The organism is Pseudomonas sp. R3-52-08 (genome assembly GCF_003851745.1).
Classification (GTDB): domain Bacteria; phylum Pseudomonadota; class Gammaproteobacteria; order Pseudomonadales; family Pseudomonadaceae; genus Aquipseudomonas.
The window spans coordinates 5588020-5645690 of the sequence record NZ_CP027730.1; the positions used below are offsets into that span (position 1 = coordinate 5588020).

At 61.7% G+C, this 57671-nt stretch carries 52 protein-coding genes (1 of these 52 running past the window's edge); 16 read left to right on the plus strand and 36 right to left on the minus strand.

From position 1 onward, the window contains the following. Window positions 1-52 precede the first annotated feature (52 nt). Complete coding sequence (locus C4J91_RS25870; protein WP_124364834.1) at window positions 53-1444, plus strand: L-cystine transporter; 1392 nt, start codon at window positions 53-55, stop codon at window positions 1442-1444. A gap of 84 nt (window positions 1445-1528) precedes the next feature. On the opposite strand, the gene C4J91_RS25875 is transcribed toward C4J91_RS25870, so the two are convergent. Continuing rightward, on the minus strand, window positions 1529-2041 hold the full coding sequence (locus C4J91_RS25875) for a dihydrofolate reductase (RefSeq protein WP_124364835.1): 513 nt from the start codon (window positions 2039-2041) through the stop codon (window positions 1529-1531). A gap of 69 nt (window positions 2042-2110) precedes the next feature. Between C4J91_RS25875 and C4J91_RS25880 the strand changes: the two genes are divergently transcribed. Continuing rightward, window positions 2111-3490 carry a DUF2868 domain-containing protein gene (locus C4J91_RS25880; RefSeq protein WP_124364836.1) on the plus strand — a complete coding sequence of 460 codons (1380 nt, stop codon included), beginning with the start codon at window positions 2111-2113 and terminating at the stop codon, window positions 3488-3490. Beyond that, entirely contained in the window at window positions 3483-4850 is a 1368-nt protein-coding gene (locus tag C4J91_RS25885; RefSeq protein ID WP_124364837.1) for a DUF3482 domain-containing protein, read from the plus strand. The genes C4J91_RS25880 and C4J91_RS25885 overlap by 8 nt, the downstream gene beginning before the upstream one ends. A gap of 7 nt (window positions 4851-4857) precedes the next feature. Here C4J91_RS25885 and C4J91_RS25890 read toward each other — a convergent pair whose 3' ends face one another. The 6 genes from C4J91_RS25890 to C4J91_RS25920 form a co-directional block, all read right to left on the minus strand. Further along, window positions 4858-5988, minus strand: coding sequence for a TIGR03364 family FAD-dependent oxidoreductase (locus tag C4J91_RS25890; protein ID WP_124364838.1), 1131 nt, complete (start codon window positions 5986-5988; stop codon window positions 4858-4860). Window positions 5989-6116: 128 nt separating this feature from the next. Next, on the minus strand, window positions 6117-7139 hold the full coding sequence (locus C4J91_RS25895) for a putative 2-aminoethylphosphonate ABC transporter substrate-binding protein (protein ID WP_124364839.1): 1023 nt from the start codon (window positions 7137-7139) through the stop codon (window positions 6117-6119). A gap of 20 nt (window positions 7140-7159) precedes the next feature. Continuing rightward, window positions 7160-8866, minus strand: a complete 1707-nt coding sequence (locus C4J91_RS25900) for a putative 2-aminoethylphosphonate ABC transporter permease subunit (protein ID WP_177412838.1) — start codon at window positions 8864-8866, stop codon at window positions 7160-7162. Between the two features lie 7 nt (window positions 8867-8873). Beyond that, window positions 8874-9938, minus strand: a complete 1065-nt coding sequence (locus tag C4J91_RS25905) for a putative 2-aminoethylphosphonate ABC transporter ATP-binding protein (protein ID WP_124364841.1) — start codon at window positions 9936-9938, stop codon at window positions 8874-8876. Window positions 9939-10201: 263 nt separating this feature from the next. Next, entirely contained in the window at window positions 10202-11065 is an 864-nt protein-coding gene (locus C4J91_RS25915) for a LysR family transcriptional regulator (protein ID WP_124364842.1), read from the minus strand. A 16-nt stretch (window positions 11066-11081) separates the two neighbouring features. Beyond that, window positions 11082-13328: a heavy metal translocating P-type ATPase gene (locus tag C4J91_RS25920; RefSeq protein WP_124364843.1), complete on the minus strand. Its 2247-nt coding sequence runs from the start codon at window positions 13326-13328 to the stop codon at window positions 11082-11084. An 85-nt stretch (window positions 13329-13413) separates the two neighbouring features. Here C4J91_RS25920 and cadR point away from each other — a divergent pair, with 85 nt between their 5' ends. Then, the gene (cadR, locus tag C4J91_RS25925) at window positions 13414-13854 is read left to right on the plus strand and encodes a Cd(II)/Pb(II)-responsive transcriptional regulator (protein WP_124364844.1); all 441 of its coding nucleotides are present in this window, start codon (window positions 13414-13416) and stop codon (window positions 13852-13854) included. Between the two features lie 129 nt (window positions 13855-13983). On the opposite strand, the gene C4J91_RS25930 is transcribed toward cadR, so the two are convergent. Then, entirely contained in the window at window positions 13984-14817 is an 834-nt protein-coding gene (locus C4J91_RS25930; RefSeq protein WP_124364845.1) for a thymidylate synthase, read from the minus strand. A 51-nt stretch (window positions 14818-14868) separates the two neighbouring features. Further along, window positions 14869-15681, minus strand: a complete 813-nt coding sequence (gene lgt, locus C4J91_RS25935; protein ID WP_122542012.1) for a prolipoprotein diacylglyceryl transferase — start codon at window positions 15679-15681, stop codon at window positions 14869-14871. A gap of 218 nt (window positions 15682-15899) precedes the next feature. Here lgt and C4J91_RS25940 point away from each other — a divergent pair, with 218 nt between their 5' ends. Continuing rightward, on the plus strand, window positions 15900-16646 hold the full coding sequence (locus C4J91_RS25940) for an NRDE family protein (RefSeq protein ID WP_124364846.1): 747 nt from the start codon (window positions 15900-15902) through the stop codon (window positions 16644-16646). 111 nt (window positions 16647-16757) lie between these two features. Here C4J91_RS25940 and ptsP read toward each other — a convergent pair whose 3' ends face one another. Both ptsP and C4J91_RS25950 read right to left on the minus strand, forming a co-directional pair. After that, window positions 16758-19037 (minus strand): phosphoenolpyruvate--protein phosphotransferase, encoded by a 2280-nt coding sequence (ptsP, locus tag C4J91_RS25945; protein WP_124364847.1) that lies wholly within the window; start codon window positions 19035-19037, stop codon window positions 16758-16760. 22 nt (window positions 19038-19059) lie between these two features. Continuing rightward, the gene (locus tag C4J91_RS25950) at window positions 19060-19539 is read right to left on the minus strand and encodes an RNA pyrophosphohydrolase (RefSeq protein WP_003176750.1); all 480 of its coding nucleotides are present in this window, start codon (window positions 19537-19539) and stop codon (window positions 19060-19062) included. A 143-nt stretch (window positions 19540-19682) separates the two neighbouring features. On the opposite strand from C4J91_RS25950, the gene C4J91_RS25955 reads away from it, so the two are divergent. Next, entirely contained in the window at window positions 19683-20339 is a 657-nt protein-coding gene (locus C4J91_RS25955) for an HAD family phosphatase (protein WP_124364848.1), read from the plus strand. Between the two features lie 93 nt (window positions 20340-20432). Here C4J91_RS25955 and C4J91_RS25960 read toward each other — a convergent pair whose 3' ends face one another. The 4 genes from C4J91_RS25960 to ilvA are packed head-to-tail and all read right to left on the minus strand — an operon-like array spanning window position 20433 to window position 24141. After that, entirely contained in the window at window positions 20433-20900 is a 468-nt protein-coding gene (locus tag C4J91_RS25960) for a DUF2269 domain-containing protein (protein WP_124364849.1), read from the minus strand. After that, a complete protein-coding gene (locus C4J91_RS25965) occupies window positions 20897-22162 on the minus strand; it encodes an SDR family oxidoreductase (RefSeq protein ID WP_124364850.1) in 1266 nt (421 codons plus the stop codon). The genes C4J91_RS25960 and C4J91_RS25965 overlap by 4 nt, the downstream gene beginning before the upstream one ends. Before the next feature lie 10 nt (window positions 22163-22172). Beyond that, the gene (locus C4J91_RS25970) at window positions 22173-22586 is read right to left on the minus strand and encodes a DUF2269 family protein (protein ID WP_124364851.1); all 414 of its coding nucleotides are present in this window, start codon (window positions 22584-22586) and stop codon (window positions 22173-22175) included. A 40-nt stretch (window positions 22587-22626) separates the two neighbouring features. Continuing rightward, window positions 22627-24141, minus strand: a complete 1515-nt coding sequence (gene ilvA, locus C4J91_RS25975) for a threonine ammonia-lyase, biosynthetic (protein WP_124364852.1) — start codon at window positions 24139-24141, stop codon at window positions 22627-22629. A gap of 138 nt (window positions 24142-24279) precedes the next feature. Between ilvA and rpiA the strand changes: the two genes are divergently transcribed. Further along, window positions 24280-24951: a ribose-5-phosphate isomerase RpiA gene (gene rpiA / locus C4J91_RS25980; RefSeq protein WP_124364853.1), complete on the plus strand. Its 672-nt coding sequence runs from the start codon at window positions 24280-24282 to the stop codon at window positions 24949-24951. Between the two features lie 335 nt (window positions 24952-25286). Continuing rightward, the gene (locus C4J91_RS25985; RefSeq protein WP_124364854.1) at window positions 25287-27233 is read left to right on the plus strand and encodes an autotransporter domain-containing protein; all 1947 of its coding nucleotides are present in this window, start codon (window positions 25287-25289) and stop codon (window positions 27231-27233) included. On the opposite strand, the gene C4J91_RS25990 is transcribed toward C4J91_RS25985, so the two are convergent. The 4 genes from C4J91_RS25990 to C4J91_RS26005 form a co-directional block, all read right to left on the minus strand. Next, window positions 27234-28142 carry an SdiA-regulated domain-containing protein gene (locus C4J91_RS25990; protein ID WP_124364855.1) on the minus strand — a complete coding sequence of 303 codons (909 nt, stop codon included), beginning with the start codon at window positions 28140-28142 and terminating at the stop codon, window positions 27234-27236. Window positions 28143-28262: 120 nt separating this feature from the next. Further along, a complete protein-coding gene (locus C4J91_RS25995; protein WP_124364856.1) occupies window positions 28263-29189 on the minus strand; it encodes an SdiA-regulated domain-containing protein in 927 nt (308 codons plus the stop codon). 178 nt (window positions 29190-29367) lie between these two features. Next, window positions 29368-30033 carry a fumarylacetoacetate hydrolase family protein gene (locus C4J91_RS26000; RefSeq protein WP_124364857.1) on the minus strand — a complete coding sequence of 222 codons (666 nt, stop codon included), beginning with the start codon at window positions 30031-30033 and terminating at the stop codon, window positions 29368-29370. A gap of 24 nt (window positions 30034-30057) precedes the next feature. After that, a complete protein-coding gene (locus C4J91_RS26005) occupies window positions 30058-31452 on the minus strand; it encodes an FAD-binding oxidoreductase (RefSeq protein WP_124364858.1) in 1395 nt (464 codons plus the stop codon). A 205-nt stretch (window positions 31453-31657) separates the two neighbouring features. Between C4J91_RS26005 and serA the strand changes: the two genes are divergently transcribed. Then, the gene (serA, locus tag C4J91_RS26015; protein WP_034116292.1) at window positions 31658-32887 is read left to right on the plus strand and encodes a phosphoglycerate dehydrogenase; all 1230 of its coding nucleotides are present in this window, start codon (window positions 31658-31660) and stop codon (window positions 32885-32887) included. 129 nt (window positions 32888-33016) lie between these two features. On the opposite strand, the gene C4J91_RS26020 is transcribed toward serA, so the two are convergent. Continuing rightward, entirely contained in the window at window positions 33017-33457 is a 441-nt protein-coding gene (locus tag C4J91_RS26020) for a DUF4399 domain-containing protein (protein ID WP_124364859.1), read from the minus strand. 134 nt (window positions 33458-33591) lie between these two features. Between C4J91_RS26020 and C4J91_RS26025 the strand changes: the two genes are divergently transcribed. Further along, a complete protein-coding gene (locus C4J91_RS26025) occupies window positions 33592-34074 on the plus strand; it encodes a transporter substrate-binding domain-containing protein (RefSeq protein WP_124364860.1) in 483 nt (160 codons plus the stop codon). A gap of 122 nt (window positions 34075-34196) precedes the next feature. Here the strand turns inward: C4J91_RS26025 and C4J91_RS26030 are convergent, their stop codons facing one another. Continuing rightward, window positions 34197-34829, minus strand: coding sequence for a 2OG-Fe(II) oxygenase (locus C4J91_RS26030; RefSeq protein ID WP_124365216.1), 633 nt, complete (start codon window positions 34827-34829; stop codon window positions 34197-34199). Between the two features lie 131 nt (window positions 34830-34960). On the opposite strand from C4J91_RS26030, the gene C4J91_RS26035 reads away from it, so the two are divergent. Then, a complete protein-coding gene (locus tag C4J91_RS26035) occupies window positions 34961-35713 on the plus strand; it encodes a DUF2059 domain-containing protein (protein WP_124364861.1) in 753 nt (250 codons plus the stop codon). Between the two features lie 107 nt (window positions 35714-35820). Here the strand turns inward: C4J91_RS26035 and C4J91_RS26040 are convergent, their stop codons facing one another. Then, a complete protein-coding gene (locus C4J91_RS26040; protein ID WP_124364862.1) occupies window positions 35821-36762 on the minus strand; it encodes an alpha/beta hydrolase in 942 nt (313 codons plus the stop codon). Window positions 36763-36861: 99 nt separating this feature from the next. Between C4J91_RS26040 and C4J91_RS26045 the strand changes: the two genes are divergently transcribed. Both C4J91_RS26045 and C4J91_RS26050 read left to right on the plus strand, forming a co-directional pair. Further along, a complete protein-coding gene (locus C4J91_RS26045; RefSeq protein WP_124364863.1) occupies window positions 36862-37437 on the plus strand; it encodes a DUF6436 domain-containing protein in 576 nt (191 codons plus the stop codon). A 28-nt stretch (window positions 37438-37465) separates the two neighbouring features. Beyond that, window positions 37466-39820 (plus strand): penicillin acylase family protein, encoded by a 2355-nt coding sequence (locus C4J91_RS26050; protein ID WP_124364864.1) that lies wholly within the window; start codon window positions 37466-37468, stop codon window positions 39818-39820. Window position 39821: 1 nt separating this feature from the next. On the opposite strand, the gene C4J91_RS26055 is transcribed toward C4J91_RS26050, so the two are convergent. Then, window positions 39822-40787, minus strand: a complete 966-nt coding sequence (locus tag C4J91_RS26055; RefSeq protein WP_124364865.1) for a GlxA family transcriptional regulator — start codon at window positions 40785-40787, stop codon at window positions 39822-39824. A 271-nt stretch (window positions 40788-41058) separates the two neighbouring features. On the opposite strand from C4J91_RS26055, the gene C4J91_RS26060 reads away from it, so the two are divergent. Further along, window positions 41059-41697 (plus strand): HD domain-containing protein, encoded by a 639-nt coding sequence (locus C4J91_RS26060; RefSeq protein ID WP_124364866.1) that lies wholly within the window; start codon window positions 41059-41061, stop codon window positions 41695-41697. Window positions 41698-41895: 198 nt separating this feature from the next. On the opposite strand, the gene C4J91_RS26065 is transcribed toward C4J91_RS26060, so the two are convergent. The 7 genes from C4J91_RS26065 to C4J91_RS26095 all read right to left on the minus strand — a co-directional run bounded on the left by C4J91_RS26065 (window position 41896) and on the right by C4J91_RS26095 (window position 50273). Further along, window positions 41896-42780, minus strand: a complete 885-nt coding sequence (locus C4J91_RS26065) for an ABC transporter permease subunit (RefSeq protein WP_124364867.1) — start codon at window positions 42778-42780, stop codon at window positions 41896-41898. After that, window positions 42777-43697, minus strand: coding sequence for an ABC transporter permease subunit (locus C4J91_RS26070; RefSeq protein WP_057014223.1), 921 nt, complete (start codon window positions 43695-43697; stop codon window positions 42777-42779). Before C4J91_RS26070 ends, C4J91_RS26065 begins: the two co-directional genes overlap by 4 nt. Then, window positions 43694-44836: an ABC transporter ATP-binding protein gene (locus tag C4J91_RS26075; protein WP_065893882.1), complete on the minus strand. Its 1143-nt coding sequence runs from the start codon at window positions 44834-44836 to the stop codon at window positions 43694-43696. The genes C4J91_RS26070 and C4J91_RS26075 overlap by 4 nt, the downstream gene beginning before the upstream one ends. 65 nt (window positions 44837-44901) lie before the next feature. Further along, a complete protein-coding gene (locus C4J91_RS26080; protein ID WP_124364868.1) occupies window positions 44902-45996 on the minus strand; it encodes a polyamine ABC transporter substrate-binding protein in 1095 nt (364 codons plus the stop codon). 208 nt (window positions 45997-46204) lie between these two features. Next, window positions 46205-47299 carry a polyamine ABC transporter substrate-binding protein gene (locus tag C4J91_RS26085; RefSeq protein ID WP_124365217.1) on the minus strand — a complete coding sequence of 365 codons (1095 nt, stop codon included), beginning with the start codon at window positions 47297-47299 and terminating at the stop codon, window positions 46205-46207. A 192-nt stretch (window positions 47300-47491) separates the two neighbouring features. Beyond that, window positions 47492-48856 carry an aspartate aminotransferase family protein gene (locus C4J91_RS26090; RefSeq protein ID WP_124364869.1) on the minus strand — a complete coding sequence of 455 codons (1365 nt, stop codon included), beginning with the start codon at window positions 48854-48856 and terminating at the stop codon, window positions 47492-47494. Between the two features lie 58 nt (window positions 48857-48914). Beyond that, complete coding sequence (locus tag C4J91_RS26095) at window positions 48915-50273, minus strand: glutamine synthetase family protein (RefSeq protein ID WP_124364870.1); 1359 nt, start codon at window positions 50271-50273, stop codon at window positions 48915-48917. 610 nt (window positions 50274-50883) lie between these two features. On the opposite strand from C4J91_RS26095, the gene C4J91_RS26100 reads away from it, so the two are divergent. Together C4J91_RS26100 and C4J91_RS26105 are read left to right on the plus strand one after the other, a co-directional pair. Beyond that, the gene (locus C4J91_RS26100; RefSeq protein ID WP_124364871.1) at window positions 50884-52260 is read left to right on the plus strand and encodes a glutamine synthetase family protein; all 1377 of its coding nucleotides are present in this window, start codon (window positions 50884-50886) and stop codon (window positions 52258-52260) included. A gap of 231 nt (window positions 52261-52491) precedes the next feature. Further along, window positions 52492-53121, plus strand: coding sequence for a TetR/AcrR family transcriptional regulator (locus C4J91_RS26105; protein WP_124364872.1), 630 nt, complete (start codon window positions 52492-52494; stop codon window positions 53119-53121). Between the two features lie 140 nt (window positions 53122-53261). Here C4J91_RS26105 and C4J91_RS26110 read toward each other — a convergent pair whose 3' ends face one another. The 6 genes from C4J91_RS26110 to ssuE all read right to left on the minus strand — a co-directional run. Further along, on the minus strand, window positions 53262-53477 hold the full coding sequence (locus C4J91_RS26110) for a molybdopterin-binding protein (protein WP_003176783.1): 216 nt from the start codon (window positions 53475-53477) through the stop codon (window positions 53262-53264). Window positions 53478-53583: 106 nt separating this feature from the next. Then, window positions 53584-54390, minus strand: a complete 807-nt coding sequence (ssuB, locus tag C4J91_RS26115; RefSeq protein WP_124364873.1) for an aliphatic sulfonates ABC transporter ATP-binding protein — start codon at window positions 54388-54390, stop codon at window positions 53584-53586. Continuing rightward, window positions 54387-55175 carry an aliphatic sulfonate ABC transporter permease SsuC gene (gene ssuC, locus C4J91_RS26120; protein WP_124364874.1) on the minus strand — a complete coding sequence of 263 codons (789 nt, stop codon included), beginning with the start codon at window positions 55173-55175 and terminating at the stop codon, window positions 54387-54389. The genes ssuB and ssuC overlap by 4 nt, the downstream gene beginning before the upstream one ends. Before the next feature lie 9 nt (window positions 55176-55184). Then, complete coding sequence (gene ssuD, locus C4J91_RS26125) at window positions 55185-56333, minus strand: FMNH2-dependent alkanesulfonate monooxygenase (RefSeq protein WP_124364875.1); 1149 nt, start codon at window positions 56331-56333, stop codon at window positions 55185-55187. Window positions 56334-56358: 25 nt separating this feature from the next. Further along, complete coding sequence (locus C4J91_RS26130; protein WP_124364876.1) at window positions 56359-57327, minus strand: sulfonate ABC transporter substrate-binding protein; 969 nt, start codon at window positions 57325-57327, stop codon at window positions 56359-56361. Window positions 57328-57420: 93 nt separating this feature from the next. Continuing rightward, window positions 57421-57671 carry the 3' end of an NADPH-dependent FMN reductase gene (ssuE, locus tag C4J91_RS26135; RefSeq protein WP_124364877.1) on the minus strand. It continues 343 nt past the right edge of the window, so only the last 251 of its 594 coding nucleotides appear in the window; its start codon lies beyond the right edge, outside the window; it ends in the stop codon at window positions 57421-57423.

Sequence of the window (57671 nt, forward strand, 5' to 3'; positions counted from 1 at the left end):
CGGTTCGCAATCGCAGGCTCACGCGATTGGCTGCCTTCTCAACGGAGCTTCAATGAATCTTCCCCTGATTCTCAACTTACTGGTGTTCGTGGCCCTGTTGCTGGGCCTGGCACAAACCGGCCGTACCCACTGGAGCCTCGCCAAGAAGGTGCTGTTCGCCCTGGTGCTTGGCGTGGTATTCGGTGTGGTGTTGCACGCCATCTATGGCGCCGGCCACCCGGTGCTCAAGGCTTCCATCGGCTGGTTCGACCTGGTCGGCAACGGCTATGTGCAACTGCTGCAAATGATCGTGATTCCGCTGGTGTTCGCCTCGATCCTCAGTGCCGTGGCGCGTCTGCACAATGCTTCGTCCCTGGGCAAGATCAGCTTCCTGACCATCGGCACCCTGCTGTTCACCACCGCGATTGCCGCGCTGATCGGTATCGGCCTGACCAACCTGTTCGGCCTGACTGCCGAAGGCCTGGTCGCCGGCACCCAGGAAATGGCGCGCCTGCAAGTGATCCAGAACGATTACGCGGGCAAGGTCGCCGACCTGAATATCCCGCAATTGCTGCTGTCGTTCGTGCCGGCCAACCCGTTCGCCGACCTGGCCCGGGCCAAGCCGACGTCGATCATCAGCGTGGTGATTTTCGCCGCATTCCTGGGGGTTGCTGCGCTGCAACTGCTCAAGGATGACGTGGAAAAAGGCCAGAAAGTGCTCAACGTCATCGACACCCTGCAAGCCTGGGTGATGCGCCTGGTGCGCCTGGTCATGAAGCTGACCCCATACGGCGTACTGGCGCTGATGACCAAGGTGGTCGCCAGCTCCAACCTGCAGGACATCATCAAGCTCGGCAGTTTCGTCGTGGTGTCGTACCTGGCCCTGGGCCTGATGTTCGTGGTGCATGGCCTATTGCTGTCGCTGGCCGGGGTCAATCCGCTGCGCTTCTTCCGCAAGGTCTGGCCGGTACTGACCTTTGCCTTCACCAGCCGCTCCAGCGCGGCCTCGATCCCCTTGAGCATCGAAGCGCAGACCCGTCGCCTTGGCATCCCGCAGTCAATCGCCGGTTTCGCCGCTTCGTTTGGCGCGACCATCGGCCAGAACGGCTGTGCAGGGCTTTATCCTGCGATGCTGGCGGTGATGGTTGCGCCGACCGTCGGCATCAACCCGCTGGATCCACTGTGGATCGCGACCTTGGTAGCCATCGTCACCCTGAGTTCGGCCGGTGTGGCGGGCGTGGGCGGCGGTGCGACCTTCGCGGCACTGATCGTGCTGCCGGCCATGGGCTTGCCGGTATCACTGGTGGCGCTGCTGATTTCCGTGGAGCCGCTGATTGATATGGGCCGCACGGCGTTGAACGTGAATGGCTCGATGACGGCGGGGGCGATTACCAGCCAGCTTATGGGGCAGACGGATAAAGCGTTGCTCGATGCCGATGAGCATACTGAGTTGGCGCAGGCCTGATAGGACGCTATCGGGGGCAAGCCCCTCCCACACTTTGATTTGTGAATACATTCAAATGTGGGAGGGGGCTTGCCCCCGATGCTTTTAGGCCTTTTCCCACACTTCGAAGTTGTAAGCCGGTTTATCACCCTCTGCCGGGTTCTCCAGATTCGACACCAACTTCCACTGGCTCTGATCAAACTCCGGAAACCACGCATCCCCTTCCGGGCTCAACGCCACCCGCGTCAAGTACAGGCGATCGGCATATTCCAGCCCCTGCGCATACAGCTGCGCACCGCCGATCAGCATCAGCTCATCCACGCCCTGCTCCAGTGCCCACGCCTCGGCGCGTTCAACCGCAGCTTCCAGTGACGCAAACACTTGCGCACCTTCAAGCACCAGATCGGTCTGACGGCTGACCACAATGTTCAGCCGCCCCGGCAACGGTCGGCCCAGGGAATCCCAGGTCTTGCGCCCCATGATGATCGGCTTGCCCAGGGTGGTGGCCTTGAAATATTTGAAATCCCCCGGCAAATGCCAGGGCATGCTGTTGTCGACGCCGATCACGCGGTTTTCACCGAGGGCTGCGATCAGGCTTAAAGGGAGAGTTTTTTTCATGGCGACGAGAATACCAGAGCTGCGAGTCAGCGGTTATGCTCCAACCTCACGAACACAACAGGATGGCGCGTGACTGCACTGAACCCGCTGCACACACTCTGGCTGACCGAAACCGTGCGCCTGCGCGAAGAACACGCCGGCCCCCTGGAAGACCTCGAAGCCAACCGCCTGGCCCGCTCGGCCGATGGCGACCTGCCAACGCGTATCGCGCAACGTGCGCTGCACCTGGCAGAACGCGACGGCCTGACCGGCGCGCTCAGTCGCTGGCTGCAAGGCGCGCGCCTGGCCGTGATACTGCTGGCGATAGTCGCGGTTATCAGCGGCGCCGGCCTGGCGTTTGCCGCGCTGGGCAACGGCGTTACCCCGGTGAATGTGTTCTGGGCCCTGGGCAGCCTGCTCGGCCTGAACCTGATCCTGCTGCTCAGTTGGGCCCTGGGCCTGGTATTTGCCGGCGAACACAGCGCCAGCCTCGGTCGCCTGTGGCTGTGGCTCAGCGAAAAACTTGCGCGCGACGCCAAGGCCGCGCAGCTGGCACCGGCACTGCTGCTGTTGTTGCAGCGCCAGAAACTCAACCGCTGGGCAGTCGGTATGCTGGTCAACAGCCTGTGGTTGCTGGCGTTGCTCAGCGCCCTGCTGGTTTTGCTGATGCTGCTCGCCACCCGGCGTTACGGCTTCGTGTGGGAAACCACCATCCTGGGAGCGGATACCTTCATCGCCGTCACCCAGGCCCTCGGCACCCTGCCCGCCCTGCTCGGCTTCAACGTACCGACGGTCGAGATGATCCGCGCCAGCGGCGACTCCGCACTGAATATCGAAAGCGCCCGCCAGGCCTGGGCCGCCTGGTTGGTGGGGGTGTTGCTGGTCTACGGGGTGCTGCCCCGGCTGGTACTGGCGCTGCTGTGCCTGTGGCGCTGGAAACGTGGGCGCGCGGCCTTGGGCCTGGACCTCACCCAGCCCGGCTATGCCCAACTGCGCGAGCGCCTGATGCCGAGCAGCGAGCGGCTGGGGGTCAACGATGCGGCGCCGGAACACCTGCACCAGGTGGCGGGCGGCGTCAGTGAGCTGCACAGCGACGGCGCGCTGCTGGTTGCCATCGAACTGGACGAGCAGCGCCCCTGGCCGCCCAAACTGCCCGGCACGGTCAAGAACGCCGGCATTCTCGACAGCCGTGAATCGCGCAACAGACTGCTGGAGCAGCTCACACGCTTCCCGCCCGCGCGCCTGGCCATCGCCTGCGATCCGCGTCGCTCGCCCGACCGTGGCAGCCTGGCGCTGATCGCCGAACTGGCGCGCAGTGCCGCGGCCACACGGGTGTGGCTGCTGCAAGCGCCGCCCGGCCAGGCGCTGGATGCCGAGCGCCTGGGCGACTGGCACAGCGCGCTGCAACAGCTTGAGCTGCCCTTCGCCGACTGCGCACCGTTGAACTGGCTGGAGAGCGGTCATGACTAAACCCCTGAAGCTCGCCGTAGTCGGCCATACCAACGTGGGCAAGACCTCACTGCTGCGCACCCTGACCCGCGATGTCGGCTTTGGCGAAGTCTCCCATCGCCCCAGCACCACGCGGCATGTCGAAGGTGCGCGCTTGTCGGTGGATGGCGAAGCCTTGCTGGAGCTGTACGACACACCCGGCCTGGAAGACGCCATCGCCCTGCTCGACTACCTGGAACGCCTCGACCGCCCCGGTGAACGCCTGGATGGCCCGGCCCGCCTGACGCGGTTCCTGGAAGGCAGCGAAGCGCGCCAACGCTTCGAACAGGAAGCCAAGGTGCTGCGCCAACTGCTGGCCTCGGATGGCGGCCTGTACGTGATCGACGCCCGCGAACCGGTACTGGCCAAGTACCGCGACGAGTTGCAGGTGCTGGCCAGCTGCGGCAAACCCTTGCTGCCGGTGCTCAATTTCGTCAGCAGCAGCGAACACCGCGAGCCCCAGTGGCGCGAAGCTCTGGCTCGCCTTGGCCTGCATGCGCTGGTGCGCTTTGACAGCGTGGCGCCGCCGGAAGACGGCGAACAGCGGTTGTATGAAAGCCTGGCCCTGCTGCTGGAAAACGCACGGCCGCAGTTGGAGCGGTTGATCCTCGACCAGCAAGCCCAACGCCAGGCGCGCCAGCAAAGCGCCGCACGCTTGATCGCCGAATTGTTGATCGACTGCGCAGCGTGCCGGCGCAGCGTAATGACCGCAGATGAGCCGCACGCGATCAGCGAACTGCGCAAGTCCGTGCGCCAACGCGAACAAAAGTGCGTGGATTCCCTGCTCAAGCTGTTCGGCTTCCGCCCGCAGGACGCCGCCGCCAGCGACCTGCCGCTGCTGGACGGACGCTGGGGCGACGACCTGTTCAACCCCGAAACCCTCAAACAGCTTGGGGTGCGCGTGGGTGGCGGGATCGCCGCAGGCGCGGCAGCCGGCGCGGGCGTAGACCTGTTGGTCGGCGGCTTGACCCTCGGCGCCGCCGCCATCGCCGGTGCGATTGCCGGTGGCGCGCTGCAGACCGCACGCAGTTATGGCGGCCGCCTGCTCGGCAAAATCAAAGGCCAGCGCGAGCTGACCGTCGATGACAGCGTGCTGCGCCTGCTTGCCCTGCGCCAACGCCAGTTGCTCAAGGCCTTGAACCTGCGCGGCCATGCGGCGATGCACGGCATCAAGGTCGATACGCCCCAGGATAAAACCTGGCGCGAAGGCAAGCTGCCAGATGCCTTGAACAAAGCGCGCGCCTATCCGCAATGGTCATCGCTCAACCCCCACTCCAGGTTGAGCCAGGCCGAGCGTCAGGAGCAAATCGAGGCGCTGGCTCAGCGGTTGGACGAAGCCTGATCCGCCATTAGCGCGCCGGCCCCCACAGTGCCGTGATATTTCGCTCGGCCATGGCCGGCCCCACACTCATGCCCACACCGGTATGCATCAGCGCAATGCTGATGCCGGCAGCCGCCTGCACAAACGAAAACGGCGCGGGCCCACGCGAGCCATATACGCCCTGCCAACGCTCCAGCACCTGGAGTGTGCAGCCCAGGGTCTGCTCGGCCAGCTCGATCAGCCAGTCATCGACCTGCTCGGCGTTGAACGGCGAGGCATCGCTGCCGTAATCATGGGAATCGCCGATGATCAGGTCGCCATGGGGCGTAGGGCTGATCAGCAGGTGAATGCCGTGCTCATGCAGGTGCGGTGCTTCGCGCAGGATCTGCGCCTGCACCGACGCAGCTTGCGGCAAGTCGGCGAACGCGCCGTAATGCACGCAACTGAGGCCGGTCAACACGGCGTGTTGCAGGTTCAGCTCAAGCGTCGGGCGCGCCCGCAGCATTTGCAGGCGGCAGATGTGTGGGTTGAGCGGGGCAATCGAGTCGGCCAGCAGGGTCTGGTAGTCGTGCCCGGAACAGACAATGATCTGCTCGCCGCGAAAACGACCCGCCGTGCTGTGCAACTGGCCCGGCTCGACGTGGCGCACCAGGGTCGAAAAATGAAATTCCACATTCAGTTCCTGGGCCAGGTAGTTGATCAGCGCCGGGATCGCTTCGCGCGAATACAGTTGCTGATCGTCCTCGCCATGCAGCGCGGCGCGGTGATGGCGGAACTGGCCACCGTACAGATCGTTCAACGCCGTGCCTTGCAGCAATGCCACGTTGTAGCCGTGCTCGCGGGCACGCCCGGCGCAGAAGGCGTCGAGCAGGTGCTCTTCGGCTTCGGTACGGGCGAACAGGTAGGAGCCATTGCGCTTGAGCTCAAAGCCGGCGACGTGCGCCCAGTGTGCCCAGATATCGCGGCTTTGCCGCGCCAGGTCGAGCATCGGCCCCGGCGGTTGACCAGTGACCAGCGCCTGGCCGAAGTTGCGCACCGAGGCGCCCAGCGGGGTAGCGCTGCGTTCGAAAACCTTGACCTTGAGCCCGCGCCTGGCAGCGGCGTAGGCATGGGAGAGGCCGAGAATGCCGGCGCCGACAATTAACAGGTCACTACTCATACTGTCCTCTCGTTCCCGCGCTCCGCGTGGGAATTCATCCAGTGACGCTCCGCGTCACGACCTTCAAGAGCGGACGCGGAGCGTCCGGAGCGGCGTTACCACGCGGAGCGTGGGAACGATCGGTACCCTTACTGCCCCGCCACCTTCTCCGACTTGCCGTCATAGCGCTTGCGCCATTGCGCCAGGATGCTGTCGCGGTTCTTCGAGGCCCAGGCAAAGTCGTTCTTGATCAACCGCTGCTCGTAATCGGCGGGCAATTCGGTCTGTGGCTTGGCAATCCCTGGCTGGGCCAGTACCGCGAAGTTGTCCTTGTACAGCTCCATCGCCGCCGGGCTGGCGGAGAAGTCCGCGAGTTTCCTGGCGGCATCGGCGTGGGCCGTGCCCTTGATCACCGCCGTCGCCTCGATTTCCCAGCCCAGGCCTTCCTTCGGCAAGATGATGTCCAGCGGCGCCCCCTGGCGCTTGAGCTGTACGGCCGGGTATTCAAACGAAATACCAATCGGAAACTCCCCGGACGCCGCCAGCTTGCACGGCTTGGAGCCGGAGTGAACGTACTGGCCGATGTTCTGGTGCAGCTCGTCCATGTACTGCCAGCCCTGCTGCTCACCAAAGGTTTGCAACCAGGCGCTTACGTCCAGAAAGCCGGTACCGGAGGACGCCGGGTTGGGCATCACGATCTTGCCCTTGTACTCAGGCTTGGTCAGGTCCTGCCAACTCACCGGTTTGCTCAGGCCCTGTTTCTCGGCTTCGACGGTGTTGAAGCAAATGGTCGCCGCCCACACATCCATGCCGACCCAGGCCGGTGGGTTGGCGGCGTCGCGGTAGTTTTTGCCGATCTTGTCCAGGTCCTTCGGCGCGTAACGATCGAGCATGCCTTGTTGATCGAGGATCGCCAGGCTGGAGGCGGCCAGGCCCCACACCACGTCGGCCTGCGGGCGGTCCTTTTCAGCCAACAGCTTGGCGGTGATGATGCCGGTGGAGTCGCGTACCCACTTGATCTGGATGTCCGGGTTGGCCTGCTCGAAGGCCTTTTTGTAGGTCTTCAACTGCTCGGCTTCGAGGGCCGTGTACACGGTCAACTCGGTGTTGGCGAAGGCATTCAGGCTGAATGCGGTGAGTACGGCAGCGACCAGCGCCAGTGGCTTGAACATCGAATACCTCCTTTGAAGAATCATTGCCCGGGCGCGGTCTGGCGCCAGGCTTGGGAGCGGCGCAAGGCGCCACGTGAAGCCCACGCCAGCAGCAGCGAGACGCTGCCTGAGGTGAACAGGATCAGGGTCGACATGGCCGCAGCGCCGCCCACATTGCCGGCATCGTCCATGTTCAAGACGGCGACGGCGGCGAGGATGGTGTCGGGGCTGTAGAGAAAGATCGCAGCGGAGACGGTGGTCATCGCCGACACGAACAGGTAACGCAGAATATCCAGCAGCGCCGGCAGGCAGATCGGTACCGTCACTTTCAAGTAGTGGCGGTAGAGCGGCGCCTTGAGGGACAACGCGGCGGCTTCGAATGCCACGTCCAGTTGGCGCAGCGCAGTGGTGGCGGTCATTTGCGCAGTGGTCAGATAGTGAGCAATGGTGCACACCACCAGCAGTGCCATGCTGCCGTAGAACACATGCAGCGGGTTGCCGCCAAGGTTGAAAAAGAACACGTAGCCCAGGCCCAGCACCAGGCCCGGTACGGCCATCGGCACAAAGCTGAGCAGGCGCAGGGCCAGGTTCAGGCCTTGTTGGCCCTTGGTTTTTTCCATCAGGTAGGCGCCGGTGAAGATCAGCGCACTGCCGATCAACGCCGTGCACAGCGCCATGGTCAGGCTGTTGCGATAGGCCAGCCAGCCGCCGCCGGCAGTGTCTTCGAACTGGTAGTGGTTCAAGGACAGCGACAGGTTGTAGGGCCAGAACTTGACCAGCGAGGAATACACCGCCATGCCGAACACCAGCAGCAACGCCGCGCAGATCAGCAGCACGATAGCCAGGTAGCAGCCGTCCCTGGAACGCGACGCCAGTGGTTGAAATACCTGGGCACGCCCGCTCATGGCGTCGCCGTGACGGCGCCGCAACCACGCATCCACACCAAAGCTGAACAGCGCCGGCAACAGCAGCACCATGCCGATCAACGCGCCGCGGCCGAACTGCTGCTGGCCGACCACCGCCTTGTAGGCTTCCAGCGCCAGCACCTGGTAGTCCCCGCCCACCACCACGGGCACGCCGAAGTCGGTGATGGTCAAGGTGAACACCAGGCAAAGTGCCGCGAACACCGCCTGGCGCGTGGCCGGCCAGGTGATGCTGCGAAACGCTCGGGCCGGGCTGGCGCCCATGCTTGAGGCCGCGTCGAACAAGCGCGCATCCGCCAGCGACAAGGCCGACAGCAGAATCATCAGGGCGTGTGGGAAGGTGTAAATCACCTCACCCAGCACAATGCCCCAGAAGCCGTAGATGTTGTCCGAGAGCAACCCGCGCAGCAGCCCCTGGTTGCCGAACAGATACACCAGTGCAATGCCCGGCAACATCGATGGCGTCATCAAGGGCAGCAGCGACACGCCGCGCCAGATCACCTTGCCGGGGATCAAGGTGCGCTGCAGCGCGTAGGCAAACAGATAGGCCAGCGGTACGACGATGGCCGCGACGCTCAGGGAAACTTTCAGGCTATTGCCCAGCAACCAGTGGAAGTTGGCACTGGTCAGCAGCTCGCGTGCGGCGGTCAGCCCGCCACCCTGCCCGGCTTCGCTGCTGAAGCCACGCCAGAAAATCGCCAGCAGCGGCAGCAACACCGCCACGACCAACAGGCCCAGCCACACTAATTTGCCGCCGACCACAAACAGGCGGTCGCCCGCTTCAGCCCGAGAAATTTCGCGCGGCAGTGTCATCGCCGTCTCCATGACCATCTCAGGCGAACACCTGCAAGCTGCGCGGCGGCAGGGCCACCAGAATGTCCTGGGCCCCCAGGCGCGGCATGGCTTCCGGCGCCAGCTCGGCCAGCAGTGGGTGGCCCGGCAACTGCTCCAGCTCAAAACTCATGCGGCAGCGATTACCCAGGAAGGTGATCTCGCGGACTTTGGCCGGGAACAGGTTTTCCTCATGCACCGGCGGGTTCACGCTGATCGCTTCCGGGCGGCAGAACAGCCGGCCGGATTTGGCGATGCCGGCGTCATCGGCCAGTCGCACATTCATCCCGCCGACCTGGGCATGGCTGGCGCTGTTGCGGCTGAACGGCAGCCAGTTGCCCTGGCCGACGAACTCCGCCACGAACGGCGTGGCCGGGCGGTCATAGATTTCCTGCGGCGTGGCGTACTGCTCGACCTTGCCGTTGTGCATGACCGCGATGCGGTCGGCCATCAACATGGCCTCGTCCTGGTTGTGGGTGACCATCAGCGTGGTGATGCCCAGGCGGCGCTGAAGTTGGCGCAGCTCGGTACACAGATGCTCGCGCACCCGCGCGTCGAGGGCCGACATGGGTTCATCCAACAGCAATAACGAAGGCGCCGGCGCCAGGGCCCGCGCCAGCGCGACACGTTGCTGCTGGCCCCCGGACAACTGGCCGGGGAATTTCTTTTCGCTGCCGAGCAGGCCGACCAATTCGAGCATTTGCCCGACACGCTTGCGCACCTCATCACGGCCGCAGCCGGCGAGGCCGTAGCCGATGTTCGCTTCAACGGTCAGGTTGGGAAACAGCGCGTAGGACTGGAACAAAATGCCGTAGTCCCGCGCCTGGGGCGGCAGCCGGGAAACATCGCGGTCACCCAGGTAAAGCTCGCCGCTGTCCTGGCGCTCAAGCCCGGCGATGCAGCGCAGCAACGTGGTTTTGCCGCAGCCGGACGGGCCCAGCAGGCACACCAGCTCGCCAGCGGCAACGTCCAGGGACACGTTGTCCAACGCGGTAAAGGCGCCGAAGCGTTTCTGGATACCGCGCACCTTCATCGGCGCGCCGGGTTGGGTCAGGGCTGTGTTCATGGTGGCACCTCATCGAACGGATGAAGGCCATGCTAGGGAGGGAATGCGTAGCTGGTGTGGCAGAAAGGCAAAAGGAGGTGATAGTGGTATTGGTGGATTTGTGTAGGATTCTTAGAAATGTGGTGCCGGGTCCCGATCGTTCCTACGCTCCCGCGTAGGAATGCAGCCCGTGACGCTCTGCGTCACCTGTGGGCGGCAGTGACGGGACGCGGAGCGTCCCAGGAGGCATTCCCACGCGGAGCGTGGGAACGATCAGCTCGCTCCTACAAGGGTGACATTTCCTGGGCCAGGCCAAGGAAAGCCGCCGGCAACCGGGCACCTTTACGCTCCTTGAGGCAGTACAGATACTCGGGAATCTGCGGCGCCTTCTCGAGGGTCAGCACCTTCAGCTGTGGATCATGCGGCACTTCCTGGCGCGCAATGATGCTGATGCCGATATTGCGCAGTACCGCCTCGCGGATCGACTCACGGCTGCCAATCTCCAACAACGGCCCGTACCCCACGCCCGCGTTCTTCAGCATCTCTTCCGTCAGCCTGCGGGTGGTAGAACCCGCTTCACGCATCAGCAAGGTATGCCCGATGAGCGCGCTCAACGGTACGTGATCAAGCTTGGCCAGCGGATGGTTGCGATGCACCGCCACCACCAGCGGATCGGTGCCCAGCACGCGGCGCACCAGACGCGGGTCTTCCACCAACTGCGACGAGGCGGCGACGTCGACGCGGTAGTCGTCCAGCGCTTCGAGCACCTGCTGGGAATTGCCGATTTCCACCGACACGTCCACCTGCGGCAGGCGTTCGCGAAAGGCTTTGACCAGGTCCAGAATGTAGTACGGCGCGGTGGCGGCAATCCGTAAGGTACCCTGGACTTGGCCGTTATTGCGCAGGAAAAACTCGATGTCCGCTTCCTGCTGCAACAGCGCCTTGACCATCGGCAACAGCCGCGCGCCTTCATCGCTGACGGTCAGGCGGCGGCGGCCACGATAGAACAGCTCAACGCCGTATTGGCTTTCCAGGTTGCGGATCTGGGTAGTGACCGTAGGTTGGCTCAGGCCGAGCTTTTTCGCCGCCTGGGTAATGCTGCCCAGGCGGGCTACCATGAAAAACGCCTTCAGCTCAGCACTCAGCACACCACCCTCTCATCGTCTATTTGCGCAACAGGCGCAGGCCATTGAACACCACCAGCAGGCTGACGCCCATGTCGGCAAACACCGCCATCCACATCGTCGCCATGCCCAGGAAGGTGACCGCCAGGAAGATGGCCTTGATCACCAGCGCCAGGGCGATGTTCTGTTTGAGGATACTCGACGTTTGCCTGGAGAGCCGAATGAATGCCGGGATCTTGCGCAGATCATCGTCCATCAGTGCTACATCGGCGGTCTCGATGGCGGTGTCGGTGCCTGCGGCGGCCATGGCAAAGCCGATTTCGGCGCGTGCCAGGGCCGGCGCGTCGTTGATACCGTCGCCGACCATGCCGACGCGGTGGCCTTGGCCGTAGAGCGTTTCAATGGCGTGCAGCTTATCGGTGGGCAGCAGGTCGCCCTGGGCCTGGTCGATACCGACCTGGGCGGCAATCGCCTGGGCGGTGTGAGTGTTATCGCCGGTGAGCATCAGGGTCTTGACGCCCAGTTCGTGCAGTTGCCGGATGGCTTCGCGGCTGCTGTCCTTGACCGTGTCGGCTACGGCGAACAGGGCCAGCGGGCCTGACTTGTCGAGCAGCAGCACCACGGACTTGCCTTGTTTTTCCAGGGCGAAGAGTTTCTCTTCCAAGGCCGGCGAGCACAGCCCGAGGTCTTCCACCAGACGGTGGTTGCCCAGGTGGTAGGTTTCGCCGTTTATGTCTCCGCGCACGCCACGACCAGGCAATGCCGCGAAGTTATCCACAACGTAGGACACCAGGTTTTTATCCAACGCCGCGTTGGCGATCGCCAGGGACACCGGGTGGTCGGAACGGCCGGCCAAACTCGCGGCCAGCGCCGGCGCGCTGTCCTGCACCGTGGCGAACAGCGGCAAGTAGTCGGTTTGTACCGGCTTGCCGTGGGTGATGGTGCCGGTCTTGTCCAGGGCGAGGTAGTTGAGCTTGTAACCGCCCTCCAGGTACACGCCGCCCTTGATCAGAATGCCTTTGCGCGCCGCCGCCGCAAGGCCGCTGACAATGGTCACCGGGGTAGAAATCACCAAGGCGCACGGGCACGCGACCACCAGCAACACCAGGGCGCGGTAGATCCAGTCGAACCAGACGCCGGCCATGAACAGCGGCGGTATGACTGCCACGCCCAGGGCAAACAGGAACACGGCGGGTGTATAGACCTTGGAGAAGCGGTCGACAAAACGCTGGGTCGGCGCCCGGGCGCCCTGGGCCTGTTCCACCGCGTGGATGATCCGCGCCAATGTGGAATTGTTGGCCGCTGCGGTCACCTGGTATTCCAGGGAACCGGCCTGGTTGATCGTACCGGCGAAGACTTTATCGCCCAGGTTTTTTTCGATCGGCAGGCTTTCACCGGTGATCGGCGCCTGGTCGATAGTGGATTGACCGGCAGTCACCTCACCGTCCAGGCCAATGCGTTCGCCAGGCTTTACCCGCACGATGGCGCCTAAATCAATACTTTTGACCTCTTGCTCCAGCCATGAACCGTCCGCCTGGCGCACCGTGGCCTGCTCCGGGGTCATCTGCATCAAGCCGCTGATGGCATTGCGCGCACGGTCCAGGGACTTGGCCTCGATCAACTCGGCCACGGTAAACAGGAACATCACCATCGCCGCTTCCGGCCATTGGCCGATCAGCACGGCGCCGGTCACGGCGATACTCATCAGCGCGTTGATGTTCAGGTTCAGGTTTTTCAGGGCAATCCAGCCCTTTTTGTAGGTGGTGAGGCCACCGCTGAGAATCGACACCAGCGCCACCAGGGCGATCACCCAGGTCGGCGCCACGCCCGTGAAATGCAGGACTTCCGCGCCCAACGCCCCCACGCCCGAGACTGCCAGCGGCCACCAGTGTTTCTTGGCGGGTGGCGCGGCGGCGGGGGTGCCTTCTTCGATCGGGTCGGCCTGCATGCCGATGGATTTGATGGCATCGATGATCGGCGCAGTGCTCGGCAAGTCGTGGGTGACGCCAAGGATACGGTTGATCAGGTTGAATTCCAGCTGCTGCACACCGGCGAGCTTGCCCAGCTTGTTCTGGATCAGCGTCTGTTCGGTGGGGCAGTCCATCGCTTCGATGCGAAAGGTGCTCAGGCGCGAGCCGGCGGTGGGAGCGTCGCTCAACTGTACTTTTGCAGGCGCCGGGGTGCCGGAACAGCACCCGCCGCCGTGGTCATGCACCGGCTTGAGCGTTTGCTCGCCGTGATCATGCTCGTGATCGTGCTTATGCGGGGTGTGGAGGGAATCGCTCATGCTGTCGCGTCCGTAGATGTGCCTGTTGCCAAGTAAAGACCCTGTAGCCACTATAGGGTCAAGCACCCATTTGGAGATTGCTGCGATGAAGATCGGCGAACTGGCCAAACTGACCGACTGCCCGGTGGAAACCATCCGTTATTACGAGAAGGAAAGCCTGCTGCCACCCCCGGCGCGCACTGACGGCAACTACCGGGTGTACACCCAGGCGCACACCGAGCGGCTGATCTTTATCCGCAACTGCCGCAGCCTTGACATGACCCTGGAAGAAATCCGCAGCCTGCTCAGCCTGCGTGACAGCCCACAGGATCAATGCGAAAGCGTGAATGCGTTGATCGACGAACATATCCACCATGTCAAAGCGCGGATCGATGGGCTGCTGGCGTTGCAGGAGCAATTGCTGGACTTGCGCCAGCGCTGTGGCGGCGGGGCGCAGTGCGGGATCTTGCAGCGCTTGGAGGTCAGCGGGAGCGTGCAGGCCAGCGAGGCCGAGCCGTCACATGTGGGCAGAAGCCACGGGCATTAGACTTAAGTGAACGCGGACCAAATGTGGGAGGGGGCTTACCCCCGATTACGGTGTGTCAGCCATAGAAATGCTGGCTGATCCACCGCTATCGGGGGCAAGCCCCCTCCCACATTTAGATCAGGACAGACTTCAGATCGCCACGTCAGCCTTGATGCTTGGGTCGGCGTCGTAGCCGACGATTTCAAAGTCTTCGAACTTGTAGTCGTAGATCGACGCCGGTTTACGCTTGATCACCAGTTCCGGCAGCTTTTTCGGCGTGCGCGCCAGCTGGGTCTGGATCTGCTCCATGTGGTTGCTGTACGCATGGGTGTCGCCGGTGGTGACGATGATCTCGTGGGGGATCAGGTCGCACTGCTGGGCCAGCATGTGAGTCAACAACGCCAGGGCGGCAGTGTTATAGGGCAGGCCGAGGAATACATCGGAGCTGCGGATGTATAACTGCATCGACAGATGGCCATCATGCACAAAGGCCTGGTACAGCAGGTGGCACGGTGGCAAGGCCTGCTTGCCGTTGCGCGCGTTTTCCTGGGGGCTCTTGGTTTCGTCCGGCAGGTATTCGACGTTCCAGCCGTGGAACAGGATGCGGCGGCTGTTGGGGTTGGTCTTCAACGTCTCGACCATGTAGTCGATCTGGTTGATCTTGCCGCCGTCCTTGGTTGGCCAGGCGGTCCACTGCTCGCCGTACACCGGGCCCAGGTCGCCGTCTTCGGTGGCCCATTCATCCCAGATACGCACGCCGTTTTCGTTGAGCCACTTGATGTTGGTGTTGCCGCTCAACATCCAGATCAGTTCGTTGGCGATGCTTTTGAAATGCAGCTTCTTGGTGGTCAGCAGCGGGAAGCCATCGGCCAGGTTATGCCGATACTGACGGGCGAACACGGCCTTGGTGCCGGTGCCGGTACGATCGCCCTTGGTCAGGCCATTGGTCACGACGTCGTGCAGGAGTTCGAGGTATTGCTTCATGTGGGTACCCGTATCGTTGAAGCCGAGGCGCGCACGCCTCGGCGTTCGAATTTAAAGCGCGGTGCTCTTGATGCCTTGTGGGCGGTTGTAAGCCCACCACAGCAGGCCCAGGCCGACCAGGATCATCGGGATGCTGAGCACCTGCCCCATGGTCAACCAGCCCCACGCCAGGTAGCCCAACTGCGCATCCGGTACGCGCACGAACTCGACGATGAAGCGGAAGATCCCGTAGAACAGCGCGAACATTCCCGACACGGCCATGGTTGGGCGTGGCTTGCGCGAGAAGATGTACAGGATGAGGAACAATGCCACACCTTCCAGGGCGAACTGGTACAGCTGCGACGGATGGCGCGGCAGTTGCGCCGGGTCGCTGAACGGCGGGAACACCATGGCCCACGGCACATCGGTCGGCTTGCCCCACAGCTCGGCGTTGATGAAGTTACCGATGCGCCCGGCGCCCAAGCCAATCGGCACCAGCGGCGCGACGAAGTCCATCAACTGGAAAAACGACTTGCCGTTGCGCCGGCCAAACCACCAGGCGGCGATCATCACGCCGATAAACCCGCCGTGGAACGCCATGCCGCCCTTCCACACCTCAAAGATCAGCGTCGGGTTGGCGATGTAGGCCGACAGATCGTAGAACAGCACATACCCGAGTCGCCCACCGACAATGACCCCCATCGACAACCAGAACACCATGTCGGAGAGTTTCTCCTTGGTCCAGGTCGGGTCGAAACGGTTCAGGCGCCGGGACGCCAGCAGCCAGGCACCGCCGATGCCGATCAGGTACATCAACCCATACCAATGGATTTTCAGCGGACCGATGGCCAGGGCCACCGGGTCGATCTGCGGGTAAGGCAGCATTGCGACTCCTCGTTAAAACATTTAGTCATGACGCACCGGACCATGCCGATGCGCGATTAAGCCTGCGTTACAGCTGCGAGATCAAATTAAGAAGTTCACATACACACCAAACAGCCCGGCATGTTAACGGATGGAAGGTGCGCGGCCCAACTTCGTTACGATGGAACGCCCGCGGTTCTGTGGGTAGAGTGAGGAAAAAACACACAAGGGATCGCCCGATGTGCCTGATTGTTTTTGCCTGGCGGCCGGGCCATGCCCAACCGCTGATCGTCGCGGCCAACCGTGATGAATTCTACGCCCGGCCCAGCCTGCCGCTGGCTCAATGGCCGGATGCACCACAGGTCTTTGCCGGCCGCGATCAGGAAGCGGGCGGCACTTGGCTGGGGGTGAACGCCGAGGGGCGCTTCGCTGCGCTCACCAATATCCGCGACCCGCACCAGCCGCCGTCACGCAAGTCCCGGGGTGAGCTGGTGGCGCGCTTTCTCAGTGGTTCGCTGCCGATTGACGATTATTTGGCGGAAGTTAACGGTCGTTCGATTGAATACGCCGGGTTTAATCTATTAGTGGGCACGCGGGATGAGCTTTGGCACTACAACGCCAATAAGACCCAGCCGACGCGGTTGGAGGCGGGCGTGTACGGTTTATCCAATGCCGGTTTGGATACGCCCTGGCCGAAGCTGCTCAAGGCCAAGGCGGCACTCGTTGAAATCCTCGACGATCCGCAGCCGGACGCGTTGCTGGGGATCTTGAGTGACCCGCAGACCGCACCGTTTGCTGAACTGCCGGATACCGGCGTCGGCTTGGCGACGGAGAGCTTGCTGTCGAGTGTGTTTATTGCCAGCCCGAGTTACGGGACGCGGGCAAGCACAGCGTTGATCGTGAATGCCGACGGGACGCGGCGGATGGTGGAGCGCAGTTTCGGGCCGCAGGGTGGGCGGTTGGGCGAGGTCGAGCTCAATCTTTAAATGTGGGAGGGGGCTTGCCCCCGATTGCAGTATGTCAGTCAGGATATCTGGTACTGATACACCGCTATCGGGGGCAAGCCCCCTCCCACAGTTGGATATTCATTGGCAGGTTTAAAGTGTTTTGGCAGAAGCGGGATTGATCATCCGCGTCAGCCCCAAATTCTTCAGCGCCAATTGCAGCGAGCTGTGGATAACTTGCGGGTTGTCGATGGTCATCAGTTCGGCCAGCAAATCCTTGGCCATGCTCAATTCAACCTGGCGCAGCATCCATTTCACTTTGGGCAAGTTGGTGGCGTTCATCGACAGGCTGTCAAAGCCCATCGCCATCAACAGCACCGCCGCTGCAGGGTCGCCGGCCATTTCACCGCAGATACTCACCGGCTTGCCTTCGGCATGGGCGTCGCGCACCACATGCTGCAGCGCTTGTAGCACGGCCGGGTGCAGGTAGTCGTACAGGTCGGCTACCCGCGGGTTGTTGCGGTCCACGGCGAGCAGGTATTGGGTCAGGTCGTTGGAGCCTACCGACAGGAAGTCCACCTGCCGTGCCAGCTCCTTGGCCTGGTACACCGCCGCCGGGATTTCGATCATCACGCCAATTGGCGGCATCGGCACGTCGGCGCCTTCGTCGCGCACTTCGCCCCAGGCACGGTGGATCAGGTGCAAGGCTTCTTCCAGCTCGTGGGTGCCGGAGATCATCGGCAGCAGGATGCGCAGGTTATTCAGGCCTTCGCTGGCCTTGAGCATGGCGCGGGTCTGCACCAGGAAAATTTCAGGGTGGTCGAGGGTGACGCGAATCCCACGCCAGCCGAGGAAGGGGTTGTCTTCCTTGATCGGGAAATACGACAGTGACTTGTCGCCGCCGATATCCAGGCTGCGCATGGTCACCGGCAACGGGTGGAAGGCCTGCAGTTGCTCGCGATAAATCGCCAGTTGCTCCTTCTCACTCGGGAAACGCTGGTTGATCATGAACGGCACTTCGGTGCGGTACAGCCCCACCCCTTCAGCGCCGCGCTGTTGCGCCCGGGCCACATCGGCCAGCAGGCCGGTGTTCACCAGCAGCGGCACGCGGTGGCCGTCGAGGGTCACGCACGGCAACTCGCGCAACGAGTCGAGGCCCAGCGCCAGTTGTTTCTCTTCCTCGACCACTTCGGCGTATTGCTTGCGCAGCAATTCGCTGGGGTTGGTAAACACTTCGCCGCGATGGCCATCGACGATCATGTCGATGCCATCCACCTTGGAATACGGCAGGTCCACCAGGCCCATCACCGTCGGAATGCCCATGGCGCGAGCCAGGATCGCAACGTGGGAGTTACCCGAGCCCAATACCGAGACCAGGCCGACCAACTTGCCCTCAGGCACTTCGCCGAGCATGGTGGCGGTCAGTTCTTCGCTGATCAGGATGGTGTTGTCGGGGTAGACCAGATTGGTGGTGCGGTCTTCCTGCAGGTAGGCCAGCAGACGGCGACCGAGGTCACGCACATCCGAGGCACGCTCGCGCAGGTAGGCGTCGTCCATCAATTCGAAACGGTTGACGTGATCGGTGACCACCTGGCGCAGCGCGCCCTGGGCCCACTGGCCGGTCTTGATCACGGTCTTGACTTCGTTACCCAGGGACGCGTCGTCGAGCATCATCTGGTACACGTCGAACAGCGCACGCTCTTCCGGGCGCAACTGGGTGGCCAGCTTGGTCGACAGGTTGCGCATGTCGGCGCGCACGCCTTCCAGGGCGGTCTTGAACAGTTTGATTTCAGCGTCGATGTCGTGGACGGTCTTGTCCGGTACCACATCGAGGTCGGCCGGTGGCAGCATGACCACCGCCGTACCGACGGCGGCCCCCGGCGAACCCGGCACGCCGACGAACTTGGCCTCCTGGATGCCCTTGCCCTGGCGACCCAGGCCGCGAATCGAGCCCGTGGCTTCGGCGTGGGCGATAACCCCGGCCAGCTGCGCGCTCATGGTCACCAGGAAGGCTTCTTCACCTTCGTCGAACTGGCGGCGTTCTTTCTGTTGGATGACCAGCACGCCGACGACGCGGCGGTGGTGAATGATCGGCGCGCCGAGAAACGAGGCGTAGCGCTCTTCGCCGGTTTCGGCAAAATAGCGATAACGCGGGTGATCGGCCGCGTTTTCAAGGTTCAGGGGTTCTTCACGCGTCCCCACCAGGCCCACCAGACCTTCATTGGGCGCCATGCTGACTTTGCCGATGGAGCGCTTGTTCAAGCCCTCGGTGGCCATCAGCACAAAACGGTTGGTCTCGGGGTCCAGCAGGTAAACCGAGCAGACCTGGCTGCCCATGGCTTCCTTGACGCGCAACACAATAATCCCCAACGCCGCCTTGAGATCCTTGGCGGAGTTAACTTCCTGGACGATCTTGCGCAGCGTATTGAGCATGGCTCGGGGTCGAACTCCGTCGTCAGTCGCGCGCTAAAAGGCGCGGGGCAAGCTCTTTGAGAGCGCGACGATAAACCTCGCGCTTGAATGTCACCACCTGGCCCAGCGGATACCAATAACTGACCCAGCGCCAGCCATCGAACTCCGGTTTACCGGTCAAATCCATCCGCACCCGCTGCTCATTGGAGATCAGGCGCAGGAGAAACCATTTCTGCTTCTGGCCGATACACAGCGGTTGGCTGTGGGTACGCACCAGGCGTTGCGGCAAACGATAGCGCAACCAGCCCCGGGTGCAGGCCAGAATCTGCACATCTTCGCGCTCAAGGCCGACTTCTTCGTTCAACTCACGGTACAAGGCGTCTTCAGGGGTTTCGTCGGGGTTGATCCCACCTTGAGGAAACTGCCAGGCATCTTGGTTGATTCGGCGAGCCCATAGCACCTGTCCGGCATCATTCGTAAGAATAATCCCGACATTAGGACGGAAACCATCGGGGTCGATCACGGCAACAACCTCGCAAACGCATGTCGCCGCATTGTTCCACAAAGGTTCATCCAGCGGCAACGAGGCTTCTTACCTTATGTGCACTCTTGTGAAAAGACCGTATTCTGGACGCCTTTTTACAGACTTTTCAGCGAGTAACCGCAATGCGCCTGGCTTTATTCGACTTGGACAACACGCTCCTGGGCGGTGACAGCGATCACGCCTGGGGTGATTACCTGTGTGAACGCAGGATTCTCGACCCGGTGGCTTACAAGGCCCGTAACGACGCGTTCTATCAGGACTACCTGGCCGGCAAGCTGGACAACGCCGCTTACCTGAACTTCTGCCTGGAAATCCTCGGCCGCACCGAGATGGCTCAGTTGGACAAATGGCACAACGACTATATGCGCGACTGCATCGAACCGATCATGCTGCCCAAGGCCGTGGAACTGCTGGCCAAGCACCGCGCCGCCGGCGATATGCTGGTGATCATCACCGCCACCAACCGTTTCGTCACTGCGCCGATTGCCGCACGGCTGGGGGTTGAAACCCTGATCGCCACCGAGTGCGAGATGGAAAATGGCCGCTACACCGGGCGCAGCACCGATGTGCCGTGCTTTCGTGAAGGCAAGGTGACGCGCTTGAACCGTTGGCTGGAAGAGACCGGGTATAGCCTGGAAGACAGCTACTTCTATAGCGACTCGATGAATGATTTGCCGCTGCTGGAGCAGGTGACTCATCCGGTGGCGGTGGATCCGGACCCGAATTTGCGGGCCGAGGCTGAAAAGCGGGGCTGGCCGGTGATTACGCTGCGCGGCTGATAAAGCTATCGGGGGCAAGCCCCCTCCCACAGGGGAACGCATTCCAATGAGGGAGGGGGCTTGCCCCCGATGCAGGCGACACGGGCCCAAGCCTTACATAGGCTTGGCCACCATCAGGTAGAAAATCGCCATGAACGCCAGGAATGCAGGCCAACCCAGGCCAAACCACCAGCGCATATAGGTTGCGGCCTTGAGTGGCATCGTCGTACCTTCGCGCAACGCCTGTTCCGCCATCTGGTGCACACGAATCTGCAACCACACCACTGGCAGCCAGCAGATCCCCGCCAACACATACAAACCGAACGTCCACTGCAACCAACTCTGCTGCAACGACCAACCCGCCAGATGCATCAAGCCGATCCCACTCAATGGCTGGAACACTGCCGTGGTCGCGGTAAACGCCCAGTCGGCAAAGACCAGGTGCTTGAATGTTACGGCGATCACTTCCACTTTGCCGCTGCGCCAGGCGCGCAACGCGTAGTAGGCCGAGCCCGCGCCCAGCCCGAATAGGATGGTGGACGAAAGGATATGCAGGGTTTTGAGCAGCAGGTAAGCACTCATCGGCGACACTCATTCACAGTAGGTTCAGTCCAAAAAAGCCATAACGTAGCCACCATCAGCACCAGGTTCTTGGCGACGGCGGCGTAGGGGTCGAACCAGTAGTGGGGCAAAACGAAGCTGATGACTACGGTGTATCCGACCATCAACAACAGTTGCAATAGCAGGGTGTGGCGCCGCCAGCGCCTGATCAGCAGCCCGGTGCCCAACAGACCATCGCACAGCGACCCGCCGATCACCGCCAGCATCGCCCAAACACCGTGCACGCCTGCCTGCGCCATGATGCGCAAGCCCCACTCGTACCCCGGCCCCAGGCACACCGCTGCGGTGCCCAGCCAGATCAGCACCAGCACCGCCAGCATCAAGGGACGGACCGTAAGCTGGCTGCTCACGGCCGCTGTCGGCCAGCCCTGCAAACGCGACGACAGCGGTGCCGCCGAATAACCGCAGACCGAAGCCAGCACCTCGGGGTCGGCCACGTTGTCCTGTTGCGCCAGAGTAATGCTTTGTCTGTTCAGCGCACGCCAACCCAGGCGGTCGCCCACCCGACCGCTCAACCCTAGCAGCGGCGCCTGGACGTATCGGCCCGGCGCCCAGCCTTGTACGGCGCGCAAGTGATCAATGACCTGGCTCAGCCGCATCGGTTCAGGCCCGACCAATGGCAACACCATCGCTTCAACTGGCCACCGACGCAGCAATGCCAGCACGGCCCCGACGACGTCAACGATATGCACCGGTTGCAGATGGGCCTTGAGGTCCAGCAACGGGATCAGCGGCCACGGCGAAAGCGCGGCGAGCCAGGCACTGCTGGCGCCGCCCTCACCCACTACCAATGAGGGTCGCAATACCACCGCTTCAATCCCGAGGCCAAGCAGATAGTCGTCAGCCGCGCCTTTGCTGGCGAGAAACGGCACATCGGATTGCGCTGAAGCGCCCAGGGCGGAAACCTGCAGCACTCGCACGCCGCGCTGCGCCGCCAGATCGAACAACGCGCAAGTGCCCCGGTCCTGCACCCGGCTCAGCTCGGCCGCATCCACGCTCAGCAGACCGGCTGCATTGATCAGTAAATCAACGGATTCGGGAAAGTCGAAACCTTCGGGGTCGACGGCCAGCAGGTTCAGATCCAGCGGGCGCCACTCCACGCCCGGCCAATTCTGGCTTCGAGGCTCGCGACAAGTAGCGACCACTTGATGCCCCGCCTGCTGCAGAGCCAGCAACAGGTGGCGCCCGACAAACCCGGTGGCGCCTACCAGAAGAATGTTCATGAAGCTCCTTTCAAACCGGCTTGGCCCCCATGAGCCCGGCAATCGCCACAAACCCCACCAAACTGACCACCGCCAGCACCAAGGTGAAATTCAGGCTACCGCCCTCGCCTTTACGCAGCCGATTGAGCCGTGCCACCAGCCAGAACCAGGCCAGCGCTGCCACGGTATACAGAATGCTGGAACCCAGGATCCAGGTTTGCCCCAGCGGCCAGCCGACCAGGTGCACCATCCACCAGCCGGTGAACGGCATGCTCACCAGGCAAATGCCCATCAGCAGCCAGACGAACGCCCACGGGCGTTGCACGACCACCGCCGGTCCGGCGCTGCGCTTGCGCCAGGCCAATGCCGCCAGGCCCAGGCCGCTGAGCAGCAGCAATACGGTGGCGGCGATGTGAATAACCTTGAGGGTGGTCAGCGTTTCCATAGTCTCGATTCCTTGAAGGCCGCTCAGTCAGCGTAGTCGCTCAACCGAGGAACAACTGGTAGGCCGGGTTTTCGCTTTCATCCCAATACGGGTAGCCGATCTCGGCGAGGGCGGCCGGGACCAGGTGGCGCTCGTCCGCCGGCACTTGCAGGCCGGCGACCACCCGGCCGTCAGCCGCGCCGTGGTTGCGGTAGTGGAACATCGAAATATTCCAGCGCCCGCCCAGTTTGTTAAGAAAGTTGAACAACGCCCCCGGCCGTTCCGGAAATTCAAAACGAAACACCAGCTCGTCACTGACCTTGGCCGCATGCCCGCCGACCATATGGCGGATGTGCAACTTGGCCAATTCGTTTTCGGTGAGGTCCAGCACCGGGAAACCCTGGTCGGTGAGGCTGGCGATCAATGCGCTGCGCGGGTCGTTTTCCGGGTGGGTCTGCACGCCGACGAAGATGTGCGCCTCGCTGCCGGTGTGATAGCGGTAGTTGAATTCGGTGATCTGGCGCTTGCCCACTGCCTCGCAGAATGCCTTGAAGCTGCCCGGTTTCTCGGGAATGGTCACGGCGATGATGGCTTCGCGGCCTTCACCCAGTTCGGCCCGTTCGGCCACATGGCGCAGGCGGTCGAAGTTGACGTTGGCGCCGGAGTCGATGGCGACAAAGGTCTGGCCGCTGACGCCGCGGGTCTCGACGTACTTCTTGATCCCGGCCACGCCCAGCGCGCCTGCCGGCTCGGTGATGGAGCGCGTGTCGTCGTAGATATCCTTGATCGCCGCACAGATTTCATCGGTGCTGACGGTGATCACTTCATCCACATAGTCTTTGCAGATGTCGAAGGTGTGCTGGCCGATCTGCGCCACTGCCACGCCATCGGCGAAGAGGCCGACGGTCGGCAACACCACGCGCTCACCCGCCGCCATCGCCGCTTGCAGGCAGTTGGAGTCGTCCGGCTCGACGCCGATGATCTTGATGTCCGGGCGCAGGTATTTCACATACGCCGCAATACCGGCGATCAGCCCGCCGCCGCCCACCGGCACGAAGATCGCGTCCAGCGGCCCTGGGTGCTGGCGCAGGATCTCCATCGCCACGGTGCCCTGCCCGGCAATGGTGTGCGGATCATCGTAGGGGTGAATGTAGACGTAGCCTTTTTCATCGACCAGCTTCAGCGAATAGGCCAGGGCTTCCGGGAAAGAATCACCGTGCAGCACCACCTTGCCGCCACGCGAGCGCACGCCCTCGACCTTGATTTCCGGGGTGGTCTTGGGCATCACGATCGTTGCCTTGACCCCCAGCACCTTGGCCGCCAGGGCCAGGCCCTGGGCATGGTTGCCCGCCGAGGCGGTGACCACGCCGCGTGCGCGCTCCTCTGCGCTGAGCTGGCACAGCTTGTTGTAGGCGCCGCGAATCTTGAACGAGAACACCGGCTGCAAGTCTTCGCGCTTGAGCCAAATCTGGTTGCCCAGCCGCTCGGAAAGCTGGCGGGCAGTCTGCAGGGGTGTTTCTACGGCAACGTCATAAACGCGCGAGGTGAGGATCTTTTTGACGTAGTGTTCAAGCATCGGCAGGCATCTACTTCAGGGGTTGGGCAGGGCCAGGGAGTCTAACCCGGCTTTTGGCCGGGAGACCACACGAATCCCAAGGTTTGTTGGGGTATACTCGCCGCCCTCGATCACTCCCCCGCCCGTTCCGGAGCCCGCATGACCCAGGATCAACTCAAACAGGCAGTGGCCCAGGCCGCTGTCGATTTAATCCTTCCCAAACTCGACGACAAGAGCATCGTCGGTGTCGGCACCGGCTCCACCGCCAACTGCTTTATCGATGCGCTGGCCCGGCACAAAGGCGCGTTCGATGGCGCAGTGGCCAGTTCCGAAGCGACCGCCGCACGCCTTAAAGGCCACGGTATTCCGGTGTACGAACTCAATACCGTGAGCGACCTGGAGTTCTACATCGATGGCGCGGATGAAAGCGACGAGCACCTGAACCTGATCAAGGGCGGCGGCGCAGCCCTGACCCGCGAAAAAATCGTCGCGGCCGTGGCCAAGACCTTTATCTGCATCGCCGACGCCAGCAAGCTGGTGCCGGTGCTCGGTGCGTTCCCGCTGCCGGTGGAAGTCATCCCGATGGCCCGCAGCCATGTGGCCCGCGAGCTGGTGAAACTGGGCGGCGACCCGGTGTACCGCGAAGGCGTGTTGACCGATAACGGCAACATCATCCTCGATGTGTTCAACATGCAGATCACCAACCCGGTGGAGCTGGAAACCCGGATCAACGCCATTGTGGGAGTGGTCACCAATGGCCTGTTCGCCGCGCGCCCGGCGGATGTGCTGCTCTTGGGCACCCCGGAAGGCGTGAAAACCCTCAAAGCTTAAAAACACCGCAGTTCAAATGTGGGAGGGGGCTTGCCCCCGATGGCAGTGTGTCAGTCAAATTATCTGGTGCTGATACACCGCTATCGGGGGCAAGCCCCCTCCCACATTGACCGCACTCGACTCTGAATTTGTGTAACAAAAGCGCTACTTTTCGCAGCACTCCTCTCCAAAACCGTGCGCTCTGTCACGCCCCGTCTGGTATCCAATCCGTTACAAATTACAACCAAGCGACCCACGCGTTTAACAATGCGCCAATTCGCCGCCGCCCATGGAATGAGGCGCGCATTGTGCAAAGCGTCTGCGCTTGAACCTCTCATCACCTCAAGGAAGACCCTGTGATAAAGCCCCTAGCCCTCGCTCTCAGCGTCGCCGGCACCCTGCTGTCGACGCATCTTCAGGCCTATGATTACGGCCAGCACGCCACCACCACCCTGGAAAAACTGATCAACGACTACCCCGGGCGTTATCGCGACACGGCCAATTTCGCCGGGGCGGCCGATTGGATGCAGAGCCAGATGGGCACGGCCTACAGCATCAGTCGCCAGGACTTCACCTGGAACAACGGCAGCCGCGCCTCGCAAAACGTGGTGGCCTACGCCGCCGGCACTAAACCGCAGTACGTGGTGATCGGCGCGCACTTCGACACCTACTTCGGTCGCCCCACCCTGCAAGGCCTGGACGACAACGGCTCCGGCGCCAGCGTGCTCACCGAGGTGGCGAAGAACCTGGGCGGGCTGCAACTGGAAAATGGCTTGCAGGTGGTGGGCTTCGGCGCGGAAGAAGAAGGCTTGCGAGGGTCCAAGGCCTTCGTTGAGTCCCTGAGCGCAAGCCAACGCGCCAACATGCTCGCGATGATCAACCTCGACAGCCTGATCACCGGCGACATGATGTATGCCCACGCCGGCCAGAACAGCGCGGCCAACCCCAGCCTGGCGGCGTTGCGCGAACACACCTTCCAGATCGCCAGGGAACTGAATATCCCCCTGTTCACTAACCCCGGCCTGGACCCGCAATACCCCAAGGGCACCGGCTGCTGCAGCGATGGCGAACCGTTCGAACCGCTGAATATTCCGATCCTGTATATCGAGGCGACCAATTGGGAGCTGGGCGACCTGGATGGCTACACCCAGACCGACAATCCGAAAATCCCCGGCGGCTCGACCTGGCACGACCCGAACGAAGACAATAAAGCCGTGCTCACCGATGCTTTCGGCCAGGCGCGCATCGATCAGCGCCTGCGCGATTATTCGCGCCTGCTCAGCCGCCTGGTGCTGGAACTGACCAATGCCGACTTGATGGCCTCGACTGCCTCGGGCGGCGCCGTCGCACGCAATATGCAGGACAACCTGCAGCGCCAGCACCAGGCCAGCGTGCGTTTGCATGATCGCCGCTGGCTGACCTTGCAGTCGGCCAGTCGTGAAGTGGGCAGCTTCGATGGCGAAATCGGCGTGGACGGTCAATACAACCCGGACAGCGGTTTCGACCGCGCACCCAACCCAGAGGCCCGGCAGTTGGGCGTGCATGCGCTGGGCGACTACCAGCTGAGCTCAGCCCTGAACATCGGCGCCAGCCTGAGCTACCGCAACGGCCGCGACACGCTGGAGCACCGCGGCAAACTCGATAGCGACACCTGGCAGGCCGCCGTCTACGCCCTGCTCAACGACGGCGGGCCGAGCTGGCTGGCCGGTGATCTGAGCGCCGGCCACACGCGCTTCGATTCCAAACGCAACCTGCTGATCCAGGCCAGCGGCGGGCCGGTGCTGCTCAACCAGCACCTGACCGGCAAGACCGACGCGCTGTCCCTCGGCGCACGGGTGCTGGGCGGCCATGACTTCGATTTTGGTGCCCTTCAGAGCGGACCCTTTGCCGGGCTCGATTACAGCCACTACCGCATCGACCAGTTCCACGAGAAGCAGAACCTGCGCACCGCGCTGGACTACGAAGAACAGTCGTTCGATTCCCTGGAAGCCAGCCTGGGCTGGCGCGTGCGCGGTGCTGTCGCTCTGCCTTACGGCTTGAGCCTGATGCCTTACGGCAACATCGCGTGGGTCAAGGAATTGGCCGATGGGCGTCTCGACGACCTGCAACTGACCGCCCGCGCCGATGGCCAGGCCCGCACCGCCAAACTGGGGTCAGTCGATAAACGTTTTGGCCGTGCGCAACTCGGCAGCCAATTGGCAATCACCCCGCAATTGGGGATGTACGCCGAAGTGAACAGTCGACTCGGCCATGCCGAGGGCAGCCAGACCGGCTACTCGCTGGGTGTGCAGTGGATGTTCTGATCAGGGCTTCTTGAACACGTAGAACAGGTTCGGCTCACTGACGAGGTACAGCGTGCCCTCGTCATCCATGGCGATCCCTTCGGCCTGCGGCACACGTTTTTTCAGGCCATGGCGCCCGTTGAGCAGTGACAGACTGCTTAACGGGCGACCATCGATATCCAGTTCCAGCACCAGGAACGACTCATCGGAAAGCGCCAGTAAATGGCCGCTGCGCTCGTCGTATTGCAGGCTCGACAGGTCGCGCACGAATAACCCGGCATCACGCTTGGGGTTGTTGATCACATGCACCGAGTAGGTTTTTTCCGCTTTGAAATGGGGAAAGCCGTGGACCTCATAGATCACCATCGGGTCGCGTTCCTTGGCGACAAACAGGCGCTTGCCCACCGAGTCATAGGCCAGGCCTTCGAAACCCTTGTTGCTGCCAATGTGCACGCCCAGGGTCATCTGCTCCGCATCGGCGGCATCGAGAAATTGTGTGTCATCGTCCACATGCACTTTGATCAGGCGCTGTTGGCGCTCGTCACTGATCACGTAAATATTGTCGCTGATGAACTCCACCGCCTCGGCATCGCCAAACCCCACCAGGGGAATACGCCGCAGGATCTTGCCTTGCAGGGACAGCTCGACCAGCTCGGCGTTTTTATTGGTGACGGTAAACAGGCTTTTGCGCACCGGGTCGTAGGTGAGGGCCGACACATCGTCGTCGAGCCCTTCGATCACCTGGCCTTCCAGGGAGACGCGGTAATCGGCCAGGCCGATGCCGCGTTCATCCGCTGGCTGGTGCCACACCTGCCAGTTAAACCAGGCACGCTCGAACAGACGGAATTGCTGCGCAACGATCGCGGCAGCGACCAGCGCAATCAACAGCAGGATTAAAAGAGCAGGTTTGGGGCGGGCAAATCGACGCATCGTGGCGGGCTCAGAGAAAAACTGGCGAATAGATATCAAGATCGCCTGAATTTAAACTTAAACGCAACGGGCTGTCTGGTGAATGCCGCTTTTTAGGACGTGTCCGACGTAAGACGTAGGTTATTTCTGTTTTTCAAACCGATAGAACAAGTTTGGCTCGCTGACGATATACAGCGTACCGCTCTCGTCCATGGTCACCCCTTCGGCACGCGGGATGGTGTCCTTGAGGCCGTTGAAGCCGCCCAACAGGGTCATGAAGCTGACTTGCTCGCCGGCTTCATCCAGCTCCAGCAGCAGGTGGGAGTCGGCCGACAGCACCAGCAAATGCCCGGTGCGCGGGTCGGTGGCCAGGGCGGACAGGTTGCGCACATCCAGCTCGGTACTTGCCCGTTTCTGCTTGTCGCCTGTGAGGGTCTGGCTGCCGTCGCTCTTCCAGGTAAACAGTGCCGGTGGGCGCTCTTCGCCCAGCACCAACTGCTGGTTGCGCGGGTCCCAGGTGATTGCTTCAAAGGCTTTGTTCTGGTCCTTGGACGGGCCCAGGTCATAACTGGGGAAATCGGCCTTGTTCAACGCCGTGGTGCCGGCGTCTACCTTGACGATGGTCAGGCTGTGCTCGCGCTCATCGACCACGGCCATCAAGCCATTCCCCATCACCGTCAGGCCTTCCGGATTGTTCCAGCCGTTGAGGGGCATCTTGCGCAGCACGTCGCCTTGCAGGCTCAGCTCCACCAGGAACGGGTTCTTACCCATCACGGAGAACAGGGTTTTGGTGCTTGGATTGTAGGACAGGTCCGAGGCCTCGTCCTTCTCCATGCCGGGCAGCAACTTGGCGTCGATGACCGCGTGATAGTCCGGCAGCCACACGCTTTCCCGGCGTTCGGCCGGGCTTTCAAAACCCTCCAGCACCCACAACACACCGCGATCATCCCAGTGCATCGCCCAGGCGATGCCATACAGGATCGCACCGGCCAGAAACACCCAGGAATACCAGCGCATGGTCAAGCGAGAGCGAAGCGTAGGTTTGGAGGTGGGCAGAGGCACGGCCATTGAGGGCTTTTCCGGAAGTCAGCTGTAGGGAATAGAGCAAGAAGCTGGATTATGCGGATGGCGTGTGAAAAAAATGCAAAACCAATGTGGGAGGGGGCTTGCCCCCGATAGCGGAGTGTCAGGCACAGGTTAGCTGGCTGACACACTGCAATCGGGGGCAAGCCCCCTCCCACATTTTTCAGCGCACGACGCTCTCGAAGCGGTTGACGCCCGACAACTCCAGCACCAGCTTATCGCCGACATTCAGCGGCCCTACGCCAGCCGGGGTGCCGGTCAGGATTACATCACCCGCCTGCAGCGAGAAGCAGCCGGCCATGTGCTGGATCATCGGCACGATCGGGTTGAGCATCTGCGCGCTGTTGCCGTTCTGGCGGACTTCGCCGTTGATGGTCAGGCGAATGCCGATATCGGTCACGTCCGCGAACGTGCTGCCGACCACAAAAGGCGCAATCACCGCCGCGCCGTCGAACGACTTGGCGATCTCCCACGGCAGGCCCTTGGCCTTCAACTCGGCCTGTTTGTCGCGCAGGGTCAGGTCCAGCGCCGGGGCGAAGCCGGAGATGGCATCCAGCACTTCTTCGCGGCTTGGCGTGTTCGACAACGGCTTGCCGATCAACACGGCGATTTCCGCTTCGTAATGCACCGAACCGCGCTCGGTAGGAATAGTGAAACCGCCTTCCAGCGGTACCACGCAACTGCCCGGCTTGATGAACAGCAACGGCTCGGTCGGCACCGGGTTGTCCAGCTCCTTGGCGTGTTCGGCGTAGTTACGTCCGATACACACCACTTTGCCTACCGGAAAGTGGATGTTGGTGCTGTCGATATACTTGTGCTGGTAGCTCATGGAACGACTCCTTAAAAAGCTTCCTTAAACAACGAAGATCTTGCCTGGGTTCATGATCCCGTTCGGGTCGAACACCGCTTTCACGGCCTTCATGTATTCGATTTCAACCGGTGAGCGGCTGTAAGTCAGGTAATCGCGCTTGGTCATGCCCACGCCGTGTTCGGCGGAGATCGAGCCGTTGTATTTGGCGACGGTCTCGAACACCCATTTGTTCACGGTGGCGCACTTGGCGAAGAACTCGTCCTTGCTCAGGGTTTCCGGCTTGAGGATGTTCAGGTGCAGGTTACCGTCGCCAATGTGGCCGAACCAGACGATTTCGAAATCCGGGTAGTGCTCGCCGACGATAGCGTCAATTTCTTTCAGGAAAGCCGGCACTTTGGAAACGGTGACCGAAATATCGTTTTTGTACGGCGTCCAGTGGGAAATCGTCTCGGAGATATATTCGCGCAGCTTCCACAGATTATGCAGCTGGGTCTCGCTCTGGCTCATCACGCCGTCCAGCACCCAGCCTTGCTCGACGCAATGTTCAAAGGTCTCCAGGGCGTGATTGGCGACTTCCTCGGTGGTGGCTTCGAATTCCAGCAGCGCGTAGAACGGGCAATCGGTTTCGAACGGCGCTGGCACGTCGCCACGCCCGAGGACTTTGGCCAGGGCCTTGTCGGAGAAAAATTCGAAAGCGGTCAGGTCCAGCTTGCTCTGGAAGGCGTGCAGCACCGGCATGATCGAGTCGAAGTCAGTGGTGCCGAGCACCATGGCGGTCAGGTTTTTCGGCGCACGGTCCAGACGCATGGTGGCTTCCACCACAAAACCCAGGGTCCCTTCGGCGCCGATGAACAGCTGGCGCATGTCGTAGCCGGTGGCGTTCTTGATCAAGTCACGGTTCAGTTCCAGCACATCGCCTTTGCCGGTGACGACTTTCATGCCTGCCACCCAGTTACGGGTCATGCCGTAGCGAATCACCTTGATCCCGCCGGCATTGGTGCCGATATTGCCGCCAATCTGGCTGGAACCGGACGATGCGAAATCCACCGGGTAGTACAACCCATGTTCTTCGGCAACGTTCTGCAATTGCTTGGTGACCACACCCGGCTGGCACACTGCGGTGCGGTCGGTAAGGTTCACGTCGAGAATCTGGTGCATATAGTCGAATGACACCACCACTTCGCCATTGGCCGCCACCGCCGCCGCCGACAGGCCAGTACGGCCACCGGATGGCACCAGCGCCATCTTGTGGGAATTGGCCCAACGGACGATGGCCTGCACCTGCTCGGTGGTCTTGGGAAAGACGATGGCGCACGGCGCGGGCGCGAAGTGTTTGGTCCAATCCTTGCCGTAAGCCTCCAGGGAGTCGGCGTCGGTCAGCACTTTGCCGGGCTCAACCAGGGTCTTCAGCTCATCAATCAGGGCAGGATGGGTCATCGACAGAACTCTCGAACAATTCATGGTCATCCTGAGAACGCTTCACGTCGCAGGAATAGGTGTTTAGCGGGGCGCGTATGCTAGCATACCGCCCCCGCAGGACAGAGCCCAAGGGCGTTTCTGCGGTGACGGCTTTCCTGCCGTCCGGGTCAGCTTAAGCGATCCGATTCCCTGCCATTTTTCTCCGGGATACAGGTTTACGCAGATGAGCAAGACTTCTCTCGATAAGAGCAAGATCAAGTTCCTTCTTCTGGAAGGCGTCCACCCATCGGCTGTCGACGTTCTGAAAGCCGCCGGGTACACCAGCATTGAGTACATCACCAGTTCTCTGCCGGAAGCCCAGCTCAAGGAAAAGATCGCCGACGCGCACTTTATCGGCATTCGCTCCCGCACTCAGTTGACCGAAGAAATCTTCGACCACGCCAAGAAACTCGTGGCGGTCGGCTGCTTCTGCATCGGCACCAACCAGGTCGACCTCAACGCAGCGCGCGAACGCGGCATCGCGGTGTTCAACGCACCGTACTCCAACACCCGTTCCGTAGCGGAGCTGGTGCTGGCCGAGGCCATCCTGCTGTTGCGCGGTATCCCCGAGAAGAACGCTTCCTGCCACCGTGGCGGCTGGATCAAGAGCGCGGCCAACTCCTTCGAAATCCGCGGCAAGAAGCTGGGTATCGTCGGCTACGGTTCGATCGGCACTCAGTTGTCGGTATTGGCTGAAGGCTTAGGCATGCAGGTGTTCTTCTACGACACCCTGACCAAGCTGCCATTGGGCAACGCCACCCAGGTGTCGAGCCTGACCGAGCTGCTGGGCATGTCCGACATCGTCACCCTGCACGTTCCGGAAACTGCCGAAACCCAGTGGATGATCGGCGAGAAGGAAATCCGCGCCATCAAGAAAGGCGGGATCCTGATCAACGCCGCGCGCGGCACAGTGGTCGAGCTGGACGCCCTGGCCGAGGCGATCAAGGACAAGCACCTGATCGGCGCCGCCATCGACGTGTTCCCGGTAGAGCCACGCTCCAACGACGACATTTTCGAAAGCCCGTTGCGCGGCCTGGACAACGTGATCCTGACCCCGCACATCGGCGGCTCCACCGCTGAAGCCCAAGCCAACATCGGCCTGGAAGTCTCGGAAAAACTGGTCAAGTACAGCGACAACGGTACCTCGGTATCGTCCGTGAACTTCCCGGAAGTGGCCCTGCCGGCTCACCCTGGCAAGCACCGTCTGCTGCACATCCACCAGAACATTCCGGGTGTGATGATGGAGATCAACAAGGTCTTCGCGGAAAACGGCATCAACATCTCCGGTCAGTTCCTGCAGACCAACGAGAAGGTTGGCTACGTGGTGATCGACGTCGACGCCGAGTACTCGGACCTGGCGCAAGAGAAGCTGCAGCACATCAACGGCACTATTCGTAGCCGGGTGTTGTTTTAAGAGCAGTTGTAAGCGGCAAGTTGCAAGCGGCAAGCTAAAAGCTCTTGCTTGTAGCTTGTAGCTTGTAGCTTGAAGCTTGAAGCTTGCAGCCATAAAAAAACGGGAGCCCCGCAAGGGACTCCCGTTTTTTTATTTCACATTAACCGTGATGACTTTCGAGGCGACCGTCGGGTTGAACTGCATGTGCAGTTTGTCGCCGGCCACCAGTTGCAAGGTGTGCTTGCCGGGCGTCAGGGTCAGTTCGGTTTCGGTCTGAGCCTTGCCGTAATGGATCACGGTATCGGTGGCCGGAATCGGCAGTTTCGCATCGGGCAATTCTTTCTGGTCGATCAGCAAGTGATGGTGGCCGGTGCCTGCGGTCTGGTCGGTAGCCGGCGCCAGTTTCAGGCCTTCCATGCCGAACTTCACGGTGAAAGTCTTATCGACGGTGGCGCCGTCTTTGGGCGAGACGATGAATACTTTCGCGCCTTCAGGCGGCGCGCTGCGCGGGATGCCGTCGGCGGCAGTGGCCAACATCGAAGCACCCAGCATCAAAGAGGCCAGGGTTGCACGGGACAAAAGGGCTTTCATTCGCTTCTCCAGTTTTTCGGTGAAATCTGTAGGGTTATGACAACTTCGCGACAAATTGCTGTCCAAGGCACTCGACACCATAGCAAAGCGATGCTGAACGGCGTCTCGCCCGTACGAATTCTTTAGGAGTGACCATGCGCTTTTTGCCTGGCCTGTTACTGCTGCTTCCCCTTCTAAGCGCCCCGGCTCATGCCGAGCTGATCGATGATGTCAACGATCGCGGTGAGCTGCGCATCGCCCTTGAAGCCAACACCCCGCCTTACAATTTCAAGGAGGGCGAGAAGCTCACCGGCTTTGAGGTCGAGCTGGGTGAACTGCTGGCAAAGGAGATGGACGTACGCTCCTCGTTTATCACCACCGATGATGCCGACCTGCTGCCTGGCGTGGCGACCGGCAAATATGACGTGGCGCTTAACCATATCGCTATGACTGCCGAGCTTGAGGATCAGTTCGATTTCAGCGCGGCGTATCACCAGACGCCGGAGCTGGTGATCCCGTTCCAGAAGGGCAACCCGGCGTTCAAGAGCAGCCTGGACAATGCGTTGAAGCGAGTGAAGGACGACGGCCGCTTGAAGGCGTTGGAGCACAAGTGGTTTGAAGGCAATGCACCGCAGTGACCAATGTGGGAGGGGGCTTGCCCCCGATTGCGGAGTGTCAGGCACAAAATTAGCTGACTGACCCACCGCTATCGGGGGCAAGCCCCCTCCCACATTTGTTCCAGGCAAGACTTGACGCCGGCTTAAAACGGCTCGTTGCCGCGCCGACGGAACCAGCCGGTCAGGGACAGGCGTTCACGCGTGGCAGGCAGGACCTCGTGGGGCACTTCGCCGGAGAGGAACACCACCAGGCTGCCGCCGGTAGGCGCCACGTCGTGTTCGATGCCACCCTTGAGGTACATGCGCAACTGCCCGCCGTGTTCGGGCAGCCAGGCGTCGTTCAAATAGATCACGGCCGAGACCATGCGCCGGTCATCGTCGCGAAAACGATCCACATGCTTGAGATAGAACGCCCCGGGCGGGTACATCGCGAAGTGGCTTTCGAAGTCTTCCAGGCCAAGGAACAGGCCACGGTTCATGGCCAGGCGCAGGCCGTCCATTATCGCCATGTAGGTATCGCAGACGGCGGCATCGCCCTCTTCCAGCCATTGGATGTGGTCGCCGCGAATCCCCTCGCGAATTTCCTGGGCGGGCCCGCGCCCCACCGCCGCCGGCGCCAGCTCACCTTCAGCCGCACGTTTACGGCACTCAGCCGCCAGCTCCAGGGTCAGAGCCTGGGGCAGGAAGGCATGCTGCTGCGACCAGCCTTGTTCGGCCAGGTCGTCGACAATGCGTTGCAGCAGGGGGTGATCAAGGGGCATTTGCATGGCGCGCATAGTATCCATACGCCTGTAAATCCGACAGCGCCGTCGAGCGCTCGAATACACTTTAGTCAGGTGACTGATAGGACTTCTCGACAAATCCTACGCCCGACACGGACAATAGTGGCCGACTGACAGGAGTCCTTATGCGTCGTTTGTTTCTTTCCTTGCTGATGTTCTGCGTTTTGCCCGCCTGGGCAGACGGCCATGACCAGTTGTACAAGGTTGCCGGCTGGGCCGAACAACGTGCGCATTTCAATGACGCCCTCAGTGCCGCCCAACAGCGCTACCGCAACAGCCTGCCGCCGGCGGTGTACCAGGCGCTGGTGGACAACAGCAACAAACGCTTCGCGGCCCAGGCCATGGATCAGCGTGCCGAGGCCCAGTTGCGCAAGCACCTGGCGGACCCGAAACCGGCCCTGGCTTTTTTCCAGTCGCCCCTGGGCCGCAAGATTGTCGCCGCCGAACTGCTCGCCACGCGTCGCGACCAATTGGCGAAAAACGCCCAGGGCCTGCCGAAAATCCAAGCCGATGCTACCCGCAGCCTGATCATCGGCCACCTCGCCCAGGCCCTGCCCGCGCGTGAAGCGGGCGCCGAAGTCAGCCTGGCGATTGCCGGCGTGGCGGCGGACAGCTTGAGCCAGATGATCCCCGGCCTGTTGGGCGGCGGCCAGGCTCAGGGCATGTTGAACGGGCAGCGTGAGCGGCTGATGCAGCAGATCGACAAAGATCTGAATAACACGCTGCTGTACGTCTATCGGGATTTGTCTGACCCGGAGCTGGAAGAATTCGCTACGTTTGCCGAATCGCCGGAAGGTAAGGCGTATTACCAGGCAGCGCTCGCCGCCATCCGCGCAGGCCTTGCGGTCGGCCAAAGCACCTCCAGCCTTACGCAGTAGAAAAAAATGTGGGAGGGGGCTTGCTCCCGATAGCGGTGTGTTAGTCAACTTATGTGTAGTTGACCCACCGCAATCGGGGGCAAGCCCCCTCCCACATTTGGAATGCGTTACTTCAGTTGGTCTGTCAGATATCGGAAATACTCTTCGCGAATTTCTGGAATTTCATTGGCCAGATGATGCCTGCCGCGCTTGAGCATCAACACCTCGGGCTGGTCGAACTTGCTGCGCAGCACCCGCAAATTGTGCTGCCAATCCACCGTCATATCCTCTTCACCCTGCACGATCACCGGCCGCCGTGGGCTGCGCGGTGCGGCTTCGATGCGTTTGATCCAGCGCGCCAGGGCGCCTACCCAGGCGGTCGGCAGTTGGCGCGGCTGCAACGGGTCGGCTTCGAGAAAGGGCTTGAAGGCCGGGTCGTTGGAGTTATCGCTGAAGCGTCGCGCGATGCCTTTGACGAACGGGCGCAGCAGGTAATAGCTGGCTTGCGACCAGCCCCATGCACGCGGACGTACCAGCGGCGACAGCAGAAAGGTCTTGCCCTGGGCCGGGCTTTCGGCGCCGTGGTTGAGCAGGTGATCCACCACGATGGCGCCGCCGGTGCTTTGCCCGAACAGGTGCCAGGGTTGCGGCAATTGCAGCGCCTGGGCCTCGGCGAACAACGCCTGGACCACGTCCTGGTACACCGCAAACTCATCGATACTGGCACGCACGCCGCTGGACAGGCCATGGCCCGGCAGGTCGCAGGCGATCACCACGAAGCCCTGGTCCAGCGCCCAGTCCACTACGTGGCGGTACAGCCCCATATGGTCGTAGAAGCCGTGGAACATGAACATTGTCGCCACCGGCGCAGCCGGCCACCATACCTGCGCCACCACCTCGAACCCGCCCACCTCCAAGCGCCCCAGACGGCTCACAGCCGGCACCTTGCGTGCGCCCAGGTCGAGTCCATAGAAACGTTGATAGACCCGCGCCTCGGCTGACAAAGGCTGCGCATCCACCAGGGGCCGCAAGCTTTCGCGCAGATGATCAGGGTCAAAGTTAACGGGCATAAAGGCTTCCAGACTGACGGTGAAGATGAATATCGAGCTGCGATATTCATCTGTCAGGACAAGCATGGCAAGCTACGCGACCCGCGAGGATACCTCTGAATGCGACAGCCCCACCGCACTGCCTTGTTCGCCAGCCTGGTGCTGATTATCTGCGCCGCCGTGCTGTGGGCCGCGTATGACTGGTTCCAGGGCCGTTACCTGCGCGCCTTCAGCGAACACACGGCGGTGTTCTCCGGCGATGCGCTGCAACTGCCCGCCGCACTGCGCGGGCCTGGGCCGATTCGCCTGGTGCACTTCTGGGACCCGGCCTGCCCGTGCAATGTCGGTAACCAGCAACACCTGAGCGAGCTGATCGAGCAATACGCGCCGCAAGGTGTCGAGTTCTATGCCTTGCAAAAGGCCGGCAGCCACGGCGCCCTGCCGGACACCCTGCGCCAGATGAAAACCCTCGACGCCCTGCCCGGCGCCGATCAGGTGCCGGCCAGCCCGGCCGTGGGTATCTGGGACCGTACGGGCAAGCTGGCGTATTTCGGGCCGTACAGCGAAGGGCTGACGTGCAATTCCGGCAACAGTTTTATTGAGCCGATCCTCAAGGCCCTCGAAGCCGGGCGCGAAGTGAATGCCACGCACACCCTGGCGGTGGGCTGCTATTGTTCGTGGCCTAAGGAACCGTAGTCGGTCCATTCAGGGTTAAGGAAAATCGATGAAGCGTGTCTTGCAGGCTCTCGTGGTGCTGGTTGTGCTGGTCGCCCTCGGCGCCGGCTGGTACGTCTACAGCAAGCAACCCACCCGCCAGGGCACGGTCACCCTGGCGCACTTGCAAGGCTCGGTCACGGTGCGTTACGACGACCGTGGCGTGCCGCATATCCGCGCCGGCAACGAGGCCGACCTGTACCGCGCCCTGGGCTATGTGCATGCCCAGGACCGGCTGTTCCAGATGGAAATCATGCGCCGCCTGGCCCGTGGCGAGCTGGCCGAGGTGCTCGGGCCCAAGGTGCTGGAAACCGACAAGCTGTTTCGCAGCCTGCGGATACGCGAGCGCGCCTCAAGCTACGTCGAGCACATGAACACCGACTCGGCCGCCTGGAAGGCCCTGCAAGCCTACCTGGACGGGATCAACCAATATCAGGCCAGCCACGCCAGCCCGATGGAGTTCGACGTGCTGGGCATCCCCAAGCGCCCGTTCACCGCCGAGGACTCCATCAGTGTCGCCGGGTATATGGCCTACAGCTTTGCTGCGGCCTTTCGTACCGAACCGGTGCTGACTTACGTACGCGACCAACTGGGCAGCGACTACCTCGAGGTCTTCGACCTCGATTGGCAAGCCAAAGGCGCCCTTAACCTGGCGGCCGGCGACTGGAAGACCCTTGGCGCCCTCGCCAGCCTGAGCGAGCAGGCCCTGGCTGACAACGGCTTGCCGCAATTTGAAGGCAGCAATGCCTGGGCCATCAGCGGCAGTCGCACCCAGAGTGGCAAGCCATTGCTGGCGGGCGACCCCCATATCCGCTTCTCGGTGCCGTCGGTGTGGTACGAGGCGCAGCTGTCGGCGCCCGGTTTTGAGTTGTATGGCTACCACAACGCGCTGGTGCCGGTGGCCTTCCTCGGGCACAACCTGGACTTCGGCTGGAGCCTGACCATGTTCCAGAACGACGACCTCGACCTGATCGCCGAAAAGGTCAACCCGGCCAACCCCAACCAGGTCTGGTATCACGGCCAGTGGGTCGACATGAGCAGCAGCGAACAGCAGATCCAGGTCAAGGGCCAGGCCCCGGTCACGCTGACCCTGCGCCGCTCGCCCCACGGCCCGATCGTCAATGACGTGCTCGGTGAAAACGCCGGCACCACGCCGATCGCCATGTGGTGGGCGTTCCTCGACAGCGAAAACCCGATCCTCGAGGGTTTCTACCAGCTCAACCGTGCCGACTCCCTGGCCAAGGCACGCGCGGCGGCGGCTAACGTCTCGGCGCCTGGGCTGAATATCGTGTGGGCCAATGCCAAGGGCGATATTGGCTGGTGGGCGGCGGCGCAATTGCCGATACGCCCGGCCGGCGTCAACCCGGCGTTCATCCTCGACGGCAGTACCGCCCAGGCCGACAAGCTGGGCTTCTACCCTTTCAGCGCCAATCCCCAGGAAGAAAACCCGGCGCGCGGCTATGTGGTTTCCGCCAATGCCCAGCCGGCATCGCCCACCGGGATGGAGATTCCCGGTTATTACAACCTGGCCGACCGTGGCCAGCAGTTGAATGCGCAGTTGAGCGACAACCGCGTGAAGTGGGACGTCAACAACAGCCAGGCCCTGCAACTGGGCACCACCACCGCCTTTGGGCCGCGCCTGCTGGCGCCGCTGTTGCCGGTGCTGCGTGAGGTGGTCACAGACCCGGCGCAGGTAAAGCTGGTGGAGCAACTGGCAAGCTGGAAAGGCGACTACCCGCTGGATTCCACCAGCGCCACCCTGTTCAACCAATTGCTGTTCAATCTCGCTGACGCCACCTTCCACCCGAAACTGGGCGACGCTATGTTCAAGACCCTGCTCGGCACCCGCGTGATCGACGCCGCCCTGCCACGCCTGGCCGCCACGCCGGATTCGCCCTGGTGGAACGGCACGCGAGCCGGCACCGTCAAGCTGGCCTGGGACAACAGCATGGCGCACCTGAAAGCCACCTTCGGCGATGATCCGTCCCAGTGGCAGTGGGGCAAGGCGCACACCCTGACCCACGGCCACCCGCTGGGCATGCAGAAGCCGCTGGACAGGCTATTCAACGTGGGGCCCTTCGCGGCGCCGGGCAGTCACGAAGTGCCGAACAACCAGACCGCCATGATCGGCCCGGCGCCCTGGCCAGTGACCTACGGCCCCTCGACCCGCCGCCTGATCGACTTCGCCGACGCGGCCCATGCCTTGACCATCAACCCGGTGGGGCAAAGCGGTGTGCCCTTTGATGCTCACTACAGCGATCAGGCGCAAACCTATATCGAAGGCGGCTACGAGCAGGCGCATTTCAATGAAGAGGAAATCACGGCCAATACCCGTGGCACCCTCAAGCTGCTACCGGCCAGATAAGCTACACGGGCGCCGCGAAATTGAGCCTGAACTGTTGCGGCGTCACGCCCAGCCGACGGTTGAACACACTGCGCATGTGCTGCGCATCGCGAAAACCGCATTGGTAGGCCACCGTCTTGAGCGGCGCGTGCGTGCTTTCGAGCATGACCCGCGCTGCATCAACCCGCGCCCTCTCCACAAATTCCGCCGGCGTAATTCGTGCTTCACGGGCGAACACCCGGGAGAAATTGCGCGCACTCATATTCGCCGCCCTGGCCAGGTCGGCAATGCCCAGGTCCCCGGTCAGGTTCGCCAGCACGTACAACTGCACCAACGCCACCGCCGAGGTGGTTTCTGCATGGGGCGTGAGGAACGGACTGAACTGTGACTGGCCGCCCGAGCGCTGGGTGAACACCACCAGACGCTTGGCCACGCTCAAAGCGACTTCCGGGCCATGGTCCTGGGCCAGCAGGTACAGCGACAGGTCGATCCCCGCCGTGACCCCGGCCGAGGTGTAGAGGTTGCCGTCCTGCACATACAGGCGGTCGGCTTCGACGTGGGCCGAGGGGCACAACCGGGCCAGGTCGGCGGCGTCTCCCCAATGGGTGGTCACGGTTTTACCGTCCAGCAGACCGGCGCGGGCCAGCATGAAGGCGCCATTGCAGATCGAACCAAAGCGTCGCGCCCGCGCGGCGGCAGCGCGCAGCCAGTCATCGAACGTCGGGCCAAAATCCTCGAACGGCAACTGCGGGCCACCGGCGACCAGCAACAGGTCATAAGCCTGCAGGGCCTCGCTGTAATGCCGGTGGGCCTGCAATGACAACCCGTTGGAACAGGCCATGCTGCCGTGTGCAAAGCCGATCACGTCCAGCTGATAGTGGTCTTCAGGCGCGAGGAAGCGGTTGGCCTCGCAGAACACGTCCATAGGCCCGGTCACGTCCAGTGACTGGACGCCAGGGAAGATCAGGATGGCGACGGTTTTGCCCATGCTCACAGACACCTTTTCTTAGCTGAATAAAACACAGAACCCTGTGGGAGGGGGCTTGCTCCCGATGAGGCCGTGTCAGTCAGTACATGTATGACTGACCCACCGCCATCGGGAGCAAGCCCCCTCCCACATTTGGATTGTCGCAGGCCCTACCCTAGCCGATTTTGCCTTGGCACGATGTGTCGGCACATTGGCCGGGATCGCTCCCTCGCCGCCATAGCCCTCGCACGCAAGCACGACCAGACTGGATGCTTCCCAGAGGAGAACCCCCATGAGCACCACCATCGCCGGTATCAAGATCCCCGACAGCGCCTTGGCCAGGGCCACCACTGAATACATCCGCGACATCGAGTCCGACCTGCTCTACCACCACTCCCGCCGGGTATTCCTGTTCGGCGCATTGAGCGGTGAGCGCAAGCAGTTGGCGTACAACCCGGAGTTGCTGTATGTCGGCGCAATGTTCCACGACCTCGGCCTGGTGGAAGGCCACCGCAGTGCCGACGAACGCTTCGAAGTGGACGGCGCCAACGCGGCGGCCGCTTTCCTCAAGCCTTATGGGCTCAGTGATGACGATATCGAACAGGTATGGCTGTCCATTGCCCTGCACACCACACCGGGCGTGCCGCAGCATCTGCGCCCGACCGTGGCGCTGGTGACGGCAGGCGTGGAGATGGACGTGCTGGGCCTGGACTACGCCGCGTTCAGCAACGTGCAGCGCGAAGCCGTGGTGCATGCGCATCCACGCGGTGAGGGATTCAAGGAATGCATCATCTGCGCCTTCGCCGATGGCTTGCGTCATCGCCCGCAGACCACGTTTGGCAATGTGAAGACCGACGTGCTGGTGGATCAGGAGCCGGGGTTCAAGCCGATGAATTTTGTCGAGGTGATTCGTACTTCACCCTGGACCTGATCGTTCCCACGCTCTGCGTGGGAATGCAGGCCAGGACGCTCCGCGTCAGCTTCTAAAAGCGTGACGCAGAGCGTCACAGGAGGCGCTCCCACGCGGAGCGTGGGAACGATCATGGCGGTGTATCAGTATCAGGTGTGCTGACTGACACACTGCTATCGGGGGCAAGCCCCCTCCCACATTTTGATCCGGTTCCGGCAGTTAGACCGGTGCGGGCGCCCGGCGCGCGTCCGGCTGTTTCCAGCCATCCGCCGCCGCTTCTTCAATCGCTTGCTGGATGGCTTTCTTGCGATGTTCCTCGGCCCGACGGCTGAAGAACCACACCAGGAAGGTCACCAGCGACACCGCCAGCAGAATCAGGCTGGCCACCGCGTTAATCTCAGGTTTGACCCCAAGGCGCACGGCCGAGAACACTTCCATCGGCAAGGTGGTCGAACCCGGCCCCGAGACGAAGCTGGCCAATACCAGGTCATCCAGCGACAGCGCGAACGACATCATGCCGCCCGCCGCCAGCGATGGCGCGATCATCGGGATGGTGATCAGGAAGAACACCTTCCACGGCCGTGCCCCCAGGTCCATCGCCGCTTCCTCGATCGACAGGTCCAGTTCACGCAAGCGTGCCGACACCACCACCGCCACATACGCCGCGCAGAAGGTGGTGTGGGCGATCCAGATGGTGACGATGCCACGCTCCTGGGGCCAGCCGATCATCTGCGCCATGGCCACGAACAGCAGCAACAGCGACAAGCCGGTGATCACTTCCGGCATCACCAACGGCGCCGTGACCAGGCCGCCAAACAGCGTACGCCCCTTGAACTGGCTGATGCGCGTCAGCACGAACGCCGCCAGTGTACCCAGCGCTACCGCCGCCACCGCCGTGTAGCAGGCGATTTCCAGGGAACGCGCCACCGAGCCCATCAACTGGGTGTTGTCCAGCAGGCCCACGTACCACTTGATCGACCAACCGCCCCACACCGTCACCAGCTTGGATTCGTTGAACGAGTAGATCACCAGGATCAGCATCGGCAGGTAGATGAACAACAACCCCACGACCAGCATGAAGCTGGAGAAACGAAAGCGCTTCATATCTTGCCCTCCAGCTCTTTAGCCTGGCTGCGGTTGAACAGAATGATCGGCACGATCAGGATCGCCAGCATCACCACGGCCAATGCAGAGGCCACCGGCCAGTCACGGTTGTTGAAGAATTCTTGCCACAGCACTTTACCGATCATCAGGGTTTCCGGGCCGCCGAGCAGTTCAGGAATCACGAACTCGCCCACCACCGGGATAAACACCAGCATGCAGCCTGCGATAATGCCGTTCTTGGACAGCGGCACGGTGATTTTCCAGAAACTGTTGAAGGTGCTCGAACCCAGGTCCGACGCGGCTTCCAGCAGGCTCTGGTCGTGTTTGACCAGGTTGGCGTACAGCGGCAGGATCATGAATGGCAGGTACGAATAGACCACGCCGATATACACCGCGATGTTGGTGTTGAGGATCTGCAGCGGTTCGTTGATCAGCCCCATGGACATCAGGAAGCCGTTGAGCAAACCGTTGTTGCTGAGGATGCCCATCCACGCATAGACGCGGATCAGGATCGCGGTCCAGGTCGGCATCATGATCAGCAGCACCAGCACCGTTTGCATTTCCTTGCGCGCGGTGGCGATGGCGTAGGCCATCGGGTAGCCGATCAGCAGGCACAGCAGCGTGCTGAAAAACGCCATCTTCAGCGAGCCCAGGTACGCGGCGATGTAGAGCTCATCGCCCGCCAGCAAGCTGTAGTTGGCCAGGTTCAGCACCACTTGCAGCTTTTGCTCAACGTAGGTGTAGATCTCGGTGTAGGGCGGAATCGCCACATCGGCTTCGGCAAAGCTGATTTTCAGCACGATGAAAAACGGCAGGGCGAAAAACAGGAACAGCCAGAGGAAGGGAATCCCGATGACCACCTGCTTGCCACTGGGCACGATGCGATCCAAGCGCCGCTTGAATTTCTTCATGTTCATGAGCGCAGTACCACGCCGCTGTCGTCTTCCCACCAGACGTACACCTGGTCGCCCCAGGTTGGGCGCTGGCCACGGCGTTCGGCGTTGGCGACGAAGGACTGCACCAGCTTGCCGCTCGGCAGCTCCACATAGAACACCGAGTGGCCGCCCAGGTAGGCGATGTCGTGGACTTTGCCGCTGGACCAGTTGTGCTCGCAGGTCGGCATCTGGGTTGTGACCAGCAGTTTTTCCGGGCGGATGGCGTAAGTCACCGACTTGTCTTCCACTGCGGTGGCGATGCCGTAGCCCACGTAGATATCGCGGTCCAGGTCCGGGCACTTGAGTACGGCGTGGCCTTCGGCGTCGTCCACCACTTGGGTGTCGAAGATATTGACGTTGCCGATGAACTCGCACACCAGGCGGCTGGTGGGCGTTTCGTAGATGTCGATCGGGCTGCCGATCTGGGCGATCCAGCCCAGGTGCATGATCGCGATGCGCTCGGCCATGGTCATGGCCTCTTCCTGATCGTGGGTCACCATCACACAGGTCACGCCGACGCGTTCGATGATCTCGACCAGCTCCAGTTGCATCTGAGAGCGCAGTTTCTTGTCGAGGGCGCCCATCGGCTCATCGAGCAGCAGCAGTTTCGGGCGCTTGGCCAGGGAACGGGCCAGGGCCACACGCTGGCGTTGGCCGCCGGACAACTGGTGCGGCTTGCGCTTGGCGTACTGGCTCATCTGCACCAGCTTGAGCATCTCGGCCACGCGAGCGTCGACTTCAGCCTTGGGAATCTTGTCCTGTTGCAGGCCGAAGGCGATGTTCTGTGCCACGGTCATGTGCGGGAACAAGGCGTAGGACTGGAACATCATGTTGATCGGCCGCTCATAGGGCGGCATGTCGGTGATGTCCACACCGTCGAGGTATATGCGGCCTTCGGTCGGGCGCTCGAAGCCTGCGAGCATGCGCAGCAAGGTGGACTTGCCCGAACCCGAACCGCCGAGCAAGGCGAAGATCTCGCCTTTCTTGATTTCCAGGGACACATCGTCCACCGCAATCGTCTCGTCGAACTTCTTCGTGACCCGGTCGATTTTGACCAACACCTTTTTCGGTGTCTGGTCGCCCTCGAGGGCTTTCTTATAGGCGCCGGAGGCAACTGCCATTTACGAAACTCCCAAAAAAAGAGTACAGCTCGCCCGGTGCAGGCGAACCTTGAATAGTTTGAGCCTTACTTGCCCGTCTTGACCTTGGTCCAGCTACGGGTCATTAAACGCTGCACGTTCGGGGGTAGCTCGACGTTGACGAATGTCCGGTCGAGAACCGCCTGCGGTGGGTAAACCGCTGCGTCGGTGCGTATCGATTGCTCCATCAGTGTGTCCGCCCCGGGGTTAGGGTTGGCATAACCGACGTAGTCACTGACCTGAGCGATCACTTCAGGTTGCAGCAAATAGTTGATGAAGGCGTGAGCCTCTTTGACGTTGGCAGCGTCCTTGGGGATCGCCAGCACGTCAAACCACAGGTTGCCGCCTTCCTTGGGAATCGCGTAGGCGATGTTCACGCCTTTGCCTGCCTCGCTTGCGCGGGCCTTGGCCTGGAACACATCACCGGAGAAACCGGCTGCCACGCAGATATTGCCGTTGGCCAGGTCCGAGATGTATTTGGAGGAATGGAAGTAGGTCACGTAGGGCCGTACCTTGAGCAGTTTTTCCTCGGCCTTCTTGTAGTCGGCCGGGTTGGTACTGTTAGGGTCCAGGCCCATGTAGTTGAGCACGGCCGGCAGCATTTCATCCGCCGAGTCCATGAACGAAACGCCGCAGGTGGCGAGCTTCTTCATGTTTTCCGGCTCGAACAGCACGGCCCAGGAATCGATCTTGTCGACGCCCAGCACCTCCTTCACTTTGTCGACGTTGTAACCGATGCCGTTGGTGCCCCACAGGTACGGCACGGCGTAGCCATTGCCCGGATCATTTTTCTCAAGACGCTTGAGCAATGCCGGGTCAAGGTTGGCGTAATTGGTCAGCAGGGACTTATCCAGCTTCTGGAACGCCCCGGCCTTGATCTGCTTGCCCAGGAAGTGGTTGGACGGCACCACCACGTCGTAACCGGTACGCCCGGCGAGCAGCTTGCCTTCCAGGGTTTCGTTGGAATCGAACACGTCATAGACGGGCTTGATGCCGGTGGCCTTTTCGAAGTTGGCCAATGTGTCGGGGCCGATGTAGTCCGACCAGTTATAAACATGCACGGTCGGTGCGGCCTGCACGCTGACAGCCAGCGTGATACCTGCACCCACCAGCAAGGCTTTGCGAAATAAAGAAATTGGCAAGTGGAGGTCCTCTTAAATAGTTGGCCCTAGAGTTGTTGCCCGGCAACAAAACCGGCGCGCAACTTACCCTCGATAAACCGATCCGGCAAAACTTTCTTTGATCTAATTTGTGGGAGGGGGCTTGCCCCCGATGGCGGTGTGTCAGCTTGCACAGGTGTTTCTGATACAACGCCATCGGGGGCAAGCCCCCTCCCACAGGTTTTGAGGCTTATTTACCGGATTTGATCTTGGTCCAGCTGCGCGTCATTTCACGCTGGGTCGCGGCCGGCAGGTCCGCAATCGCGTAGAGCTTGGCCTGCACTTCTGCCGACGGGTAGATGCCCGGGTCGCTGGTGATGTCTTTGTCGACCAGCGCCGTGGCCTTCTCGTTGCCGTTCGGGAAGCGCACGCTGTTGGTGATCGACGCCATGACTTCCGGCTTGAGCAGGTAGTTCATGAATGCATAGGCGGCGTCGACGTTTTCAGCATCTTTCGGGATGGCGACCATGTCGAAGAAGCTGCCGGCGCCTTCTTTCGGAATGTCGTAGGCCACTTTGACTTTGCCACCAGCTTCAGCCGCACGGGACTTGGCCTGCTGGATGTCACCCGAATAACCCACGGCCACGCAGATGTTGCCGTTGGCCAGGTCCGAGATGTACTTGGACGAGTGGAAGTAGCCAATCGACGGGCGGATTTTCAGGAACAGGTCTTCGGCTTGCTTGAGGTCGGCCTTCTTCTGGCTGTCGGTCGGCAGGCCCAGGTAATGCAAGGCGATCGGCAGCATTTCGGTCGGCGAGTCGAGGAAGCTCACGCCGCAGCTTTTCAGCTTGGCGATGTTTTCCGGCTTCATCAGCACATCCCACGACTCGATCTTGTCCACGCCCAGCGCGGCCTTGACCTTCTCCGGGTTGTAGCCGATACCAATCGAGCCCCACATGTACGGGAAGGCGTGCTTGTTGTCCGGGTCGCTGACCGACACGGCCTTAAGCAGGGATTTGTTCAGGTTGCTGTAGTTGGGCAGCTTGGACGTGTCCAGCTCCTGGTAGACACCGGCCTTGATCTGCTTGGCGAGGAAGTTGTTCGACGGTACGACGATGTCGTACCCGGACTTGCCTGCCAGCAACTTGGCTTCCAGGGTCTCGTTGCTGTCGAACACGTCGTACACCACCTTGATGCCGGACTCTTTTTCAAAGTTGGCGACGGTGTCCGGTGCAATGTAGTCGGACCAGTTGTAGACGTGCAGCACTTTATTGTCCGCCTGGGCCGCGCTCGCCATTGCGCCCATCAGGGACAAGGCGAGGAGGGTCTTGCCAGCGTTCTTCAAACCTAATGCCTTCATTGGGTGATGCTCCGATTTTTCTTTTTGGGGCCGCAAGTTGTAGGTGTTTCGGGCCCAGCCAAAGGGCAACAAAACAGGACGACAGTCTGGCAAGTTCGGGGGCCCGCTTTCAACAGGCCCCTACATTTATCTACACAGTCGCAGCACCCGAAAGCCGCTGCGCACTGAGCCTAGCACTTAGCCCTGCAATGCCGCCAAAGTCAGGTCCAGGCACTGGCGGGCCTTGGTCACCAGTTCGTCGATTTCGGCCTGGCTGATCACAAGCGGCGGCGAAATGATCATGGTGTCGCCCACGGCGCGCATGATCAGGCCATTTTCGAAGCAGAACGTGCGGCAGATCATGCCCGCGCCCTTTCCTTCGTAACGCTTGCGCGTGGCCTTGTCCTGCACCAGCTCGATCGCTCCGAGCATGCCCACGCCGCGCACTTCACCCACCAGTGGATGGTCCGCCAGCTCCCTCAGACGTTTCTGCAAATACGGTGCCGTTTCGTCGTGTACACGGTTAACGATTTTTTCATCGCGCAGGATTCGGATGTTTTCCAGGGCCACCGCCGCCGCCACCGGGTGCCCGGAGTAGGTGAAACCGTGGTTGAAATCGCCGCCTTCGTTGAGCACGGCCACCACATCGTCGTGCACGATCAGCCCGCCCATGGGCACGTAGCCCGAGGTCAGGCCCTTGGCGATGGTCATCATGTGGGGCTTGAGGTCGTAGAAATCGCTGCCGAACCACTCGCCGGTACGGCCGAAACCGCAGATCACTTCGTCGGCGACAAACAGGATGTCGTACTTGGCGAGGATTTCCTTGATGCGCGGCCAGTAGCTGTCGGGCGGCACGATCACGCCACCGGCGCCCTGGATCGGCTCGGCAATAAACGCACCGACCGTGTCCACGCCCAGCTCCAGGATCTTCTCTTCCAACTGGTTGGCGGCCCAGACCCCGAATTCGTCAGGGCTCATGTCGCCGCCTTCGCCAAACCAGTACGGTTGGGCGATGTGGGTGATGCCCGGGATCGGCAAGTCGCCCTGTTCATGCATGTAGGTCATGCCGCCCAGGCTGGCGCCGGCCACCGTGGAGCCGTGGTAGCCATTCTTGCGGCTGATGATGGTTTTCTTGTTGGGCTGGCCTTTGATCGCCCAGTAGTGGCGGACCATGCGCAACATGGTGTCGTTGCCTTCGGAGCCGGAACCGGTGAAGAACACATGGTTCATGCCCGCGGGTGCGACTTCGGAAATGACTTTGGCCAGCTCGAGTACCGGCGGGTGAGCGGTCTGGAAGAACAGGTTGTAGTACGGCAGTTCTTTCATCTGCTTGGCGGCGGCGTCAGCCAGTTCATCGCGACCGTAGCCGATCGCCACGCACCACAGGCCGGCCATGCCGTCGAGGATCTTGTTGCCTTCGCTGTCCCACAGGTAAACGCCGTGGGCTTTGGTGATGATCCTTGGGCCTTTCTCTTTCAATTGCTTGAAGTCGCTGAACGGCGCCAGGTGGTGATCATTGCTCAAGGCTTGCCATTCACGGGTTTGCGGGTTGTTGCTGGACATACCAATCTCCTAGACATTTCAGGTGGGGGCGCGCTGTTCCAGCAGCGCGCCCGGCGCATCAGACGGCAAAGAGTAGGAATTCCCGCTCCCACGAACTGATCACGCGCTTGAAGTTTTCATGCTCGGCCCGCTTGACCGCGACGTAGCCGGTGATGAACTTCTGACCCAGGTATTTCTCGATGGTCTTGCTGTTTTCCATGCGTTCCAGCGCGTCTTCGATGGTCAACGGCAGGCGCAGGTTGCGTCGCTCGTAGCCACGACCCACCACGGGTGCGCTCGGGTTATGGCCTTCGACCATGCCGATGTAGCCACACAGCAAGCTGGCGGCAATCGCCAGGTACGGGTTGGCATCGGCGCCCGGCAAGCGGTTTTCCACGCGGCGGTTCTGCGGGCCGGCATCCGGTACGCGCAGGCCCACGGTGCGGTTTTCTTCGCCCCACTCCACGTTCACCGGCGCCGAGGTGTCGGGCAGGAAGCGGCGGAACGAGTTCACGTTGGGGGCGAATAAAGGCAGCAATTCGGGGATGAATTTCTGCAGGCCGCCGATGTGATTGAGGAACAGTTGGCTCATGGTCCCGTCTTCATTGGAGAAGACGTTCTTGCCGGTGGCGATCTCGATAATGCTCTGGTGCAGGTGCATCGCGCTGCCGGGCTCGCCGGTCATCGGCTTGGCCATGAAGGTGGCGGCCACGTTGTGCTTGAGCGCCGCTTCACGCATGGTGCGCTTGAACACCAGGATCTGGTCGGCCAGGGACAGCGCATCGCCGTGGCGGAAGTTGATTTCCATCTGCGCGGTGCCGTCTTCGTGGATCAGCGTGTCGAGGTCCAGTTCCTGCAGCTCGCACCAGTCGTAGACGTCTTCGAACAGTGGGTCGAATTCGTTGGCGGCTTCTATAGAGAAGGACTGGCGGCCCGTCTCCGGGCGACCGGAGCGGCCAATGGGCGGTTGCAGCGGGAAGTCCGGGTCTTCGCAGCGCTTGGTCAGGTAGAACTCCATCTCCGGCGCCACGATGGGCTGCCAGCCGCGGTCGGCGTAGAGCTTGAGGACCTTCTTGAGCACGTTGCGCGGCGACAGCTCGATCGGGTTGCCTTGCTTGTCGTAGGTGTCGTGGATCACCTGGGCGGTCGGCTCGATGGCCCACGGCACCAGGAACACCGCGTTCTGGTCGGGGCGGCAGATCATGTCGATGTCGGCCGGGTCGAGCAATTCGTAATAGATGTCGTCTTCGACATAGTCGCCGGTCACGGTCTGCAGCAGAACGCTCTCGGGCAGGCGCATGCCTTTTTCGGCGATGAACTTGTTGGTCGGCGAGATCTTGCCCCGGGTGATGCCGGTGAGGTCGCCAATCATGCATTCGACTTCTGTGATCTTGTGGTCTTTCAACCAATCGGTGAGCTGGTCGAGGTTGTTACTCATAAATGCCTCTGGGCTGGGTTTCCTGGCATCCATTAAAAGGCCAGGCGTTGGTTGACGCAGCATCCGCGTCGTTTTGTTCACTCAGGGTAGGAGCTTACCTGCCATTTGCTGCAGCGTTGCATTCCTCACGCCAAACTTGTGCAGAATCATGAGCAGCACTCTGCATTGGCGCTGCCGGGCGGCACCGTTGAGACAAACGAAGGGAAAAAGAGAGGGTCGGACCAAGCGTCAAGAATATTGGCCGGTGCGCAGGGATACACGCTGCAGGAATAAACGGAACACACAGCCTGGCTGAAGCAGGCCAAGACGCCAGTTGGCGGCAGGCGAGACATGAAGCACCCCGGTATTATTGCTGTTATGGGTTTGAATCGAGCTTAGCCTTGTTCATTTTTTTACACAACACCCCCGTAAAAAATACAACACGGCCCGCTCAAGCCTGCAGGTCCCAAGACCCTCAAACCCAAAAAAACGCCCCAAAAAGCCCCAAAAAAGGCGCCCTGGCGCTTTTTCAGGGCAAAAAAGGCCTCGCTTGACTTCGGCATGCCGTTCGGGTTGACTGAAACCAGAAAAGATCAATGATTGATATTTTTAACAACAAAGGTGTTGCATCATGTCGGTACCCCCGCGTGCCGTTCAGCTTAACGAAGCGAACGCGTTCCTTAAGGATCATCCTGAGGTTCTGTACGTAGACCTTCTAATTGCGGATATGAATGGTGTGGTGCGCGGTAAGCGCATCGAACGCACCAGCCTCCACAAGGTTTACGAGAAGGGCATTAACCTGCCTGCCTCTTTATTTGCCCTGGATATCAACGGCTCTACGGTGGAAAGCACCGGCCTGGGCCTGGACATCGGTGATGCTGACCGAATCTGTTATCCAATCCCCGACACCCTGTGCAATGAGCCCTGGCAAAAGCGCCCCACCGCGCAACTGCTGATGACCATGCACGAACTGGAAGGCGAACCCTTCTTCGCCGATCCGCGCGAAGTGCTGCGCCAAGTCGTGAGCAAGTTCGACGACATGGGCCTGACCATCTGCGCCGCCTTCGAGCTTGAGTTCTACCTGATCGACCAGGAGAACGTGAACGGCCGGCCACAACCGCCTCGCTCGCCGATTTCCGGCAAACGCCCGCACTCGACACAGGTCTACCTGATCGACGACCTCGACGAATACGTCGACTGCCTCCAGGACATTCTGGAAGGTGCCAAAGAGCAAGGCATCCCGGCCGACGCCATCGTCAAGGAAAGTGCCCCGGCGCAGTTCGAAGTGAACCTGCACCACGTCGCCGACCCGATCAAGGCCTGCGACTACGCGGTACTGCTCAAGCGCCTGATCAAGAACATCGCCTACGACCATGAGATGGACACCACCTTCATGGCCAAGCCTTACCCAGGCCAGGCAGGCAACGGTTTGCACGTACACATCTCCATTCTGGACAAGGACGGCAAGAACATCTTTGCCAGCGAGGATCCCGAGCAGAACGCCGCATTGCGTCACGCGATCGGCGGTGTGCTCGAGACCCTGCCCGCCCAAATGGCGTTCCTGTGCCCCAACGTCAACTCCTACCGTCGTTTCGGCGCACAGTTCTACGTGCCGAACTCGCCGTGCTGGGGCCTGGACAACCGCACCGTGGCGATTCGCGTACCGACCGGCACTGCCGACTCCGTGCGTATCGAACACCGCGTGGCGGGTGCCGACGCCAACCCTTACCTGCTGATGGCTTCGGTCCTGGCGGGCGTGCACCACGGTCTGACCAACAAGATCGAACCGGGCGCTCCTGTGGAAGGCAACAGCTACGAGCAGAACGAACAAAGCCTGCCGAACAACCTGCGCGATGCCCTGCGCGAGTTGGATGACAGCGAGGTGATGGCCAAGTACATCGATCCTAAATACATCGATATCTTTGTCGCCTGTAAGGAAAGTGAGCTGGAAGAGTTCGAACACTCCATCTCCGACCTTGAGTACAACTGGTATCTGCATACCGTTTAAACAGCGGCTGCAGAAAAAGAGCGCCGCAGAGCTTATGGCCTGCGGCGTTTTTTATGGGTTTCTTCTGAGGGACCGCGTTGGCAGCATCGGGAGCAAGCCCCCTCCCACATTTGACTGCATTCCAAAGTTGGAACTCGGTCAAGTGTGGGAGGGGGCTTGCCCCCGATGGCGCTCTGGCAGACAACACACCTTCCTGCTCATACAATGCCCGCTGCCCTGTAGGAGACTTCCATGCCCCCCCGCCCCGCCGCCCCTCGCAAACCCCGCGCCCGCAGCCAGGCCCGGATCGACGCGATCCTGGACGCCGCCCGCGCCTTGCTGGCGGCCGAAGGCGTGGCCGGCCTGTCGATCTACAGCGTGGCCGAACGGGCGCAAATCCCGCCCTCGTCGGTGTACCACTTTTTCGCCAGCGTGCCGGCGTTACTGGAGGCATTGACGGCGGATGTGCACGCAGCCTTCCGCGCGGCCATCCAGGCGCCCATCGAACATGACTCGCTCACGACCTGGCGCGACCTGTCCTGCATCGTCGAGCAGCGCATGCTCACCGTCTACAGCAATGATGCCGCAGCCCGCCAGTTGATCCTGGCCCAGCATGGCTTGACCGAAGTCACCCAGGCGGATCGTCAGCATGACCTGGAATTGGGCGATCTGATGCTCGACGTGTTCAATCGCCACTTCGACGTGCCGACACTACCCAGCGATGTGGATGTGTTTGCCCTGGCATTGGAGCTCAGTGACCGCGTGTATGCGCGTTCGGTGCACCAGCATGGGCAGATCACGCCGCGCATGGCGGAGGAAGGGATGCGGGTGTTTGATGCGTATGTGGGGCTTTATTTGCCGATGTATTTGCCCAAGCGGTGAGTCTTCTAATGATCGTTCCCACGCTCTGCGTGGGAATGCATCCCGTGACGCTCCGCGTCACTTTTATGCAGCGGGACGCGGAGCGTCCCAGGCGGCATTCCCACGCAGAGCGTGGGAACGATCAAGGCGGTCTCAAACACTCACAGTTTGGCGATCGACACCTCGGTCGATTTCACGAAGGCAATCACTTCACTGCCAATCACCAACTCCAGCTCCTTTACCGAGCGGGTGGTGATCACCGAGGTGACGATGCCAGACGCCGTCTGCACGTCGATTTCCGACAACACATCGCCCACCACGATTTCCTTGATGGTGCCTTTGAACTGGTTACGCACGTTGATGGCTTTGATAGTCATACGATTTCTCCTCGAGTGGAAATTAGCTGCAAGTTGCGAGCTACAAGCTGCAAGTAAAAGCACCGGGCTCCTTCTTGCAGCTTGAAGCTAAAAGCTTGCCGCTGCTTTATTGCGCCCAACGCAATTGCGTCGGCAGCGGTGAAACGGGTTCGGGTTCCGGCGGTGAGCCGGGCAGCGACAGCACGCGGTTGAGCACTTCGGCTTCCAGCGCAGCCAGGCGATGTGAGCCACGGGCGCGGGGACGGGGCAGGTCCACCATCAGGTCCAGGCCGATTTCGCCGTCTTCGATCAGGATGACCCGGTCGGCAATCGCCACGGCTTCACTGACGTCATGGGTGACCAGCAGCACGGTAAAGCCATGTTTCTGCCACAGGTTTTCGATCAGTTGCTGCATCTCGATACGTGTCAGGGCATCCAGCGCGCCCAGCGGTTCGTCAAGCAGCAACAGGCGCGGCTGATGAATCAGGGCCCGCGCCAACGCGACGCGCTGCTTCTGGCCACCAGACAAGGCCGCCGGCCACTCCTCGGCGCGCTCGGCCAGGCCTACCGCCTCCAGCGCTTGCAACGCCTTGGGGCGCCAGTTGCCCGTAAGGCCCAGGCCGACGTTGTCGATGATCTTTTTCCACGGCAGCAAGCGCGCTTCCTGGAACATCAGCCGCGTGTCTTCGATTGCCTCATGCAGCGGCGCAGAACCCGCCAGCAGCTCGCCGCCACTGGCTTTGTCCAGCCCCGCCAGCAGGCGCAGCAAGGTACTTTTGCCGCAGCCGCTGCGGCCGACCACCGCCACGAATTGGCCGGCTGGGATATGCAGGTCGATGTCCTTGAGCACTTCACGCGCGCCAAAGGATTTGCGCAATTTGCGCACCGCCAGGGGGATGCCCTTGAGCAGGCGCGGGGGTTGTTGAGCCGTCATGCCGCACCTCCCTTATTCACTTGATACGCCGGGTGCCAGCGCAGCCACACCCGTTCCAGGCCTCGCGCCGCCAGGTCGGCCAGCTTGCCGAGGATCGCGTACATGACGATGGCCAGCACCACCACGTCGGTCTGCAGGAACTCGCGGGCGTTCATCGCCAGGTAACCGATGCCGGAACTGGCCGAGATGGTTTCCGCCACGATCAGCGTCAACCACATAAAGCCCAGGGCAAAGCGCACGCCCACCAGGATCGACGGCAACGCGCCCGGCAGGATCACTTGCCAGAACAGGCTGAAGCCGGACAAGCCGTAGCTGCGCGACATTTCCACCAGCGCCGGGTCGACGTTGCGGATGCCGTGGTAAGTGTTCAGGTAGATCGGGAACAACGTGCCCAGGGCCACCAGGAAAATCTTCGCAGTCTCGTCAATCCCGAACCACAGGATCACCAAGGGAATCAGCGCCAGGTGCGGCACGTTGCGGATCATCTGCACCGAGCTGTCCAGCAGACGCTCGCCCCACTTCGACAGGCCGGTGATAAAGCCCAGGGCCAGGCCGATGCTGCCACCGATCACAAAGCCCAGGCCCGCGCGCCAGCCGCTGATCGCCAGGTGCGTCCAGATTTCGCCGCTGCGGACCAGGTTGATGCCAGCCTCGATGACCGCACTGGGCGCCGGCAGAATGCGCGTCGACAGCCAACCCGCCGTCACCGACAACTGCCACACCGCCAGCAATAGAATCGGCAGCACCCAGGGCGCTACGCGATGGCTGAATTTTTCCAGGTTCATAGCGCCCCCTCAGCTCTGCGACGCAGCTTTGGGAAGGATGTCGTTGGCCACCATCTCGCCGAACGGGCTGACGTAGCCGGCACTTTTCGGCAGTTCGGGACGTTCGATATCCAGGTGCGGGAACAGCAATTCTGCGACCCGATACGACTCTTCCAGGTGGGGATAACCGGAGAAGATAAAGGTGTCGATGCCCAGGTCTGCGTATTCCTTGACCCGTGCCGCAACCGTTGGGCCATCGCCCACCAGCGCAGTGCCCGCGCCGCCGCGCACCAGGCCGACCCCGGCCCACAGGTTGGGGCTGACTTCCAGGTTGTCGCGACTGCCGCCATGCAAAGCCGCCATGCGCTGCTGGCCCACCGAATCGAAGCGCGCCAGGGACGCTTGGGCGCGGGCGATGGTTTCGTCGTCCAGGTGGGAGATCAGTTTATCGGCGGCTTTCCAGGCCTCCTCGTTGGTTTCACGCACGATCACATGCAAGCGAATACCAAAGCGCAGAGTGCGCCCAAGCTTGGCGGCCTTGGCCCGTACTTGTTCGATTTTTTCCGCCACCGCTGCCGGGGGTTCGCCCCAGGTCAGCACCATTTCCACCTGTTCGGCTGCCAGGTCCTGGGCCGCTTCGGACGAACCGCCGAAATACAGCGGCGGGCGCGGCTGCTGGATTGGCGGGTAGAGCAACTTGGCGCCTTTGACGCTGATGTGCTCGCCGTCGTAATCAACGGTCTCGCCTTCCAGCACGCGACGCCAGATGCGCGTGAATTCCACCGACGCCTGGTAGCGCTCTTCGTGACTGAGGAACAAGCCGTCGCCGGCCAGTTCTTCCGGGTCACCACCGGTCACCAGGTTGAACAGCGCACGGCCACCGGACAGGCGGTCCAGGGTCGCCGCCTGGCGCGCGGCCACGGTCGGGGAAATGATCCCGGGGCGCAGCGCAACCAGAAATTTCAAACGCTGGGTCACCGGAATCAGCGAGGCGGCCACCAGCCACGAGTCTTCGCAAGAGCGCCCGGTGGGGATCAACACCCCACCGAAGCCCAGACGGTCAGCGGCCTGGGCCACTTGTTGCAAGTAACCGTGATCGACGGCGCGAGCGCCTTCGGCGGTGCCAAGGTAATGACCGTCGCCGTGGGTAGGCAGGAACCAGAAAATATTGAGGCTCATGGAGTTGTCTCCTGAAGAAGTCGGATTACGGCGCTTTGGCAACCGAGGCGGGTGGGGTCCAGATCACGTCCTTGATGCTCAAGGGCTTGGGAATCAATTTGAGCTGGTAGAAGCTGTCGGCGATTTTCTGCTGCGCCGCGACCACTTCGGGCGTCAGGAACAGCGCGCCGTAGCCCTGGCGTTTCACCGAGGTCAGGGTGATATCAGCGGGCAGGCCAAGCAGCGGCGCGACCTGGTCCGTCACTTCCTGTGGGTTGGCCTTGGACCATTCGCCCACGGCGCGCACTTCTTCCACCAGCGCCTTGATCACTTCAGGGTGCTGTTCGGCGTAGGGCTTGGTCGCCAGGTAAAACTGGTGGTTGTCAGCGATGCCGGTGCCGTCGCGCAGGGTTCGCGCTTGCAGTTGCTTCTCGGCGGCGGCCTGGTACGGGTCCCAGATTACCCAGGCGTCCACACTGCCGCGTTCGAAGGCCGCGCGGGCATCGGCGGGCGGCAGGAACACGGTTTTCACGTCGGTGTAGGCAAGGCCGGCGTCTTCCAGCGCACGAACCAGCAGGTAGTGCACGTTGGAGCCTTTGTTCAGCACGATCTTCTTGCCCTTGAGCTCGGCCACCGTTTTGATCGTCGAATCCTTGGGCACCAGGATCGCTTCACTGGTCGGCGCGGGCGGCTCGTAGGCCACGTAAAGCAGGTCCGCACCGGCGGCCTGGGCGAACACGGGTGGGGTTTCGCCGGTGACGCCAAAGTCGATGGAGCCGACATTCAGGCCCTCGAGTAATTGCGGGCCACCGGGGAATTCGGTCCATTGCACCTGCACGCCCTGGGCAGCCAGGCGTTTTTCCAGGGTGCCCTTGGCCTTGAGCAGCACCAGCGTGCCGTATTTCTGGTAACCGATGCGCAGGGTTTCTGCGGCGTGGGCTTGAACGATGGCGCCGAAGGACACAGCCGCAGCAAACAGTGCGACCAGACCGCGACGCAAAATGACAGTGCGCATGGCGCTCTCCAAATAGGCGATTAGGGTATTGGTGGCACCTGCTTGGCCGTTGGCGGCTGAGTAAGGTGAGTGTTTCCAGATGTCGGGTAAGGCTTAAATGCTCCAGCGAGCACTCAACAAGCGTTCATTGAGTACATGCGGGTCCAACGGTTTCGGGCGGCGGGCCATGGCGCTGTAGAACTGCTCCAGGGCTTCGTGCAAGCGCTGCTCGAGCACGGGCACCAATTGCGCCTGGGCACTGCCTTCGCCGTAGGCGATCTGGCTGTCTTCGGCAAAGATCCCATGCAGCAATTCCTGCGCTTTGAGCGCCGACAACACGGGTTTAAGGGCGTAATCCACCGCCA

Coding starts and splice junctions, on each gene's coding strand:
- C4J91_RS25870 (WP_124364834.1), top strand. CDS start 53: ATGAATCTTCCCCTGATTCTCAACTTACTGGTGTTCGTGGCCCTGTTG.
- C4J91_RS25875 (WP_124364835.1), bottom strand. CDS start 2,041: ATGAAAAAAACTCTCCCTTTAAGCCTGATCGCAGCCCTCGGTGAAAAC.
- C4J91_RS25885 (WP_124364837.1), top strand. CDS start 3,483: ATGACTAAACCCCTGAAGCTCGCCGTAGTCGGCCATACCAACGTGGGC.
- C4J91_RS25890 (WP_124364838.1), bottom strand. CDS start 5,988: ATGAGTAGTGACCTGTTAATTGTCGGCGCCGGCATTCTCGGCCTCTCC.
- C4J91_RS25895 (WP_124364839.1), bottom strand. CDS start 7,139: ATGTTCAAGCCACTGGCGCTGGTCGCTGCCGTACTCACCGCATTCAGC.
- C4J91_RS25900 (WP_177412838.1), bottom strand. CDS start 8,866: ATGGAGACGGCGATGACACTGCCGCGCGAAATTTCTCGGGCTGAAGCG.
- C4J91_RS25905 (WP_124364841.1), bottom strand. CDS start 9,938: ATGAACACAGCCCTGACCCAACCCGGCGCGCCGATGAAGGTGCGCGGT.
- C4J91_RS25920 (WP_124364843.1), bottom strand. CDS start 13,328: ATGAGCGATTCCCTCCACACCCCGCATAAGCACGATCACGAGCATGAT.
- cadR (WP_124364844.1), top strand. CDS start 13,414: ATGAAGATCGGCGAACTGGCCAAACTGACCGACTGCCCGGTGGAAACC.
- C4J91_RS25930 (WP_124364845.1), bottom strand. CDS start 14,817: ATGAAGCAATACCTCGAACTCCTGCACGACGTCGTGACCAATGGCCTG.
- lgt (WP_122542012.1), bottom strand. CDS start 15,681: ATGCTGCCTTACCCGCAGATCGACCCGGTGGCCCTGGCCATCGGTCCG.
- C4J91_RS25940 (WP_124364846.1), top strand. CDS start 15,900: ATGTGCCTGATTGTTTTTGCCTGGCGGCCGGGCCATGCCCAACCGCTG.
- ptsP (WP_124364847.1), bottom strand. CDS start 19,037: ATGCTCAATACGCTGCGCAAGATCGTCCAGGAAGTTAACTCCGCCAAG.
- C4J91_RS25955 (WP_124364848.1), top strand. CDS start 19,683: ATGCGCCTGGCTTTATTCGACTTGGACAACACGCTCCTGGGCGGTGAC.
- C4J91_RS25960 (WP_124364849.1), bottom strand. CDS start 20,900: ATGAGTGCTTACCTGCTGCTCAAAACCCTGCATATCCTTTCGTCCACC.
- C4J91_RS25965 (WP_124364850.1), bottom strand. CDS start 22,162: ATGAACATTCTTCTGGTAGGCGCCACCGGGTTTGTCGGGCGCCACCTG.
- C4J91_RS25970 (WP_124364851.1), bottom strand. CDS start 22,586: ATGGAAACGCTGACCACCCTCAAGGTTATTCACATCGCCGCCACCGTA.
- ilvA (WP_124364852.1), bottom strand. CDS start 24,141: ATGCTTGAACACTACGTCAAAAAGATCCTCACCTCGCGCGTTTATGAC.
- rpiA (WP_124364853.1), top strand. CDS start 24,280: ATGACCCAGGATCAACTCAAACAGGCAGTGGCCCAGGCCGCTGTCGAT.
- C4J91_RS25990 (WP_124364855.1), bottom strand. CDS start 28,142: ATGCGTCGATTTGCCCGCCCCAAACCTGCTCTTTTAATCCTGCTGTTG.
- C4J91_RS25995 (WP_124364856.1), bottom strand. CDS start 29,189: ATGGCCGTGCCTCTGCCCACCTCCAAACCTACGCTTCGCTCTCGCTTG.
- C4J91_RS26000 (WP_124364857.1), bottom strand. CDS start 30,033: ATGAGCTACCAGCACAAGTATATCGACAGCACCAACATCCACTTTCCG.
- C4J91_RS26005 (WP_124364858.1), bottom strand. CDS start 31,452: ATGACCCATCCTGCCCTGATTGATGAGCTGAAGACCCTGGTTGAGCCC.
- serA (WP_034116292.1), top strand. CDS start 31,658: ATGAGCAAGACTTCTCTCGATAAGAGCAAGATCAAGTTCCTTCTTCTG.
- C4J91_RS26020 (WP_124364859.1), bottom strand. CDS start 33,457: ATGAAAGCCCTTTTGTCCCGTGCAACCCTGGCCTCTTTGATGCTGGGT.
- C4J91_RS26025 (WP_124364860.1), top strand. CDS start 33,592: ATGCGCTTTTTGCCTGGCCTGTTACTGCTGCTTCCCCTTCTAAGCGCC.
- C4J91_RS26030 (WP_124365216.1), bottom strand. CDS start 34,829: ATGCGCGCCATGCAAATGCCCCTTGATCACCCCCTGCTGCAACGCATT.
- C4J91_RS26035 (WP_124364861.1), top strand. CDS start 34,961: ATGCGTCGTTTGTTTCTTTCCTTGCTGATGTTCTGCGTTTTGCCCGCC.
- C4J91_RS26040 (WP_124364862.1), bottom strand. CDS start 36,762: ATGCCCGTTAACTTTGACCCTGATCATCTGCGCGAAAGCTTGCGGCCC.
- C4J91_RS26045 (WP_124364863.1), top strand. CDS start 36,862: ATGCGACAGCCCCACCGCACTGCCTTGTTCGCCAGCCTGGTGCTGATT.
- C4J91_RS26050 (WP_124364864.1), top strand. CDS start 37,466: ATGAAGCGTGTCTTGCAGGCTCTCGTGGTGCTGGTTGTGCTGGTCGCC.
- C4J91_RS26055 (WP_124364865.1), bottom strand. CDS start 40,787: ATGGGCAAAACCGTCGCCATCCTGATCTTCCCTGGCGTCCAGTCACTG.
- C4J91_RS26060 (WP_124364866.1), top strand. CDS start 41,059: ATGAGCACCACCATCGCCGGTATCAAGATCCCCGACAGCGCCTTGGCC.
- C4J91_RS26065 (WP_124364867.1), bottom strand. CDS start 42,780: ATGAAGCGCTTTCGTTTCTCCAGCTTCATGCTGGTCGTGGGGTTGTTG.
- C4J91_RS26070 (WP_057014223.1), bottom strand. CDS start 43,697: ATGAACATGAAGAAATTCAAGCGGCGCTTGGATCGCATCGTGCCCAGT.
- C4J91_RS26075 (WP_065893882.1), bottom strand. CDS start 44,836: ATGGCAGTTGCCTCCGGCGCCTATAAGAAAGCCCTCGAGGGCGACCAG.
- C4J91_RS26090 (WP_124364869.1), bottom strand. CDS start 48,856: ATGTCCAGCAACAACCCGCAAACCCGTGAATGGCAAGCCTTGAGCAAT.
- C4J91_RS26095 (WP_124364870.1), bottom strand. CDS start 50,273: ATGAGTAACAACCTCGACCAGCTCACCGATTGGTTGAAAGACCACAAG.
- C4J91_RS26100 (WP_124364871.1), top strand. CDS start 50,884: ATGTCGGTACCCCCGCGTGCCGTTCAGCTTAACGAAGCGAACGCGTTC.
- C4J91_RS26105 (WP_124364872.1), top strand. CDS start 52,492: ATGCCCCCCCGCCCCGCCGCCCCTCGCAAACCCCGCGCCCGCAGCCAG.
- C4J91_RS26110 (WP_003176783.1), bottom strand. CDS start 53,477: ATGACTATCAAAGCCATCAACGTGCGTAACCAGTTCAAAGGCACCATC.
- ssuB (WP_124364873.1), bottom strand. CDS start 54,390: ATGACGGCTCAACAACCCCCGCGCCTGCTCAAGGGCATCCCCCTGGCG.
- ssuC (WP_124364874.1), bottom strand. CDS start 55,175: ATGAACCTGGAAAAATTCAGCCATCGCGTAGCGCCCTGGGTGCTGCCG.
- ssuD (WP_124364875.1), bottom strand. CDS start 56,333: ATGAGCCTCAATATTTTCTGGTTCCTGCCTACCCACGGCGACGGTCAT.
- C4J91_RS26130 (WP_124364876.1), bottom strand. CDS start 57,327: ATGCGCACTGTCATTTTGCGTCGCGGTCTGGTCGCACTGTTTGCTGCG.